The sequence below is a fragment of the Sphingobium sp. TomTYG74 genome, assembly GCF_055393875.1.
The window spans coordinates 2,429,216-2,483,861 of sequence record NZ_AP027341.1 but is presented as its reverse complement, the minus strand read 5'-3'; the positions used below and the strand labels follow the sequence as shown (position 1 = coordinate 2,483,861).

Genomic DNA, 54,646 nt, shown 5'->3' with positions numbered 1-54,646 from the left:
ACGATCACCTGCTCCAGCTGCCCCGGGTCCGCGCGCACCGCGCCCAGGTTGCGGCCATGGCTGACCTCCAGCTTCACGCTCTCACCCAGCAGACGCTTCAGCAGGTTGGAAACGTCGGCAACGATGTCCGGCAATTGCAGCACCTGCGGACGCAATGTCTGCTGCCGCGAAAAGGCGAGCAGCTGGCGCGTCAGCCCAGCCGCGCGATTGCTGTTCGACTTGATCTGCTGAATATCGTCATAGTCGCTGTCGCCCGGCGTATGGCGCATCAGCATCAGGTCGCAATGGCCGATGATCGCGGTCAGGATATTGTTGAAGTCATGCGCGACGCCACCAGCCAACTGGCCGATCGCTTGCATCTTCGTCGCCTGCGCCACCTGCCGCTTGAGCTTGCTTTCCTCGCTATTGTCCTTGAGGCTGAGCAGCACGGCTGCCTCGCCCAGGCCCCGGACGCCCGCCAGACTGAGCGCCGTCGGCTCCTCCGGCTCGTTGCGCAACCTGATGGCGATATCGCCCGACATTTGCGGCCCCACCGCAAAGCGGCGCACGGCGTCTGCGACTGCTGCCTGATCTTCCCGCACGACCAGATCGCCGGGATAACTCGGTCGTTCGCTACGCTTGAGCCCCGCCGCGCGGGAGAAGGCATTGTTGAGAAACAGGACGCGACCATCGCGATCCGCCATGGCAAGACCGAAAGGCAGCAGGGACAGCAGCGTTTCGATATAGGAAAGCGCCGATGTGCCGCCCGCGCTACCCGCTGGCTCATCGATCAGCAGCAGGAGCATCGGACCATCCTGGCCCACTTGACTACCAGCAGGCTGAGCCGTCCGACGCAAGGGCACCTGCAACAACCGTAGCGGCAGCCCGCCCGACTCCTCACGCGCCAGAAATAGCCGCCCCTTGTCATCGACGCGCATATGGGCGGCAAAGTCACGGCCGGTGATGTTGGCGTCGATCCGGCCAGCAGCACGCAGCAGGAAAGCCCCGTTCGCCGCGCGGATGCGCCCTTCACCCCCGATCATGACTGCCATGATCCCGGCCTCGCCCATCTGCCGCCCCGCGTCCCCGGTCAGCAGGCGGTGCACATCATCCAGCGCGTTTGGCTGGCGAACCGGAGTAAAGCGCCACAGCAGATAATCTTCCGACCGGCCCGTGCGGCACAGATCGACGTCCAGCCGGAGAGCGCCCTGCGCCACGCCTTCGACCCGCGCCTCACCATCGCGCCAGGCCGCGCGGGCGGCAGTGCTCAGGCTTTCCGTTAAGCTAGGCTCAGCCGTGAGATTGGGGGGCGTCGGAAATCCGGGAAACCATTCGCCGAACAGGTCGCTGGCGCAAACGAGCCGCCCTGCCCGGTCGGTCACCGCGATGGCCATGTTGGACGCATCCGCTGCGGCGCGCGCTACCGTCCAATCCGGCACCGCCTCGCCGTCTGCCGCCTCTTCCGGGAAAATACGCCGATACCAGCTGAGCAGCGCGGCAATGGCAAGGATCATTGCGCCGAACCCCGTGGCCATAGCCGGGTTGCCGGTCGCATAGATGACGAGAACCGCCGAAAGCAGCGCCGCCAGTATCAGCAGCGGCAGGGACAGCCGGGAAGGGCGCTCGCCCGTCCACGCTTCCTCATCCCTTTTGACGCGCGAGGCCATCGGCCGGCCTTCCCCCTGAAAACGCCTGGACTATTCGCCGACGTCAGACGCGGGCGACTTCTTCCAATGCGCTGCTTTCGGGTGCCTTGCCAATCCTCAATTTGCGCGCATGCCATTTCCGGCCCATCCGATGGCGCCAGATCCAGTCGGCAATGAAGTAGCCGACCACGGCGAACGCAACCGAAATCAGCGCCAGCCCGAACAGCATGGCGGGCGCCGCTTCGGAAAAGAGCCAGCCGCACCATTCGCGGATCGATGCGTGCTTATCCACCAGCGCCATGAAACCCGATGCATCCGCGCTGCGGCCCAGGAACCAGTTGCCCACATAGACGGACGCCATCAGGAACAGCGGTGTCGTCGCCGGATTGGAAAGAAACGTCATCGCCGCCGCCAGCGGAATATTGGCCCGGAACGGCAGCGCCAGCATCGCCGCCCCGGCAATCTGCACACCGGGGATCAACAGAAATATCCCGACCAGCAGCCCCAACGCGACTCCACGCGGCACGGAACGACGGGTAAAGCGCCACAGCGATGGCTCCAGCACGCGGTGCGCCACGGGGGCAATGAAGCGATTGTCCTCCAGCGATTCACGGGTCGGGGCATTGGCATGCCACCACCGCGACAGGCGGCCCATGCTCGCTCTCGGCCCCATCAGCGATGGTCCTTCATGATACGCTGCTGATCGCGCTTCCAGTCGCGTTCCTTGATCGTCTCGCGCTTGTCGTGCGTCTTCTTGCCCTTGGCCAGCGCCAGTTCAACTTTCGCTTTGCCACGGCTGTTGAAATAGACGCTCAAGGGGACGAGCGTCATGCCCTTGCGCTCGACCGCGCCGTGCATGCGCGCGATCTCCCGCTCGTGCAGCAACAGCTTGCGGGGCCGCTTGGGCTCATGATTATAGCGGTTTCCGTGGCTGAATTCGGGGATGTTGCTATTGACCAGCCACACCTGATCGCCCTTCACCTCGGCATAGCTCTCGGCAATGTTCCCCTCGCCGAAACGAAGCGATTTCACCTCCGTGCCTTGCAGCGCGATGCCCGCTTCGAACACATCCTCAAGGAAATATTCAAAACGCGCGCGCCGGTTCTCGGCGACGATCTTCTTCTTGTCGAACAGTTCGGGACGGGGGCGGGCCATGGGACTCTTAACTAACTCACTTCACCATATAAGGCCGCAGCCCATTTAGACGAGACCCGCAATTTCCAATGCCCGATCCACAGCGGCGCGGCTGGATTCCGACGGCCAGGTGATCGGCAGCCGCAATTCACCGGGCATGTCGGACCGCACACGGCTGAGCGCATACTTAACCGGTCCAGGTGAAGAATCGCTGAACAATGCGTCATGCAGCGGGTAGAGCCGGTCCTGTAACGCCAATGCACCAGCCCAGTCACCCGACGCACAAGCCGCCTGGAATTGCGCGCACAGTTGCGGCGCGACATTGGCCGTGACGGAGATGCAGCCCCTGCCCCCCATGGCGTTAAATCCCAGCGCGGTTTCATCATTGCCGGACAGCTGGCAGAAATCATCCCGGCAGGCGAGCCGCTGCGCGGTGACCCGCCCCAGATTCCCGGTGGCGTCCTTTATGCCCACGATCGTCTGATATTCTTCGGTCAGGCGATGGATGACCGGCACGCCAATATCGGTGATCGTGCGGCTCGGTACATTGTAAAGGACGATCGGCAGCTGACAGCGCTCCGCCAGATAGGCGAAATGCTGATAAACGCCTTCCTGATTGGGCTTGTTATAATAAGGCGCGACCACCAGCGCCGCGTCCGCGCCAGAAGCCTGCGCCGCGAACATATGCTCCAGAGCGATTCGCGTGTCGTTGGACCCGCAGCCCGCAATCACCGGCACCCGGCCCGCCGCCTGATCGACACAGATCGCGACGACGCGGTTATGCTCTTCCACCGTCATGGTGGCGCTTTCGCCGGTGGTGCCGCATGGCACCAAAGCGCTGCTTCCTTCCTCGATCTGCCAGTCCACTAGGGCGCGAAACGCGGCCTCATCCACGCTCCCGTCGCGAAATGGAGTGACCAGCGCCGGAATCGACCCGGAAAACATCAACAAACTCCTTCAATTCACCGGCATTCCGGGGCACACTGTCGAGTGTAGGCAACGGCGCGCTATAGCGTGTCATTCAGGGCCTGATAAGGATGGAATTGCGATGATGTCCAGTAGGCTGTCAGCTCGCCGCCCCGAAACAACATTGGTCCGCATGCCCTTGATCGCTCTTCTTCTTTTTACCGCCGGCGCCAGCGCCCAGACCGAAGCCCCTGTTGCGTCGCCCTATCCGGCTGGCGCGGTGGTCCAGCAACTGCCCGCCTCGACTCAGGCATCGCCTCAGCCATCGCCCTGGAATCAGGTCAGCGGCCGAATCGGCGTCGCGTCCGATCCATCCATCTCCGCGACGATCAGCCAATGGCGCGCGTTGCAGCAGAGCGATGGCCTGGGCTTTTCGACCTATGCCAGCTTCATCCTCGCCAATCCCGGTTGGCCGGGGGAGGACCGGATGCGGCGGCTGGCGGAAACCGGCATCAATCCCAACAGCTATGATCCGCGTCAGGTTACGGCCTTCTTCGCCCGCTTCCCCGCGCGCACCGCCACCGGCCATGCACGCAATGCGCTGGCGCTGATGCAGATGGGCCGCATGCCCGAAGCGCGCATTGCCGCACGCAGCGCCTGGGTCGGCGGCACGCTTTCGCCGGATGACGAGGCTCGGCTTCTTTCGCTGTTCGGATCCAGCTGGACCAGTGCGGACCATGATCAGCGCGCCGACGTGCTGCTATGGGGCGGCGACATCGCCGGCGCGCAACGGATGCTCGCTTATGTGACGCCCACGCGACGGCCGGTCTACGAAGCGCGTATCGCCTTCCGCCAGAAGGCGCCGGACGCCGCCTCCCGGATGCAGGTCGCCGAGCCGGTTGGCATATCCGACGCAGGCTTCGTCGCGGACAAGGCGACCTGGCTGATGAACACGGGCAATTGGGTCGCCGCGCGGCAATATCTTGCCAACCGTCCCCAGCTGACCTTCCGCCCGGGCAATGCCGAAAAATGGTATGAGACATTGCTTGGCCAGGCGCGCGCCGCCGCCAACGACAGCCAGTGGAGCTTCGCCTATGGCATCGCCAGCAAGCTCGACGACGCCTATGCGCCCGGCACCGACGTTTCCAGCCGCCCGATTGGCGAGCGTGACGACTATACCAGCCTCGCCTGGCTGGCGGGATCGACCGCCTTCTATAATCTGAACCGACCAGCGGACGCTGCGGCGATGTTCCGCCGCTATGCGACAGCCGCTAAGTCTCCCCAGACCCAGTCGAAGGGCTATTATTGGGCAGGTCGCGCAGCACTGGCAGCCGGTGATACGGCCACCGCGACCAGCTATTTCGCCCAGGCTTCGGTGTTCCCGGATCAATTCTATGGCCAACTTGCCCTGGAACGCGTCGGAAAGCCGGTGCCCGCACCTGCCCTCGTGGAACGGGCCGTGGAAATTTCCGCCGCCGATCGCTCCGCCTTCGCCAATCGTTCGGTCGTCCGCGCCGTGAAGGCGCTGGGACAGATGGGCTATTGGGAGGATCAGAGCAAATTCGCCCGAGCTATCGCCAATAATGCCGACAGCGACAGCGACCATTATCTCGCCGCCGAACTCGCCAAGAGCATCGGCAGGCCCGACATGGGCGTGATGGTCGGCCGCCGCGCCGTGTCGAGCGGCCTTACCGGCTATGGCGAAAGCGCCTTCCCCCGCGTGCCCGTGCCGCCTACGGCCCAATCCAACTGGACGATGGTGCATGCCATCGCGCGGCAGGAAAGCCAGTTCGACCGCCAGATCGTCAGCCACGCGGGTGCGCGCGGCCTGATGCAGCTGATGCCGGGCACCGCGCGGGAACAGGCGGGCAAACTTGGCCTCGGCTATGACCCCGGTTCGCTCAACGATCCAAGCTACAACATCATGCTCGGCTCATCCTATTTCCAGCGCATGCTCAACTATTATGGCGGCAGCTATCCGCTGGCGGTCGCGGCCTATAATGCCGGTCCCGGCAATGTGAACCGCTGGATCTCCGCCAATGGCGACCCGCGCCTGCCGGGCGCCGACATGCTGCGCTGGATCGAGCAAATCCCGATTTTCGAAACACGCAATTATGTACAGCGTGTGCTGGAAAATGCGGTCGTCTATGAAGCGATGAATCCCGAACGCGCCCGCTTCCGGGGTTCCAATACCCCACTCTCCAAATATCTGGGCAAGCAAACCCCAGGCTGACCTCAGCAGAGGCGCGGAAAAGGGCCGAAGGCCAAAATCACCTCCGCGCCTCCGCGTCTCCGCGTGAACCAAAAAAACGCACAACCCTTCCGCGTCCTCTGCGCCTCTGCGCCTCTGCGCGCATAATCATAACCAGCAGCGGGTAGATGGCGCGCAGTCATCAGACTGAAGCTGTGGCTGCTTGCCTTTTCTCTTGTTCGCGCAGAGGGGCAGAGGACGCAGAGTTTTGGGTCCCTCCGAGACGCGGAGGTTTTCTGGCCTCCGGCCGGATGTGTTATGGCGGGAGAAAAGGCGCTAAAGGAGGCGGATGAACGCCCCTCACCCCAATTACATCAGCCCCGAAGGCTTCGCGAAGCTGCGCGCTGAATATGACCAGTTGCTTGGGCAGGAGCGGCCACGCATCGTGGAGATCGTCAGTTGGGCAGCGGGCAATGGCGACCGCAGTGAGAATGGCGACTATCTCTACGGCCGCAAGCGCATGCGTGAGATCGACGGCCAACTCCGCCGCCTGTCAAAGAAGATGAAGGATGCGAAAGTCGTCGATCCCCGTCAGCAACCCGACAAGACCCGCGTCTTCTTCGGCGCGACCGTGACGATAGCCGACGAAGACGACAATCACCGCACCGTCACCATCGTCGGCAATGACGAGACCGACGCCAGCGCGGGCCGGATCGGCTGGAGCTCCCCCATCGCGCGCGCTCTGCGCAATGCCGCAGTAGGCGATCTGCGCCGCGTCATGCTGCCCGCCGGGGAGAAGGAATATGAGGTAATGGAGATCGGTTATCCGGAGTGAATTGACGCCAGTAGCGAGACCCCTCTGTCACGCTTGATGCCAATCAGGAGAGGGCTGAAGACGGCCCTTCGCTGCCCTTCTCCCTCTCCCCTTCAGGGGAGAGGGCTGGGGAGAGGGGAGCAACGTGGGTTGCTTACACCCCTCTCCCGCCTTCGCTCCGCTCGGCACCCTCTCCCCTAAAGGGGAGAGGGGAAGGTCAAGCTTCAACACCAACCCCTCAAATCACCGCGCCGCCTTCTTCTCTACCGGCTGCGCCTGCGCGATGACCGCACCCGGCTTCGCCGCCAGCCGCCCGATCGTTTTCAGCGCATAATCCAGCTGGAAATCCTCGATCCCCTTCTTCTTCAACTCCTCCGCCGTCATGGCGAAGCGCGGATCTTCCTTGGTATCTTCTTCCAGCGCGGCATTGTCCGTCTTGATCTCGTTGATCAGGTGGCGGCGCAGGTCGCTTTCGCGGAACTTCGGCCGGTTCTTGTAATCGGGATCCGACAACTGCGGCACCCGGACGTCGGGCTCGATACCGCCTTCCTGCACAGACCGGCCGGACGGCGTGTAATAGCGCGCCGTCGTCAGCTTGAGCGCGGTCGTATTGGTCAGCGGCAACATCGTCTGCACGCTGCCCTTGCCGAAGCTGCGCTCGCCCATCACCAATGCGCGATGCTGATCCTGAAGCGCGCCCGCGACGATCTCGGAGGCCGAGGCAGACCCGGCATCGACCAGCACGATGACCGGCAAGCCCTTCGCATCATCGCCGGGCTTGGCATAATAGCGCTCAACATCGCCCTTGTTGCGGCCGCGCTGCGAAACGATCTCGCCGCGTTCCAGAAATGCGTCGCTCACTGACACCGCTTCATCCAGCAACCCACCCGGATTGGATCGGAGGTCAAGGATGTAGCCGGTCGGCTTACGGCCCAGGCTCTTGTCGATGCTGCGGATCGCCTGCCGCAAATCGGCGCCCGTATTGGCGGAAAAGCTGACGATGTTGATCACGCCAACGCCGTTCTTCACTTCCCACTTCACCGGCTTCAGCTGAATGATCTCGCGCGTCAGCGTCACTTCGATCGGCTTGTCGCGGCCCGCCCGCACGATGGTCAGCTTGATCGACGTACCCGGCGCGCCGCGCATCTTGTCGACCGCTTCATCCAGCGTGCCGCCATAGATCAGCTGCCCATCAAGGTGCGTTATATAGTCGCCTGCCTTGATCCCCGCGCGCCAAGCCGGGGTATCCTGCGTCGGTGCGATCACCTTGACCGCGCCATCCTCCTGCGTGACCGACAGGCCAAGCCCGCCATAGCTGCCTTCGGTCTGGGTCCGCAGATTCTGGAAATCGCGCGCGTCGAGGAAGCTCGAATGCGGGTCGAGGCTGGCGAGCATGCCGTCGATCGCGCCCTTGATCAGCTTTTCGTCATCGACCTTTTCGACATAGTCGCTGCGGACTTTCTGGAAGACGTCCATGAACTCGTCGAGCGCCTTGTAGCTGCTCGCTTCCCCGTCCGCGAGCGCGGCCGTGGTGGCGGGGATGAGCGCGAGCGCGCCAAGGGCAACGGCGCCCCGGAAGAAATTGGATTTCATTGCTGTCCTGAGTCCTGGCATCAAGCCATCAGTATAGGATGCTTCTCAGGCATACGCAAAGCATCGGTTACGGCGTAGCGCCGGGCGCGACGCTATTCGTGCGGCCGCAACGCCTGATTGAGATCCTCCATCACCTGCGCGATCGGTTCGACCACGGTGACGCTGCGGCCTTCGCCAAAGCGGATGCGGGTGCCGTCAGTAACAGAAGATACGAAGGTGACCTGCGCGGCATTGATGGCGGTTTCGGTCCGGTCGGCGCCCACGAACATGACGAGCATGGCTTTCCTCTCCTTCTTGTTGGATGGAGAGGTTAGCCGCATTTGCGCATGGCGCCAGCCATTTTTCCCTGAAGCCGCCGTCAATCCAATCGAATAGCCTCGATAAAGAGACTGGCCCGCGCATCCAGCCGCTGCGCTTCGCCCGCCAGTTGGCTTGCCGCGTGACGGATGTTGCGCGCGCCATCGACCGCCGCGTCGGCATTGCCGCTGATCTGACTGGCGCTTAGCCGGACATGATCGCTGGACTCGCCCGCTTCGGACATGCTGGCGGCGATGCTCCGGCTAAAGGCGCCATGACGCGCCACCGCGTCGAACACGGAAGCCGACAGCCGATCCGCTGTTTCAATCGCGGCCCCCATTAGCTCATGGCCCTGCGCCACATGACCCACAGTCGCGCGGATATGGTCTATCCGGTCGGCAATTTCCGCTGCGGCTTCACGGGTCTGCCCCGCGAGCAGCTTCACCTCGCGCGCGACAACGGCAAAGCCTTGCCCCGCCTCCCCGGCTCGCGCGGCCTCTATGCCCGCGTTCAGGGCCAGCGTCGCCGTCGCCCGCGCCACCGCGTCGATCAGCGCCGTCACCTCGCCGATGCCATCTGCCTGAACGCGCAATTGTTGGGTCTGGGCCGACCCCAGCCGCGTCTGTTCGACCGCCGCCTTGATCGCGGCGCCCGCCTGACGCACCTCATCCTCGATCGACTGGAACAGTCGGCCAAGGTCGTTGGCCGATCCAGCGATGCCGGACAGATTGTCAGCGGTTTGCGCGGCGGCCACTGCCATGCCTGCTGCCGCCTGACCGTTATGGGCCGCCCTTTCCGCAGCGTCGCTCGCCAGCCGGGACAGCATGTCCGCCATCCCCACCAGATCGGCGATCAACGTCGCGATATCGTCGCGAAAGCCGCCGCTCTCCCGCGTCACGCGCTCCAGCCGCTCCGCCCGCGCAATCGCGACGCGCGCATCCCGCTCCGCTGCCAGCTTCAGCAGCAACTGACCGCCGACCATCCCGGCATAACGGCCGCCTTCTATGACGATCAGCCCTTCGCATTTCTGCCCCTGCGCTGCGTAGAGGTCGATCAGCATCTCGATCGTGGCGCTCCGCTCAACCGAGGCACAGGGCCGGATATGGTCATCAAGCCGCCCACCAAAGCTGGGGTTACGCAGCAGCGCATGACCGAACGGATTGAACAATATCCGCCGCATGTTCCGCTCGTAGATCGCGCCCTTGGGCCGATCCGCTTCGTCCAGCACGGGCAGCAGCCGCAGCGAAGGGTTTTGCTGAAAATGCTCCACCGCTTCGCTCAACGGCCGTCCGATCCGGATTGCCGGACTGGTGGAGACGAAGGGCAGGCCCTGCCAGCGAGGCAGCGACGGCGAAGGATCGAGCATCATGGGCGCGTACATGCGCCGCTGGTAGCGCCCGAATGGTAAATGAGCGGTTAGGTTTTGATGACATATTTATGACAACACACTGTTTTGTTTTGGTTTTTTACGGCAGTTGATAGTTGAATGCTTCCTTGGCGAGCTTGACCACCTCCGGGTCGGCCTCAGGAAAATCCATCGGCACCAGCTTTTCCAAGGACTTGGCGACATATTTCAGCGCGGCGATCCGCCCGGCCGCACGGTGATTATTGTCGATCACCTGCCATGGCGCATATTTGCTTTCCGTCTTCTTGAACATGTCGTGCATCGCGTCGAGATAATCGTCGCGCCGCGCCCGGTTGCGATAATCTTCCTTGCCGGTCTTCCACCGCTTCCACGGCGTGTCGAGCCGCTGCGCCAGCTGCTTGTCCTGCGTTTCCTGGGTAATATGGACGAACAGCTTGATGATGTTCGTCCCCGCGTCCGCCTGCTGCTTTTCGAAGGCGTTGATCTCGTCATAGGCGCGCTTCCATTCGCCCTTGGAGCAGAGCCCTTCCACTCGCTCGACCAGCACGCGCCCGTACCAGCTGCGGTCGAACACCGCGATGTTGCGGCCTGCGGGCAGCCGCGTCCAGAAGCGCCAGAGGAAATGATGATCGCACTCTTCCGCCGTCGGAGCGGCTATCGGCCAGACCCGATAATAGCGCGGGTCCCATTGCGCGGTCATCCGCTTGATGATGCCGCCCTTGCCCGCCGCGTCCCAGCCTTCGAACAGGATGACCGACCGCCGGTCATGGATCACATGGGCAACCTGAATCTTCGCCAGCCGCTCCTGCAGCTTTTCCAGCTCCGCCTCATAGTCGCCCTTGAGAGGCTTGCCCTTCTCATAGTCGGCAAGGTCAATCGCCATGCGCGTCATCCTTCCTGTTCAGATCAGGAAAGCAACGCCTGGAGCGACGAAAAGTCAAATCTGCCCCGCCCCTGCCCCGTCATCCCAGCGAAAGCTGGGATCTCAGGAGGCGCAGCGCGATCTCGACCAAGATCCCAGCTTTCGCTGGGATGACGGTAGGGTGATCAAGCCTTCGCCTGCGGCTCCACCACCCGGACATGCAGTTCACGCAGCTGCTTGAACTCAGCCGCGCTCGGCGCGCCCATCAGCAGGTCTTCGGCGCGCTGGTTCATCGGGAACAGCGTCACCTCACGCAAATTCTGAGCGCCACACAGCAGCATTACGATGCGATCAACGCCCGCCGCCATACCACCATGCGGCGGCGCGCCATATTGGAACGCGCGATAGAGGCCGCCGAAACGCTCCTCCACATCCTGTTGGCTGAGGCCCACCTTCTCAAACGCCTTCACCATCAGCTCGGGCGATTGGTTACGAATCGACCCCGAAGCAATCTCATAGCCGTTGCAGACCATGTCATACTGGAACGCCTTGATCGTCAGCGGGTCCTGATGCTCCAGCGCGTCCATCCCGCCCTGCGGCATGGAGAAGGGGTTGTGCGCGAAATCGACCGACTTCGATTCCTCATCATATTCGTAGAAGGGGAAATCCACGATCCAGCAGAGGTCGAACCGATCCTTGTCGATCAGGTCGAGCTGCTCACCAACGCGGATGCGCGCCAGACCTGCGAGCTTCGCAGCCTGCGATTCCTTGCCCGCCGCAAAGAACACGCCGTCATTGGGGCCAAGGCCCAGCGCCTCGATCAGCTTTGCCGTCCGCTCCTCGCCATGGTTCTTGGCAATGGGGCCACCCGGCACGCCATCCTTGATGTTGATATAGCCAAGGCCGGAATAGCCCTCGCCCCGCGCCCAATTGTTCATGTCGTCGAAGAATTTACGGCTGCCCGCACCAGCGCCGGGAGCCGGTATCGCACGAATGACGCTGCCACTCTCGACCAGCGACGCAAAGATGCCGAAGCCCGACCCATGGAAATGCTCGGTCACATCCTGAATCAGGATCGGGTTGCGCAGGTCCGGCTTGTCCGAACCATATTTCAGGATCGCCTCATCATAGGCGATGCGCGGAAAGCTGCCCGCAGGCGTCACCGGCTTGCCCTCGGCGAACTGCTCGAACACCTGCGCGATCACCGGCTCCATCGTGTTCCACACATCCTCCTGCGTGACGAAGCTCATCTCCAGATCAAGCTGGTAGAACTCACCCGGCAGGCGGTCGGCACGCGGGTCCTCGTCGCGGAAGCAAGGCGCAATCTGGAAATAACGGTCGAAACCGGCGACCATCAGCAACTGCTTATATTGCTGCGGTGCCTGCGGAAGGGCGTAGAATTTCCCCGGATGGATACGGCTCGGCACCAGAAAGTCGCGCGCGCCTTCCGGGCTGCTCGCGGTCAGGATCGGCGTCGAATATTCGGTGAAGCCTGCCCCTTCCATGCGGCGGCGCATGTCGGAGATGACCTTGGTCCGCTTGACGATGTTCGCATGCAGCGTCTCGCGCCGCAGGTCGAGGAAGCGGTAGCGCAGGCGGATATCCTCGGGATATTCCTGCTCGCCCGCCACGGGAAGCGGCAGATCGGCGGCAGCCGACAGCAGAACCGCGTCCAGCGCCCGGATTTCGATCTCGCCCGTCGGCAGGTTGGGGTTCACGGCCTCGGGCGCGCGCGCCACCACCTTGCCGGTCACCGTCACCACGCTTTCGGCGCGCAGCGATTCGATCACCTTGAAGACGGGACCGTCGACCTCGGTGACGATCTGCACCATGCCATAATGATCGCGCAGGTCGATGAAGACCAGGTCGCCATGATCGCGCTTGCGATGCACCCATCCGGACACGCGCACTTCATTGCCAACTTCGGCAGAAGTCAGGGCGCCGCAAGTATGAGTGCGATAGGCGTGCATGGCGATTGTATCTTTCAGCTTCGTTTTACGGAAATGACAAAGTGCCGCAGCCCCGCTATGGGCGGTCTTGTCAAGCATTGACGAGCCCGTGAGCGACGGGCCAGCCCATAATAAGATCGAAGACCATATGCAAATCCATCCGCTGATCACCGACAGCAAGACTCTCGCCCAATTCTGCGCCCGTATCGCCAAATCACCCTACATCGCGGTCGATACGGAGTTCATGCGCGAAAACAGCTATTGGCCTGACCTCTGCCTCGTCCAGGTGGCCGACAGCAAGGAAGCCGCCGCGATCGACCCCAAGGCGCCGGGCCTCGACCTTAGCCCCCTGCTCGACCTGATGGTCGACAATGAGGATGTGCTGAAGGTCTTTCATGCCGGCGGGCAGGATCTGGAGATCATCTACAACCTCACCGGCCGGACCCCGCATCCGATGTTCGACACGCAGATCGCCGCCATGGCATTGGGCCTTGGGGAACAGATCGGTTACGGCAACCTCGTCGATGCGTGGCTCGGCGTGCAACTCGACAAGGGCGCGCGTTTCACCGACTGGGGCCGCCGCCCGCTCGACAAGCGGCAGATCGACTATGCGATCGGCGACGTCACCTATCTGATCCAGATTTTCCCGATGATGCTGGAGGAGTTACGCAAGACCGGACGGGGCGACTGGCTCGATCAGGAAATGGAGCGCGTCTGCGACCCTTCCAACTATGTGAACGAACCGCAGGACGCCTGGAAGCGCGTCCGCATCGCCAGCCGCAAGGCCGACGTCCTCGGCCGCCTCAAGGCGCTCGCCGCGTGGCGCGAGATCGAGGCGCAGGACAAGAATCTTCCCCGTGGCCGCATCGTCAAGGATGAGACGCTGGCCGACATCGCCAGCCATCCACCCCGGTCTCAGGAAGACCTTGGCAAGGTGCGCGGCCTGTCCGCCACCTGGAAAACCAACGACATCGGCGCCCGCCTGATGGCGGCGCTCGGCAGCCACACCCCGCTCGACAAGGATGAGATGCCCGAACGCGATCCAAAGCGTCCGGGCCTCGGCAAGGACGGCGCGCTGGTCGCGGATTTGCTGAAGCTGCTCCTCAAGATCCGCTCACGCGACATCAACGTTGCCGCCCGCCTCTTGGCCCGCAGCGACGATCTGGACGCGCTGGCCGCAGGTGTCCGCGATGACCTGTCGATCCTGGAAGGCTGGCGCTATGAACAATTCGGCCGCGATGCCGTTGACCTTGTCGAAGGACGCCTGGCCTTTGCGGTCAAGGGCGGCCGCCTCAAGATGACACGCACGGAATAGGAGCGAATGATGCGGGCAGCGGCACTGATGATCCCCTTCCTGTTGGCGGCCTGCGCCACCACTGGCGACCAAGGTCCCGCCACGCCGACTACAGCCGAGGGGCCTTGCCGCAACGACGGCCTCGACCGCTTCGTCGGCCAAACCGCAAGCGCCGACTTGGGAACGCAACTGCTGGAAGCATCCGGCGCCCGCACCCTACGCTGGGGCGCCCCCGGCATGGCCATGACCATGGACTTCCGCCCCGATCGCCTCACGGTCAGCTACGACGAGAAGATGGTAATCACCTCCGCAAGGTGCGGTTAGCGCACTCCTGCTCCCCCTCCCGCAAGCGGGAGGGGGTCGGGGGGTGGGCCAGCGCAACGCCGGTCTTATAAAAGAAACTCGCTACGCTCGCGCCCGCCCCTAGCCCTCCCGCCTGCGGGAGGGGGATAACTATCTGCGACCGACCGTCACCCAAATGCCACACCCCCCTAAAAAACCATCCTATTCCCAACACCAGCCCAAAATTCACCCTGTCCTATTCCCCCACAACAACCCTATCCCCGCCCCTCTCTTTGAAACGTCCCACATCACCCCCTCGCGCACGCGCGCCCGGCCACGCGCGCGCATACACTGTGAACTTCGACGGAAATCCGCCGTTTTTTACGCATCACCTCAACATTCCAGTCCTACAAGCGCGCCGCTACCGATCCGGTTCACATGGCGCTTACCGTCGATCTCCAGCCAATCCGGCGTCACCTCCAATCGCCGCCCCCGGATCGTCGTGCGCAAATGTTCCACCGCGATCCGGTTACGCGCCACGATCCGCAAAATGGCTAACCCCTCGCCGCGCGCCGCCATGACGCTGTAGCGATCACCCCGCAGCAGAAACCGCCAGCTACCATTGGCGGCCAGCCATTCATTGCCCTGGATCACCTGCACCGGGTTGCCGTGCGGATCGCCGAGCCGCAGGCTGATCCGCGTCGCGCCCCGGCTGCGGCGCGGCGGCGCGAACATCAGGATCGGCTCCCCATCCAGCACCAGCGGAATCGGCGTATCGCGCAGCGGCCGCGAGCCCCCGACGATCAAAGTCGGCAACTCCGAAGAAAATGGCATGCGGTCCCGAGCGAAGTGCCGCTGGCGGACCACCGGATTGGTATGAAATCCCTGCACCTGCGCCGTGGTCAGCCGCCCCTCCTCCACCAGCGCGTGGCAAGTCGGGCAGAGCAATGTCGCTTGGGGCGAATCGGGCAGGCGAAGATAGCGATAGATGGTCACGCCACATCGGACGCAGGCGAAGCCGCAGGCCTCACGAACGGCCTCACGCTGCGGCTCAGTTAATTCAGGCAGCGAAAGCATCACCGGCAAGGCCATGAAGGACACCCTTTGCAACCGCGCCCCGCGCCATTGCGAAGCAGCGTTACCCAGCGGCATCCTTCCCCGGATACAGGCTTTTCACTGTCCCTTCAGTCAGGACATATGGTCGAAATAAATTGGCGTCAGGTCAAGGGGGCGCGAGCGCCCGTCAACGCTGTGGCAGCAAATCCAGATTACGCGACGCCGCGATGTTCCGGATGCGCCCCGGTCGCGGCATCGACTTGATCGCGATTTCCGCCATATCGCCCGCGCTGAACAGCTCGACATTGCCGACATCGAAGATGCGCTGGCCGAATGTCTGGGTGATGCGCACGCTGCGAATGCTCGATAGCGCGATCTCCGTCCGCTGCTTGGCCAGCAGCCCGCGCTCCATCAGCACCTCCCGGTCGGACAACGCCAACCGCTCCCCCTTCACCCGCAGCCACCAAACCCCGATCGCCAGCAGCCCGACAACCGAAATCAGCAGCAGGATGAACAGGAACGGATGCGCGCGAAACATCGCAGGATGCTCGTCATACAGCCAGGCGTCGCTCATCATTCGTCCCATCAAGAAGTGCGCACGGACATGATCATGGATGCCCCGCCCGCGTCAATCCTTGGCTAACGCGGCCCTCCTGCCCTTCTCCAACGAAAAGAGCAGGCTTCGACCAGCCCAACCCGAACGAAGGAGTGTTAGCTCTCATCCCCCATACGCAACGCCGCAATGAAGGCTTCCTGCGGGATCTGTACCGACCCATATTCCCGCATCCGCTTCTTGCCCTCTTTCTGCTTCTCCAGCAGCTTCTTCTTGCGGGTGATATCGCCGCCATAGCATTTCGCCGTCACGTCCTTGCGCATCGCCGCGATCGTCTCCCGCGCAATCACCTTGCCGCCGATCGCCGCCTGGATCGGGATCTTGAATAGGTGGCGGGGGATCAGGTCCTTCAACCGCTCGCACATATGCCGCCCACGCGCCTCGGCGGCGCTGCGGTGGACGATCATCGACAGCGCATCGACCGGCTCATTGTTGACGAGGATGCTCATCTTGACGAGATCGCCCTCGCGCGTGCCGATCTGATGATAGTCGAAGCTCGCATATCCCCGGCTGATCGACTTCAAGCGATCATAAAAGTCGAACACCACTTCGTTGAGCGGCAGTTCATAGGTCACCTGCGCGCGTCCGCCAACATAGGTCAGGTTCTTCTGAATGCCGCGCCGGTCCTGACAGAGCTTCAGGATCGAGCCGAGATATTCGTCAGGGCAGTAAATCACCGCCTCGATCCACGGCTCCTCGATCATCTCGATATGGTTCGGGTCAGGCATGTCGGCGGGGTTGTGCAGGTGCTTCACCTCCCCATCCTTCATGTGCATTTCATAGACCACCGACGGCGCGGTGGTGATGAGATCGAGATCATATTCGCGCGTCAGCCGCTCCTGGATGATCTCCAGATGCAGCAGCCCCAGGAACCCGCAGCGGAAGCCGAAACCGAGCGCCGCCGAGGTCTCCATTTCGAAGGAGAAGGACGCATCGTTGAGCCGCAGCTTGCTGATCGAATCGCGCAGCTTCTCAAAATCATTGGCATCCACCGGGAACAGGCCGCAGAACACAACCGGCTGCACTTCCTTGAAACCCGGCAGCGGCTTAGCGGCAGGGTTCTTGACCGTGGTGATGGTGTCGCCGACACGGGTCTGGCTGATGTCCTTGATCTGCGCGGTGATGAAGCCGATCTCGCCCGGCCCGAGTTCGGGCAGTTGCTCGATCTTGGGCCGCATGCAGCCCACGCGGTCGATCAGATGCTCGGTCTCGCCGATCATGAACTTGATCTGCTGCCCCTTCTTGATCACGCCGTTGACAACGCGGACCAGGATGACGACGCCGAGATAAGGGTCGTACCAACTGTCGACCAGCATGGCCTCGAGCGGCGCGTTGCGGTCGCCCTTGGGCGGCGGGATCTTGGCGACGATGGCTTCGAGAATATCGTCGATGCCGATACCCGACTTCGCGCTCGCCAGCACCGCTTCCGACGCATCAAGGCCAATGACTTCCTCGATCTCCGCCCGCACCTTCTCCGGCTCAGCGGCGGGCAGGTCGATCTTGTTCAGCACGGGCACGATCTCATGGTCATGCTCGATCGACTGATAGACGTTAGCCAGCGTCTGCGCTTCCACGCCCTGCGCCGCGTCCACCACCAGCAGCGCGCCCTCGCACGCGGCCAGGCTCCGGCTCACTTCATAGGCGAAGTCGACATGGCCCGGCGTGTCCATGAGGTTGAGCTCATACGTCTCGCCATTCTTCGCGACATAGTCGAGGCGCACAGTCTGCGCCTTGATCGTGATGCCGCGCTCCTTCTCGATATCCATGTTGTCGAGGACCTGCGCCGACATCTCCCGGTCGGTCAGCCCCCCGGTACGCTGGATCAGGCGGTCGGCCAGCGTCGACTTGCCATGGTCGATATGCGCGATGATCGAGAAATTACGGATGTGCGAAAGGTTGGTCATGGACCGCGCCGATAGCAGCCATTTGCGGGCCTGTCAGCAGAGCTTGCAAACAGCCTGACCATCAGTAGGAAAAGCCCGCGAGCTATGGTAATTGACGCGGGCCTTAAACGGGTCGTACCATAATAAAAATTCCATAATTAACCGCTCGAAAGGGATTTGGGGCAATGTTCAAGACGGTTTCCGCGCTCGTCGCGACAGCATCGATGCTTGCTACGCCGATGTCTGCGATGGCGCAGACGAATATGAGTTCTTCTGGCAAGACCTATAAGGATGGCACCACCAAAGGCGCCTCCTCGGGCCGCAGGGCGCAAGAGCGCGCTCAGCAGGAGATTCCCCGCTGCACCCGCCGACTTGGCACTGTCGCGATCGTCGAACCCGACAACCAGTGGTGGCGCGAGTTGAACCTGGGCAGCCCGGAAGCGATCCTCAAGGTGTTCATCCAGCAGTCCGGCTGCTTCGGCATCGTCAACCGCGGCCGCGCCATGCAGAGCCGGGCGATGGAACGCGCCATGGCGGACTCGGGCGAATTGCAGGCTGGATCGAACCTGGGCCGGGGCCAGGTCAAGGCAGCCGACTATTATCTGGAGCCTGATATTGTCTCGTCCAACCGCAACTCTGGCGGGGGTGGCTTCGGCGCTGCACTTGGCGGCCTGATGGGCGGCACGTTCGGCGCACTTGCCGGCGGCCTCAACATCAAGAAGAAGGAAGCGAACGTCACGCTTTCCATCGTCAACGCCCGCACAACCGAAGAAGAGGCGCTGACCGAAGGCTATGCGCGCAAGACCGACATCGGCTTCGGCGGCGGCGGCGGTGCCGGTTGGTGGGGTGGCTTTGCTGCCGCCGGTGGGAGTGGCTACCAAAATACCGAGATCGGCCAGGTAATCGTGCTGGCCTATCTGGACGCCTACACCAAGCTGGTCACGCAGATGGGTGGGTTGCCCGCCAACGCGGCAGCAGCCGCCCCCCGCGCGCAGTAAAATCTTATGCAGGGGCTTGGCACCAATGCCGAGCCCCTGTCCTTCTCCTTCCGCTCACCACCACTGTCAGTGCGACGGAATAGACATCTTCATTAAATAGGGCGGGACGAGGCTTCAGCGTGCGCCAGCCTATTTCCACGCCGCCGTCGCCACCACGATATTATCGCCTCGCCTGCGGGTCGCTCCACCAGCCTGTTGATGCCCGTGCCCAAAGTTAGTGCGACAAGAAACGCGGAGAAGAAGGCGAGCCACGGGCTATACCCCTGCTCCGCCATTTTCAGCATCACGACAAAACCCACATGCTGATGGATGAGGTAGAAGGAATAGCTGATCCCACCCATCCAGAGCAGTGGACGTGACGCGATCCACTGCAGATGCCCTCTGATCAGCGCTGCAAAGCCTGCAAGCAGAATACAGGCCATAAGCGTGACGTCCCAACTTTCCATCGAGGCGACCGACAGCAGTGCAAGGAGGGCGTAGGGAGATTGCTGGCGCCAGCTCCGCTGAGCAGACCAGACGCGGTACGACAACATCCCGATGATGAAGAAGGGGACATAGCGCAGTATGAAGAGCATGATGATGCGTTCTGGCATGTCGGGCCATAACCCATAAATCGCGCGAACCGCGAGCCACAATGCCAGCATCGGTTCGAGCCTTTTCAATCCAGCCCATTTCCAGATCGATATCATGCAGAAGTAAAAGGCGATTTCGACGGTCAATGTCCAATAAGCGCCGTCTACCTCAGGAAGAAACGCGAACCCTTGCAACATCGTGAAGTTAGCCAGGATCGCGCTCGGACCCACCAGCAATTGGGACGCCTTGGCCGCATATTCGATCGACAAGGTCATCAGCATCGCCACGATATAAGCCGGATAAAGCCGGGCGACCCGGTTTACCGCGAAGTCGGCGACGCTACCGATCCGATCCAGCGTGAAGAATATGGCGAAACCGGAGATGGTGAAAAACAGCAGGACGCGATAATTGCCCCCGGGAAAGCTAAATGGCACGTGCGCCGCTTGAGGAAAAAGCTCGTGGAAACGCGTGGAATAATGAAAAACCAGCACGCATAGCGCACCGATGCCTCTCAAGGCATCCAATTCCGCCAAGCGGTTCCGAGTAGGTAATGCAGTCACTCGAGTGCATTAGCAATGAAACAGCAATCAATCGGTTAAGATATTGGGGTCGGATACATATTGTTGCTGGCACGGTTACGTCCGGCTTGGAAGGTTTTGTATCCAGGCTAAGGTTGGCGGCATCGCTACTGCAGGTGTGTTCGCTGCTCCACCAGCGCGCCGGTGAAGCGATCAAAGAATATATCGTTCGCACGTCGCCTACGATTCCGACGCTGCTGACTACCTCTAAGCGGAAATTGTTCGCCGACTTAACTTCCGCTTGGGCGGCCGTTCCGCCAGCGAGCGCAGTGACCAGGATGGCCCGAATAGAGTTCCGCATGCCTTACTCCCGCCTCTGAAAGACGGGAGAAATTACTTCAGCCTTTGGCGTGATCCAATATGCCCGCGATTGCCGCAGTCACATCGTCCATGTCAGCCATGCCGTCCACACGAGACACGATCCCTTGCGCCTCATAGATTGGAAGGATGGGGGCGGTCTTAGCGCGATATTCCGCCATCCGGGTCCTTACCGTTTCTTCATTATCGTCGGGACGGCGCTTGAACTCATGCCCATGGCATTTGTCGCACTCATCAGCGACCTTGGGCTGCTTGAAGCTGTCGTGATAGCCCTCACCACAGGTCGCGCAGGTGAAGCGGCCCGTGATGCGCTCAACCAAAGCGTCCTCATCGACGTCGAGTTCGATGACATGGTCCAATGTGCGGCCGCGATCGGCAAGAATGGCGTCGAGCGAATGGGCCTGAGCTTCGGTGCGCGGATAGCCGTCGAAGATCACGCCAGTGCTGTCGGCCAACCCATCCAATGCTTCGCCGATGATGCCGGAAACGATTTCATCCGAAACCAGTTCACCCGCTTCCATCACCGCCTTGGCCTTGAGGCCAATCGGCGTCTGCGCCTTTACCGCCGCCCGCAGCATGTCACCCGTCGACAGCTGAACCATGCCACGGGTTTCAACCAGGCGGCTCGCCTGCGTGCCCTTCCCTGCTCCTGGAGGACCCAGCAGAATGATATTCATTTTGCGCATACTCCCCTGTTCTTGCGCCGCGCCTCGATGCGCTTTTAGCGAAGACGTCCCTTCAGCTTCGCCTTCTTGATCAGATCGCCATATTGGTGAGCCAGCAAATGGCTCTGGATCTGCGTCACGGTATCCACCGTGACATTGACCACGATCAGCAGACTGGTCCCGCCCAGATAGAAGGGAATACCCGCCCGGGCGATGGCAAATTCCGGAACCAGGCATATGATGGCCAGATAGGCAGCACCAATCACCGTGATCCGGGTCAGCACATAGTCCAGATAATTTTCCGTGTTCTTGCCCGGACGGATACCGGGAATAAACCCGCCGTTTCGCTTGAGATTATCGGCCGTCTCTTCCGGATTGAACACTACGGCTGTGTAGAAGAAGCAGAAGAACACGATGCCGAGGCCATAGAGCGCCATGTAAACCGGGCTGCCATGCGACAGATATTGATTGAGCGTCAGCACCAAGTCACCGAGTCGGCTTTCACCAGCAACGGTGTTCCCCGCAAACTGGGAAATGGTGAGCGGCATCAACAGCAACGAGCTGGCAAAGATCGGCGGAATCACGCCTGCGGTATTCACCTTGAGCGGCAGATGGCTGCGATCCGCCTGCATCAATCCCTGACGAGTCTGACGCTTGGGATACTGGATCAGCACGCGCCGCTGCGCACGCTCCATGAAGCAGATCAGCAGGATCAAGCCAACCGCCAGCGCAATGACCATCACGATCAGCAGACCGGAGATCGATCCTTCGCTGCCCGATTTGAACAAATTGCTCAACGTCACCGGAAGCTGCGCGACGATGCCCGCCATAATGATGAGCGAAACGCCGTTGCCGATGCCGCGCGACGTGATCTGTTCACCCAGCCACATCAGGAACATCGTCCCGCCGATCAGCGAAACAACTGCAGCGATGCGGAACAGGAAGCCAGGATCAACCACCGCCTGTACACCCGACTGCGCACCAAAGCTTTCAAGGCCCACAGCGATGAAATAGCCCTGCACGGCCGTCAGGCCGACCGTGCCGTAACGCGTATATTGGTTGAGCTTCTTGCGCCCGCTCTCGCCTTCCTTCTTGATCGCCGCGAGCTGCGGCGAGAGGCTGGCGGCGAGCTGCACCACGATCGAGGCCGTGATGTAAGGCATGACGCCGAGCGCAATCAGACTCATGCGAGAGAGCGACCCACCGGAGAAGGTGTTGAAGATGTCCAGGACACCACCGTTCGTCTGCGCGTAGAGTTGCGACAGTGCGGTCGGATCGACGCCCGGCAGCGGCACGAAGCTCAGAAAGCGGAACACGATCAACGCGCCCAGCGTAAACCACAGGCGCTTCTTGAGGTCGGTCGCCTGGCTGAACTTAGCCAGGCTGAGATTGGATGCGAGCTGGTCGGCTCTCGATGCCATCTTGGCTGCCCTTCAAAACATCTTCCCGGATTCAGGTACCCGGAGCGGAATCGCTAACCCCTTAGCGGGGTGATCGCACGCTGTCGAACTCGGAAATTCACACCGTTCATTCTGAACAAAATCAGAGCCGACAATGAGGGTCTTTCTGATCCCAAACACAAGGCCCCGCCTACCCATATCGGGCAGCGGGGCCATGCTTGCAAGCCTTGCGGCTTGGTTCAACCCTTCTTGGCGGCCTTGGCGCTGCCCTTCTTCGCAGCAGCCTTTTCGGCCGCCGGAACAACGGCGATCACTTCGACCTTACCGCCAGCCTTTTCGACCGCCTCGACAGCGCCCTTCGACGCGCCAGCGACGAGCAGGTTGACCTTGGTCGTCAGCTCGCCCTTGGCGAGCAGCCGGACGCCGTCCTTGCCACCGCGAGCCAGAGCAGCGCCCTTGAGCGCCGCATGGTCGATGGTGGCGTTGGCGTCGAGCTTACCAGCGTCGATCGCCTTCTGCAGAGCGCCCAGGTTCACGATCGCGTAATCCTTGGCAAAGATGTTGTTGAAGCCGCGCTTCGGGATGCGCATGTGCAGCGGCATCTGGCCGCCTTCGAAGCCGTTGATCGCAACACCCGAGCGCGCCTTGGCACCCTTCTGGCCGCGACCAGCGGTCTTGCCCTTGCCCGAGCCGATACCACGGCCGACGCGCATCCGGCCCTTGCGGGCACCGGCATTGTCATTGAGTTCGTTAAGCTTCGTCATTGTGCACTCGCTTTCGCTATGTTCGCGCGAAGGCCCGATCCACCGGGATCGGGCCGGAGCCCCAGCGAAAGCTGGGGCCTCATGAGGCTGGGCGCATCTCTATTGAAGAGCGCCCAGCGGCTTGAGATCCCAGCTTTCGCTGGGATGACGGTCTTTAGTCGACCACCGCAACCATGTGCGGCAGCTTGGCGATGGCACCACGGACTTCCGCAGTGTCTTCCAGCTCCACCACGCGGTGCATCTTGCCAAGACCGAGGCCGATCAGAATCTTCTTCTGGGCTTCGGGGCGGCGGATCGGCGAACCGATCTGCTTGATCTTGATCTTCGCCATGTCTGTTACTCCGCAATCGCTTCGGCGTCGGCCTGAGCGACTTCGGCCGAGGCACCACCGCGACGAAGCAGGTCAGCGACCTTCTTGCCCCGGCGCTGCGCTACCGACTTCGGGCTGGTCTGTTCACCGAGGGCCGAGAAGGTTGCGCGGATCATGTTGTAAGGGTTCGACGTGCCGTTCGACTTGGTCACGACGTCAGCGACGCCGAGGCTTTCGAACACGGCGCGCATCGGACCACCGGCGATGATGCCCGTACCGGCCGGAGCCGAGCGAACCGTCACCTTGCCCGCACCGAAATGACCGAGGCCGTCATGATGCAGGGTGCGGCCTTCCTTCAGCGGAACGCGAACCATCGCTTTCTTGGCAGAAGCGGTCGCCTTGCTGATGGCTTCCGGCACTTCGCGCGCCTTGCCATGGCCGAAGCCCGCACGCCCCTTGCCGTCGCCGACGACGACGAGAGCAGCAAAGCCGAAGCGCTTACCACCCTTGACGGTCTTCGAGACGCGGTTGATGTGAACCAGCTTCTCGATCAGCTCTTCGCCCTGCTCCTCGTCACGGTTACCACCGCGACGATCATCACGACGGCCACGGCCGCCACGCTCACCACGGTTGCGGTCACCGCCGCGACCACGGCCACGACCGGGACCACGGCTCTCGGTCGGTGCATTCTCGCCGCCTTCGACAGCAGCAGGTGCGCCCGCCTGGGCCTGGATTTCGTTTTCGTCAGCCATGATCAGAACTCCAGCCCGCCTTCGCGGGCGGCATCGGCCAGCGCCTTGACGCGGCCATGGAACAGGAAGCCACCACGATCGAACACGACCTTGGTGACGCCGGCAGCGGTCGCCGCAGCGGCAACGCGCTTGCCGACTTCGGCAGCGGCTTCGGAAGAGGCGCCGGTCTTACCCAGAGCCTTGGAACCGACTTCCTTGTCCAGAGTCGACGCGGCGGCCAGGGTCTTGCCCTGCGCATCGTCGATGATCTGGGCGTAGATGTGACGGCCCGAACGGTGGACGCTGAGGCGGGGCTTGTGGCCCGAAACCGCCTTGAGCGCGGTGCGAACGCGGCGACGACGCCGCGCGAAGAGGGAAAGCTTTGCCATCTTACTTCTTCTTCCCTTCCTTGCGGAAGATGAACTCGCCGGCGTACTTGATACCCTTGCCCTTATAGGGTTCGGGCTTGCGCCAGCGGCGGATCTCGGCCGCAACCTGACCCACCTTCTGCTTGTCGATGCCGCTAATCTCAACCGTGGTGTTATCCGGGGTCTTGATCTCGATCCCTTCTGGGATCGCGAAATCGACGTCGTGCGAATAGCCGAGCTGCAGCTTCAGGGTCTTGCCCTGCGAGTTGGCGCGGTAACCGACACCCGTGATCAGCAGCTTCTTGGTGTACCCTTCGGTCACGCCAGTGATCAGGTTGGCGATAAGCGTGCGCTGCATACCCCAGAAAGCGCGAGCGCGCTTGCTGTCATTGGCAGGCTGCACGGCGATCGAACCATCTTCGATGCTGTAGGTGACTTCGTCGGCCAGCGGCAGTGACAGGGTGCCCTTAGGCCCCTTCACCGACAGCTGACCGCCTTCGATGGCGGCAGTGACGCCCGCAGGGACGGCAACCGGCTTCTTACCAGTACGGCTCATCAGAACACCTCCGCCAGCACTTCGCCGCCGACATTCTGTTCACGCGCTTCGGCGTCGGACAGAACGCCGCGAGGCGTCGAGACAATGGTGATGCCCAGGCCATTGCGGACCACCGGCAGTTCCTTGGAACCCGAATAGACGCGGCGGCCCGGCTTCGAGACGCGGGCGACATGCTTGATCGCCGGCTGGCCTTCGAAATATTTCAGCTCGATGCGGAGGCCCGGATGCTTGCCGAGGGCTTCCTCGGAATAACCGCGGATATAGCCTTCGCGCTGGAGCACGTCGAGCACGCGGGCGCGCAGCTTCGAAGCGGGGGACACAACGCTGTCCTTCTTCGCCTGCTGCCCGTTGCGGATGCGGGTGAGCATATCACCCAGGGGATCGGTCAATGCCATCTCAAATGATCCTTACCAGCTCGACTTGGTGACGCCGGGGATCAGGCCCTTGTTGGCCAGATCACGCAGCTGCACGCGGCAGAGGCGGAATTTGCGGTAGTAAGCGCGGGGACGCCCCGTCAGTTCGCAGCGGTTCCGGATACGGGTCGGATTGCCGTTGCGGGGGATCTCCGCCATCTTCAGACGCGCGATCAGACGATCGCTGTCGTCGGCCGCGGTATCATTCGCGATCGCCTTGAGCTTCGCATAGCGGCCGGCATATTTCTTCACCAGCTTCTTGCGGCGCTCATTCTTGTTGATCGAACTCAGTTTCGCCATGACTTAAGTTCTCTTTCCTTGGGTGTCTGGAAAGAGAAGCGGGACCGTTCAGGCCGCCTGCTTCTCTTCGAGCGGGAAGGGGAAGCCGAAGAGACGCAGCAGTTCGCGCGCTTCCTCGTCCGTCTTCGCCGTGGTGGTCACGATGATGTCCATGCCGCGCACCTTGTCGATGCGGTCATAGTTGATCTCGGGGAAGATGATCTGCTCCTTGATGCCGAAGGCATAGTTGCCACGACCATCGAAGCTCTTCGGGTTGAGACCACGGAAGTCCCGCACGCGGGGCAGAGCAACGTTGATCAGGCGATCAAGAAACTCATACATGCGCTCGCGGCGCAGCGTGACCTTGGCGCCGATCGGCATGCCTTCGCGCAGCTTGAACTGCGCGATCGACTTGCGGGCCTTGGTGATGACCGGCTTCTGGCCAGCGATCAGTTCCATTTCCTCGGCGGCCGACGTGACCTTCTTCTTGTCCTGGGTCGCTTCGCCCACGCCCATGTTGAGCGTGATCTTCTCGATCTTCGGGACCTGCATGACGTTCTCGTAACCGAACTTCTCGGTCATCGCCTTGGCGATTTCGGCGTCATACTGCGCCTTCGAGCGCGGAGTGTACTTGTCGCTCATTACAGCACCTCACCGGACTTGACGGCGACGCGGACCTTCTTGCCGTCGCGATCCTCAAAACGGACGCGGGTCGGCTTGCCATCCTTGTCGGCGACAGCGACGTTCGAAATGTGGAGCGGCGCAGGCTTGCGCTCAATGCCACCCTGCGGGTTCGCCTGGTCGGGCTTGCGGTGACGCGCATGCACGTTGATGCCTTCCACCAGGACCTTGTCGTCCTTCGGAAGCACCTGCAGGACGGCGCCGGTGCGCCCCTTGTCCTTGCCAGCCAGCACGACGACCTTGTCGCCCTTCTTGATTCTAGCAGCGCTCATTACAGCACCTCGGGAGCAAGCGAGATGATCTTCATGTGCTTCTTGGCGCGCAGTTCGCGAACGACCGGGCCAAAGATTCGGGTGCCGATCGGCTCCTCGTTCTTGTTGATAAGCACGGCGGCATTGCCGTCGAAGCGAATCACGCTGCCATCAGCGCGACGCACGTCCTTGGCGGTGCGCACGATGACGGCGCGATGCACGTCACCCTTCTTCACCTTACCACGAGGCGCGGCTTCCTTGATCGAGACGACGATGATGTCGCCCACGCTCGCGAAGCGACGCTTCGAGCCGCCCAGCACCTTGATGCACTGGACGCGCTTGGCGCCGCTGTTGTCAGCGACGTCAAGATTGGATTGCATCTGGATCATAGATCCGGTTCCTTCTTATTTGGCCTACCGGGACAATTCCCGGCGGTTCCGAATTCAAGTGCCTAGAGCCTTTGACTCTACGCGAAGCGCGGGCCTGTACCCTTTCCGTCCGGAAAAGGCCAGCCCCGCGCGCCACTTTTAATTCAAAGGCTCGTACGAGCCTCCCTTAAGCGGCCGTTTCCGGCGACTTATGGGTGTCCACGCGCTCGATGACCTTCCAGGTCTTGAGCTTGGAAATCGGAGCGGTCTCCTCGATACGGACCGTTTCGCCTTCCTTGTAGACATTGCCCTCGTCATGGGCATGGTACTTCTTCGAGCGGCGGATGATCTTGCCGTAGAGCGCATGCTTAACCTTGCGCTCCACGCGAACCACCACCGTCTTGTCGGTCTTGTCGGAAACCACCGTTCCCGTCAGCACGCGCTTGGGCATCGTGTGTTTCCTTTACTTCGCGGCCGAGCGGGTACGCTCGGTCTGCAGGGTCTTGATCTGCGCGATCGACCGGCGGACTTCCTTGACCCGGCTGGGCTTTTCCAGCTGGTTGGTGGCCGCCTGGAAACGCAGGTTGAACTGCTCGCGCTTCAGGTTGTTGAGTTCGGTCGACAGTTCGTCGTCCGTCTTGGTCTTGAGGTCTGCGACGTTGGCCACGATCAACCCTCCAGGTGCGAGGTGTCGCCGAGGCGGGCAACGACCTTCGTCTTGATAGGCAGCTTCATCGCGGCGCGCGAGAAGGCCTCTGCTGCGAGCGGACCGGGAACGCCGTCCAGTTCGAACAGGATGCGGCCCGGCTTGACGCGAGCTGCCCAATATTCGACCGAACCCTTACCCTTACCCTGACGGACTTCGGCGGGCTTCTTCGACACAGGCACGTCGGGGAACACGCGGATCCACAGACGGCCCTGACGGCGAAGGTGACGCTGGATCGCGCGGCGAGCCGCTTCGATCTGACGTGCGGTGACGCGCTCAGGTTCCAGAGCCTTCAGACCATAGGCGCCAAAATTCAGGTCCGAACCGCCCTTGGCGTCGCCCTTGATCCGGCCCTTGAAGGTCTTGCGGAACTTCATTTTTTTCGGTTGCAGCATGACGCTATTACCTTCTTATCTTCAGCGCGCCGGGCGCACGCCGGAGGTCTGAGCCTCCAGCATCAGCCGGTCGGTAGCCATCGGATCGTGACCAAGGATTTCGCCCTTGAAGATCCAGACCTTGATGCCGCAAACGCCATAGGCGGTGTGCGCAGTGGCTTCGGCATAATCGACATTCGCGCGCAGCGTGTGCAGCGGAACGCGGCCTTCGCGATACCATTCGACGCGCGCGATCTCCGCGCCGCCCAGACGGCCACCGCAAGTGATCTTGATGCCTTCGGCGCCGAGACGCAGGGCGCTCTGCACCGCGCGCTTCATCGCACGGCGGAACGCCACCCGACGCTCGAGCTGATCGGCGATGCCCTGCGCGACGAGCTTGGAATCGACTTCCGGCTTGCGGATTTCGACGATGTTCAGGCTGACGTCCGAAGAGGTCAGGCTGCCCAGCTTCTTGCGCAGCTTTTCGATGTCCGCCCCCTTCTTGCCGATGATGACACCGGGACGGGCAGCATAGACCGACACGCGGCACAGCTTGGCGGGACGCTCGATCACGACCTTGGAGATCGCGGCCTGCGGCAGGTTCTTCATGATATACTGGCGGATCTTGAGATCTTCCAGCAGCAGACGGCCATAGTCGGCGCCTTCGGCATACCAACGGCTGTCCCAGGTGCGGTTGATCTGAAGACGCAGACCGATCGGATTGCTCTTGTGACCCATGTGCTTACGCCTCCGCTTCTTCGCCAGCTTCACGCACGACGATACGCACGCGGCTGAAGGGCTTGAGGATCCGGGTCGACTTGCCACGGCCACGAGCGTGGAAGCGCTTCAGGGTGAAGCTCTTGCCCACCGAAGCTTCCGCGACGACCAGCGAATCGACGTCCAGATTGTGATTGTTTTCCGCATTGGCGATGGCCGAAGCCAGCACCTTGCGCACGTCGACCGCCATCGCCTTCTTCGAGAAGGCGAGGATGTTGAGCGCGTCCTCGACCTTGCGGCCGCGGATGAGCGTGGCGACCAGGTTCAGCTTCTGAGCCGAACCACGGATCTGCGTGCCAACGGCCAGCGCCTCATTGTCGGCGACGCGACGGGGAGCCTTTTCCTTGCTCATTAGCGCTTGCCCTTCTTGTCGGCAGCGTGGCCGGGGAAGTAGCGGGTCGGGGCGAATTCGCCCAGCTTGTGACCCACCATGTCCTCGTTCACCGAGACCGGCACATGCTTGCGGCCGTTATAGACGTTGAACGTCAGGCCGACGAACTGCGGCAGGATGGTGGAACGGCGCGACCAGGTCTTGATCGGACCCGAACGGCCACCGGCGTCCTGCGCCACTTCCGCCTTCTTCAGAAGGCTGAGGTCCACGAACGGACCTTTCCAGACGGAACGAGCCATCTCGCTTACCTCTTCTTCTTCGCGTGGCGGCTACGGATGATGAACTTGTCCGTCGCCTTGTTGTGGCGGGTGCGCGCACCCTTGGTCGGCTTGCCCCAGGGCGTGACCGGATGACGGCCGCCCGAGGTCCGGCCTTCACCACCGCCATGCGGGTGATCGACCGGGTTCTTCGCCACGCCGCGCGTCAGAGGACGGATGCCGTTCCAACGGTTGCGGCCTGCCTTGGCGAGGTTGGTGTTGCCATTGTCCGGGTTGCTGACGGCGCCGATGGTGCCCATGCAGTCCGAACGGATGTAGCGCTGCTCGCCCGAGGACAGGCGGACCATCACCATGCCACGATCGCGGCCGACCAGCTGGGCGTAGGTGCCCGCCGAACGGCAGAGCTGACCGCCCTTGCCCGGCTTCATCTCGATGTTGTGGATGATCGTGCCAACCGGCATCTGGCCCAGTTCCATCGCGTTGCCCGGCTTCACGTCGGTCTTCTTGCCCGCGATGACCTTGTCACCGGGAGCCAGACGCTGCGGCGCCAGGATATAGGCCTGGGTGCCGTCGGGATAGTTGACCAGCGCGATGAAGGCGGTGCGGTTGGGGTCATATTCCAGACGCTCGACCGTGCCTTCGACATCCCACAAGCGGCGCTTGAAGTCGATGATGCGGTAGCGCTGCTTGTGACCGCCGCCGATGCCGCGCGAGGTCACATGACCCTTATTGTTGCGGCCGCCGGTCTTGCGCTTGCCTTCGGTCAGCGCCTTGACGGGCTTTCCCTTATGCAGGCCGCTGCGATCGACGAGGATCAGGCCACGCTGCGCGGGGCTTGTCGGGTTGTAGCTCTTAAGCGCCATGATCAGCGCACTCCTTCGGTGATGTCGATCGACTGGCCGTCAGCCAGACGAACGATCGCCTTCTTCACGTCCGAACGCGTGTAGGGCTTGCCCTTCCACTTCTTCGTCTTGCCCTTGGCGACCAGCGTGTTCACGCTCTTGACGGTCACACCCCACAGGGCTTCGACGGCCGCCTTGATCTCCGGCTTGGTCGCGTCATTGGCGACCTTGAAGACCACGGCGTTGTTTTCGGAAAGAAGCGTTGACTTCTCGGTGATGACCGGAGCGACAACGACGTCATAATGACGGTTGTCGACCTTCGTGGCTTCTTTCTTAGCCATTGAAACGCGCCTCCAGCTTTTCGACCGCGGCGCGCGTCAGCACCAGCGAATCTGCCCTCAGGATGTCATAGACATTGGCGCCGACGGCCGGCAGCAGGTCCACGCCGATGATGTTCGCCGAAGCCTTCGCGAAGCTGACGTTCACCGCGTCGCCGTCGATGAAAAGAGCCTTGTTGAGGTTCAGCTTGGCGAGGTGCGCGACCAGAGCCTTGGTCTTGCCTTCCGCCACGTCGAGATTGTCGAGAACGATCAGCGAACCGTTCTTGGCCTTCGTCGACAGGGCCATCTTCAGGCCGAGCGCACGAACCTTCTTGTTGAGGTCGTGGCCGAAGGTGCGGGCACGAGCACCGTGCGCCTTACCACCACCGATGAACACGGGCGCCTTGCGATCGCCGTGACGAGCCGTACCGCCGCCTTTCTGGCGACCGAACTTCTTGCCGGTGCGGGCAACGTCCGAACGCTCGCGGGTAGCGCGCGCCGGGGCGCGGCGCTTTTCGAGCTGCCAAAGGACGACGCGGTGCAGGATGTCGGTGCGGGGCTCGATGCCGAAGACGGCATCGTTCAGTTCCACGTCACCAGCGGCCTGCGCGTCGAGGGTCTGTACATTGACCTTCATGATTAGCCCTCCTGGCCTTCGGTCGCTTCGGGAGCGGCCGCTTCTTCAGCGGGCGTCTCTGCCGGAGCGTTGTTGCTGTTGGCAGCCTGCTTCAGGCTGGCCGGATACGGCGCATCCGCAGGGCGCTTCACCTTGACGGCGTCGCTGACGGTCAGCCAGGTGCCCTTGGCGCCCGGAACCGAACCCTTGACGAACAGCAGGCCGCGCTCGACGTCGGTGCGGACGATTTCGAGATTCTGCTGCGTCCGCTCGCGGTCACCCATGTGACCTGCCATCTTCTTGTTCTTGAAGACGCGGCCCGGATCCTGACGGTTGCCCGTCGAACCATGGGCACGGTGGCTGATGGACACGCCGTGGGTGGCGCGCATACCGCCGAAGCCCCAGCGCTTCATGGCGCCGGCGAAACCCTTACCCTGGGTGTGGCCAGCGACATCGACCAGCTGGCCCGCGATGAAATGATCGGCCGCGATTTCGGCGCCGACATCGAGGAGCGCGTCCTCGGCGACACGGAATTCGACCAGGCGCGCCTTGGGCTCAACTTCCGCCTTGGCGAAGTGGCCGCGCTGCGGCTTGGCGACATTCTTGACCTTCGCGACGCCCGCACCGAGCTGAACCGCGACATAACCGTCGCGATCAACTTCCTTGCGAGCCACGACCTGATTGCCCTCAAGGGCCAGAACCGTAACCGGAACGTGCCGTCCGTCCTCCTGGAACAGACGGGTCATCCCGACTTTCTTAGCGATCACGCCTGTGCGCATCACTGATTACTCCCATAGAGGCCCGCCTTAGCAGCGGGCGTATCCAACGAAAAAACCGCTCAGGATCTCTCCCTCGCGGCCAACCCAAATAACAATCACCCCGTCCGGGTTGGATGCCGACCCCTCCTCGGGACCAGCGACGGGGGACCAGGACCATGAGCCTTTCCGGTTCACCGGAGGGCCATGCGGTATCCCTTGTGTCGTTTGAGCTTCCGGCCTCCCGGAACGCCCGATACCCTGCGACCCTTGCGGGAAGCAGGGACTTGCCGACTTAAGCCAGCTTGATTTCCACGTTCACGCCGGCAGCCAAGTCCAGCTTCATCAGCGCGTCGACCGTCTGCGGCGTCGGCTGCACAATGTCAAGCATACGCTTGTAGGTGCGGACCTCGAACTGCTCGCGCGACTTCTTGTCGATGTGCGGACCACGGTTGACCGTGAACTTTTCGATGCGCGTCGGAAGGGGAATCGGACCGCGAATAAGGGCGCCGGTGCGGCGGGCGGTGTCGGCGATGTCGCCGGTCGCCTGATCGAGCACGCGATGATCGAACGCCTTGAGGCGAATGCGGATGTTGCTGTCCATAGTTCCTGTACCGATGCGAAAGAGCCAAAACTCAGAGCATTTTCAGAAATCAGCTGGAGCAGCCGATGACTTGTGAAAATGCACCAACAAAAAATATCCGCCCCGTTTCTTGCCCTTCTAGCTCAATCGAGCCGGAGAAAGGCGATCCGGGGCGGTAGAAATTCCGAGCGGCGCGAATCAGGCGATTCGCGCCGCTGCGATCCTATATTACTTCGAGATCGTGCCGACAACCCCGGCGCCGACGGTGCGGCCGCCTTCACGGATGGCGAAGCGCAGACCCGAGTCCATCGCAATCGGTGCGATGAGCTTAATGTTCAGCTTCACGTTGTCGCCGGGCATGACCATCTCGGTGCCCTCGGGGAGGATCACTTCGCCGGTCACGTCGGTGGTGCGGAAGTAGAACTGCGGGCGATAGTTCGCGAAGAACGGGGTGTGACGGCCGCCTTCTTCCTTCGACAGCACGTAGACTTCGGCGTCGAACTCGGTGTGCGGCGTAACCGAACCGGGCTTCGCCAGAACCTGACCACGCTCAACGTCTTCACGGCCAACGCCACGAACCAGCGCACCGATGTTGTCGCCAGCTTCACCCTGATCGAGCAGCTTGCGGAACATTTCGACGCCCGTAACGGTGGTCTTGCGGGTGTCGCGGATGCCGACGATTTCGACTTCTTCGCCAACCTTGACGATGCCGGTTTCGACGCGGCCGGTCACCACGGTGCCGCGACCCGAGATCGAGAACACGTCTTCGATCGGCATCAGGAACGGCTTGTCAACCGGACGCTCCGGCTGCGGGATGAACGAGTCAACAGCGGCCATCAGCTTCAGAACGGCTTCGCGGCCGATTTCGTCGTTCGAACCGTCCAGCGCCTTCACGGCCGAGCCGGGGATGACGGGGATGTTGTCGCCGTCGAAGTCATAGGACGACAGCAGCTCGCGGATTTCCAGCTCGACCAGCTCGAGGATTTCCGGATCGTCAACCAGATCGACCTTGTTCATGAACACGACCAGCTGGGGAACGCCGACCTGCTTGGCGAGCAGGATGTGCTCACGGGTCTGCGGCATCGGGCCGTCGGTGGCCGAAACGACGAGGATGGCGCCGTCCATCTGGGCCGCACCGGTGATCATGTTCTTGACGTAGTCAGCGTGACCCGGGCAATCGACGTGCGCGTAGTGGCGGGCTTCGGTCTCATACTCAACGTGAGCCGTCGAGATGGTGATGCCGCGCTCGCGCTCTTCGGGAGCCTTGTCGATGTTGGCATAGTCAACGAAGGTTGCGCCGCCGGTTTCGGCGAGAACCTTGGTGATCGCCGCGGTCAGCGAGGTCTTGCCATGGTCGACGTGACCGATGGTGCCGATGTTGCAGTGCGGCTTGTTCCGCTCAAACTTAGCCTTAGCCATTTTTTCCTACCTTCTAATCAAATCAGCTTTGGTCTGACCGCTCGGCCGCGCCTCGCGAAGGCGCGTCCATAGCAGCAAATTCACAGATTACCAGCCCCTAACCGAGCCGTTTGCACGGCCCGGCCAAGGAAAATCATCAGGCCATCTTCGCCTTGACTTCGTCCGCCACATTCTGCGGCACTTCGTCATAATGGGAGAAGATCATCGAGTAGTTCGCGCGGCCCTGGGTGAAGGAACGCAGCGAGTTCACATAGCCGAACATGTTGGCCAGCGGCACCATGGCTTCGACCACCTGGGCATTGCCGCGCGTGTCGGTGCCCTGGATCTGGCCGCGACGGCTGTTCATGTCGCCGATGACGTCGCCCAGATATTCTTCCGGAGTGACGACCTCGACCTTCATGACCGGCTCGAGCAGGGTGATGCCCGACTTCTGCGCCGCTTCGCGCATTGCGCCACGGGCACAGATTTCGAACGCCAGAGCCGACGAGTCGACGTCATGGTAGGCGCCGTCATAGAGCACGATGTCGAAGTCGATGATCGGGAAGCCGATCAGCGAACCGGTCGCAGCCGTCTCGCGGAAGCCCTTTTCGATCGCGGGGATATACTCCTTGGGAATATTGCCGCCCTTGATCTCGTCCTTGAACTGGATGCCCGCTCCGCGCTCGCCCGGCGTCAGCTTCACCTTGACGCGGCCGAACTGGCCGGTGCCGCCCGACTGCTTCTTATGGGTGTAGTCGATGTCGACGGGCTTCTTCAGATATTCGCGGTAGGCCACCTGCGGCGCACCGACATTCGCCTCGACCTTGAATTCGCGCTTCATGCGATCGACAAGGATTTCGAGGTGAAGTTCACCCATGCCCTTGATGATTGTCTGGCCCGATTCGTGATCGGTCGTGACGCGGAAGGACGGATCCTCGGCAGCCAGGCGGTTGAGCGCGACGCCCATCTTTTCCTGGTCGGCCTTGGTCTTGGGTTCGACCGACAGTTCGATAACCGGCTCGGGGAATTCCATCCGCTCCAGAATGATCGGCTGGCGCTCGGCGCACAGCGTATCACCGGTGGTGGTTTCCTTCATGCCCGCCAGCGCCACGATGTCGCCGGCATAAGCCGCATCAATGTCTTCACGGCTGTTGGCATGCATCAGCAGCATGCGGCCGATCTTTTCCTTCTTGTCCTTGACCGAGTTCAAGTAGGTGCCCTTGGTGAGCGTACCCGAATAAACGCGCAGGAAGGTCAGCGAACCGACGAAAGGATCGTTCATGATCTTGAACGCCAGGCCCGAGAAGGGCGCATCGTCTGACGTAGCGCGGCTGTCGGGCTCTTCGCTGTCGGGGTTGATGCCCTGAACGTCCTCGATGTCGAGCGGCGAAGGCAGATAATCCACGACCGCGTCGAGCAGCGGCTGAACGCCCTTGTTCTTGAACGCCGAACCGCACAGCACCGGCACGAAGGCCTGACCCAGCGTACCCTTGCGGATCAGCTTCTTGAGCGTCGCGGTGTCAGGCAGGTTGCCTTCCAGATAGGCTTCCATCGCCTCGTCGTCCTGTTCGACGGCGAGTTCGATCAGCTTTTCGCGATATTCGGCGGCCTTGTCGGCCATGTCGGCCGGAATCTCTTCATAGGTGAACTCGGCACCCAGATTCTCATCCTTCCAGATGATGGCGCGGTTCTCGACCAGATCGACCAGGCCCTTGAAGTCCGATTCTGCGCCGATGGGGAGATACAGGACAGCCGGGGTCGCGCCAAGGCGATCGATGATCGTCTGCACGCAATAATAGAAATTGGCGCCGGTGCGGTCGAGCTTGTTGATGAAGCACATGCGCGGCACGCGATACTTGTCGGCCTGGCGCCACACGGTTTCCGACTGCGGTTCAACGCCAGCAACGCCGTCGAATGCAGCGACCGCACCGTCGAGCACGCGCAGCGAACGTTCGACTTCAATGGTGAAGTCGACGTGACCGGGGGTGTCGATGATGTTCAGGCGATGCTCGGGACCCTTGCCCTCTTCCGCCTTCCACACGCAGGTCGTCGCAGCCGACGTGATGGTGATGCCACGCTCCTGCTCCTGCTCCATCCAGTCCATGGTGGCGGCGCCGTCATGGACTTCGCCGATCTTGTAGGACTTGCCGGTGTAATAAAGGATACGCTCGGTCGTCGTGGTCTTGCCGGCGTCGATATGCGCCATGATACCGAAATTGCGATAGCGTTCGAGCGGATGGCTGCGGGCCATGATGCTTCTCCGTTGCCGGTGCGCCGGCGGTAAGTGAAAGAGTCTTGCGGCTGGCCCCTAAACCAATCCGTCCGCCATGGGTAGCCCCACGGCGAACGGACCGATATTCAAAAACCAGAAATGATGAAGCGGGCACGAGAGCGCCCGCCTCATGCTTACCAGCGGTAGTGCGAGAAGGCGCGGTTCGCTTCCGCCATGCGGTGCGTGTCTTCGCGCTTCTTGACGGCATTGCCGCGGTTGTTGGCGGCGTCCAGCAGTTCACCCGACAGACGGGCGGCCATGGTGGTTTCGCTGCGGTTGCGCGAAGCCGTGATCAGCCAACGGATCGCCAGCGCCTGGGCGCGCTCGGGGCGCACTTCGACGGGAACCTGGTAGGTCGCACCGCCGACGCGGCGGCTGCGGACTTCGATGCCGGGCTTCACATTGTTCAGCGCATCATGGAACATGCCGATCGGGTCCTTCTTGGACTTCGCTTCGACAGTCTCGAGTGCACCGTAAACGATAGACTCGGCGACGGCCTTCTTGCCGTCCTGCATGATGCTGTTCATGAACTTCGACAGCACGATATCACCGAACTTGGGATCGGGCAGGATAACGCGCTTTTCGGGGCGACGACGACGTGACATATTCTAGTCTCCCTTACTTCGGACGCTTCGCGCCGTACTTCGAACGGCTCTGCTTACGGTCCTTGACGCCCTGGGTATCCAGAACGCCGCGCAGCACGTGATAGCGCACACCGGGAAGGTCGCGTACGCGGCCGCCACGGATCAGCACAACGCTGTGCTCCTGAAGGTTGTGGCCTTCACCCGGAATGTAGGTGATGACTTCGCGCTGGTTGACCAGACGCACCTTCGCCACCTTACGGAGAGCCGAGTTCGGCTTCTTCGGGGTCGTCGTGTAAACACGGGTGCAAACGCCGCGCTTTTGCGGGTTCGCTTCCATTGCAGGGACCTTCGACTTGGTCTTCTGCAGTTCGCGGCCCTTGCGGACCAGCTGGTTGATTGTTGGCATGAAGCCCTTCACCTTTTCAGTTACTTTACCGCAAGCATTCCCGCGTTCTTCACGGCCTGAAAAGAATGACCTTTCAAACAGCAAAGGCCCCGACGGGAGTACCCGTCTGGAGCCGCAAGAGCACCGGCAATGTTCAGCTCTATGTCGCCTGGCATGTCACCGACCAGAAAGACCGAATCTTTCCAGGTGGATCGCCGCTGGGCAGGCGCGCCTATAGCGAGGCACGGTAATCCGGTCAAGAACGGCGGCACGCCACCTTGTTTCGGCTTCGTTCCAAGATGGTGAACCCTTCATTAGGAGATTGATAACCGACCGTATTCTATTGATTTCCAGTGGCGCCACCGGGAGCGCCGACGTGGATTGGCCGTGACCCATCTTTCTCTCTTTTCAGGTGAGTTTCTCAGCCGGACACAGGAAGCCGCTTTTCAAGCAGAGCGCCTCACCGAGTCGCGTCGGCACGCCCGTATAGTCTTCATCTGCTCGGCCATACTGAACGCGCTTTTCCTGCTGAGTGATTGGCGCTTTTTCGGCACGCCTCATTTCTGGATCGCAGTACCCGCGCGCGTCATTGTGGTGCTATGGTCACTTGGATGCCTGTATTTCAGCCGGAAGCTGAACTCCTTCCAGAAGGTCGAGCGGCTCTGCTTCGCCTGGCAGATCGTAACCACAATCGGCGTGGCGTTCCTGGTCAGTTCCCGCAGTGATATCGCGATTTTCGTGCTCGTCATGCTGCCGCTGATCTTTTACCTGGGCGTGCCTACCAGCTTCCGGGGCAATTTCGGCGGCGGGCTCGGATGTGGAGTCGCGCTGCTCATCGGCTATCTGGCGCCTGCGCCCTTATCCCCCACCGCCCCCGGCATGATCATGGCCGTGCTGATCCTTCATTGCGGCATGTGGATCACGATCATGCGAACCAACCGCCTCCAGCGTCTGGAGTGGATGGCGAGCCAGGCGGCCGGTGCGGCGCGAGCCGCGTTGGCGCGCAACAGCGAAACACTGGAGCGCATGTTCATGAGCGTACCCATCCCGCTGCTGGTCACGCGTCAGGACGGCGCAGTAATCCGCTTCAACACTGCTGCTGCTCAGGCCTTCGGATCAGACGGCGACATTTCGCGCGTTCACCTGCTTGGCGAGGGCTCCGCCGCGCAAGCGAGCCTGCAGGACCAGATCGCAAGCGGAGATGCGCTCAACAATCAGGAATGCCGGATCGTCGGAAAAGATGAGGTGGTCCACGATGTGTTGCTCGCGACGCGCCCGATTCAGATAGACGACGAAGACTGCATCCTTTCCAGTATCGTCGACATCACAGACCGCAAGGATGCGGAGCGGCATCTCGCCCACCTGGCGATGACGGATGCGCTGACAGGCTCGGCAAATCGCTCGCATTTCATGGCGACGCTGGCGCAGGCGGCAAGTGCGACAAGCCATGCGGGCGGACAGATGGCCGTTGTGCTGATCGACGTCGATGAGTTCAAACGCATCAACGACAGTGCCGGGCATGCGGTCGGCGATGCGCTCCTTTGCGCTGTAGCCGAACGCCTGCGGCGCGCAGTGCGGCCGGGAGATTTGGTTGCGCGCATGGGAGGCGATGAATTTGCCGTGCTGTTGACGCGTCTACGCAATGGACCCGATCTGGAAGCAATCCTGGCGCGCATGATGGCTCAACTTCATCAGCCACTCGCCTACGGCCATCGTGACGTCGATTGCCGCGTGAGCATGGGCGTCGCACTTTTCCCGGAACATGCCGGGGACATTGCGGACCTTATAAAATTCGCGGACATCGCCCTGTATGAAGCGAAAAATGGCGGACGAGGTCGCGCGTGCCTGTTCGAACCCTCGCTGCTCGAACGCTGGCAGCAGGAAGCCCGAATGCTGGATCGCGCACGGCACGCCTTGGTGCATGCCCCACCCGTCCCATGGTATCAGCCCAAGATCGATCTATCGACAGGCGCCATCATCGGCTTCGAGGCGTTGCTGAGATGCGTTCGTACTGACGGCTCGGTGATCATGCCGTCCGAAGTTGCCGCAGCGTTCGAACATTCCGAGCTAGGCCGGACAATCAATGAACGGATGCTGGATCAGATTCTGGCCGACTGTCGACGCTGGCAGGATCAGGGACTGGATTTCGGTCATGTCGCCATCAATGTGCCAGGGGTTGAGCTTCACGATGGCAGCTTCCCTGATCGATTGCTCTCCCGCCTCGCCACGACGGGTGTATCCACTTCAAGGATCGAATTGGAGGTGACGGAGTCGGTTTTTCTTGGCCGGAATGCGGAGGTCGTGGAACGCAGTCTTCATCAATTGAGTACAGCGGGCCTGTCCATCGCGCTGGATGATTTCGGCACCGGCTATGCGTCGCTCTCGCATCTGAAGCAGTTTCCAATAGATATCATAAAGATAGATCAGCGCTTCGTCCGGGACCTGGAAACCGATCCGGATGACGCCGCCATTGTGCGAACGCTGCTGAACCTTGCCTACAGCCTTGGCATTCGAACGGTCGCCGAGGGCGTCGAGAACGTCCATCAGGTTGATTATCTGCGTGCGGGTGGGTGCCATTATGCACAGGGCTTTCATTTCGGCGCAGCCGTCCCGGCTAGCGAAGTTCCCGCTTTGCTGGGGTGGCATGTCGAAGCCCGTCCCACCGAGGCATAATTTTTACTTTTCGTCAGGAACCAGAACGGTCGAAGCACGTTTCGCCCCGATCTGATTTCGACTCGTCACGAGTCCGCGTTGGCGGATTCGCGTGCCGCCCTTCCCTTTGCTAACGGCCCGATTCTCTAAGAATTGAGCACGGGGTCGTCATTGTTGCAGCGGTTTAGGTTAGGCATTTTCAGCCTATGGGCGAGGATTGCCGCTTTGTGCCCGGAGCGGCAATTCATCTTCCAGTCTGGCGGAAAGCGGCAGCGTGTCCGCATCTCAAGCCGCGCCCAGGTATCGACCGCTCTCTTATCCGCAGCGCTGCTGATCGGTGCGGCTACGCTGGCTTTTTCGCTTTCGTGGAATCGGTCTGAAATGGAGAGGGAAAGCGCCGCAATTGATGCGAAGGCCAGGGCGTTAGCTGATGCCGCTGGCAAAGCGGAAAGCTACAGGAAATCCGTTGAACAACGTGCGCGCGACCTGGAAGCGCGGCAAGATTTCATGGATGATCTCTACCGCGCTCATTTTGGCGAGGATGCTTCCCAAACCAGTGGGGAACTGACAGGCCCGTCCGCACAAGCTTCGGCGCAAGGCGAGGCCGATGCATCAAAGGCGCGCATCAGCGCCGCGCAAGACATTCGCCCTCTGGGGGCGATTGACGCGAGACAGCGCCGGTTCGCGGAGCTCCTTACTCATGCGGTCAAGCGCCGGGCAGACGAAACGGCGCATGCAATTCGCCGCCTGGGTCTTAATCCCGACCTATTGGCGCGTGCCGCTCCCCGTGCGCAAGGCGGTCCCTTCGTGCCTTGGCGTGATGCGCAGAGGCCGATGCCCCAGGAATTTGAGCGTCTTGCTGATGCTCTTTCCCGGATGGAATCCTTGGAGACCAGCCTGAAGACCATTCCATCAGGCCTCCCAACGATGGCACCGATGCAATCCAGTTCCTATGGCTATCGCCGCGATCCGTTCAACGGTCATGCCGCATTCCATGCGGGTATCGACTTTCCCGGCCGCCACGGCGAACCCATATTGGCCGCCGCGACAGGCAGGGTCAGCTTCGTTGGCCAGCGAAGCGGCTATGGCAATGTGGTGGAGATCACCCATGGGAACGGCTTGATGACGCGATATGCCCATCTGTCGGGTTTCAATGCCCGTATTGGCCAACAGGTGATCCGCGGACATCAGATCGCGCGCATGGGCTCAACCGGCCGTTCAACGGGTGACCATCTTCATTTCGAAGTGCGCCTGAAGGGGGAGCCCGTCAATCCACGACCTTTCCTGGAAGCCGCTCGAAACGTCCAGCAAGTCGCCGCTGCTCGGAACGCTGGCATCCGAAACCGCAGCTGAATCTCCGCCACTTCGACGGCCGATACTCGGGGGGGCTCAAGGGTGAGGCTAACCGAAACCTTCCGGATCAGTTGACTGGAGCCCGCCGCCTGTAGCTGAGCGCTTCAGCCACATGTACGCGGCCGACCTGTTCCGCGCCCGAGAGGTCGGCGATCGTCCGGGCTACGCGCAATACCCGGGTATAGCCCCGGGCAGAGAGCTTCATCGCCGCCGCCGCCTGCGCCAGCAGTTCCCGCCCAGCAGCATCAGGACCGGCAACTTCCTCAAGCCGCTCTCCATCGACTTCCGCATTGGTTCGCACGCGGGTTCCGGCATAGCGCTGCGTCTGGCGGTCGCGCGCGGCCGCCACCCTGCCCGCCACCTCCACCGAACCTTCAGTGGGGGGAGGCAGAACGAGATCTGCCGCCGTTACCGCCTGAACCTCGACATGCAGATCGATACGGTCAAGCAGTGGCCCCGAAACCTTCGCCTGATAATCTGCCGCACAGCGCGGCGCGCGTGAGCAGGCAAGGGCCGGATCAGCAAGATGGCCGCAGCGGCAGGGATTCATGGCGGCAACCAGCTGCACCCGCGCCGGAAAGGTCACATGAACGTTAGCTCGAGCGACCGTAACTTCGCCCGTTTCCAGCGGCTGGCGCAGAGAATCCAGTACTGTGCGCTGAAACTCGGGCAGCTCGTCGAGGAAGAGCACACCCAGATGCGCCATGCTGACCTCACCCGGCCGCACCTTGTGCCCTCCGCCGACCAGCGCCGCCATCGATGCGCTGTGATGGGGATTGCGAAACGGCCGCGCCCGGCTGATGCGGCCGCCTTCCAGGGAACCTGCAACGCTCGCTACCATCGACGTTTCCAGCGCTTCGGCCGGAGTGAGTTGCGGCAGGATACCCGGCAGGCAACTTGCCATCAGCGACTTGCCTGCGCCCGGTGGTCCCACCATCAACAGGTTGTGGCCTCCGGCTGCGGCGATCTCCAGCGCACGCTTAGCAGTTTCCTGCCCCTTCACCTGGCGCAGATCTGCCGTGCGATGCGGAACCTCCACGACGCCCGGCTGTGGCGGGGAAAGCGCGGCATTGCCTTTGAAGTGGTTGAGCAAACTCAGAAGGTCCGGGGCGGCGATGACCTCCACCTGGCCCGCCCAGGCTGCTTCCGGTCCCTGAGCGACCGGGCAGATGAGGCCCAACTCTTTTTCGCCAGCATGTAATGCGGCGAGCAGCACGCCGGGGGTGGAAGCGATGCGGCCATCAAGCCCCAATTCTCCCACGACGACATAGCCAGACAGCGTCTCCGCATCGATCACCCCCATGGCGCCGAGCAGCGCAAGGGCAATGGGGAGATCGAAATGCGATCCTTCCTTGGGGAGGTCCGCAGGTGAAAGATTTATCGTGATACGCTTGGGCGGAAGGGACAGGCCGATCGCGGCGATGGCATTGCGCACCCGCTCGCGGCTTTCCGCCACCGCCTTGTCCGGCAAGCCGACGAGGATGAAGTTCGGAAGGCCCGGAACGAGTTGGCACTGCACCTCCACGCTGCGCGCGTCCAGCCCGAGATAGGCGACCGTCGATACCGTCGAAACCAATGTGCCCCCATTTTTCTGAAAAACGCTGCGCGTGGCTGCGTCAGCCCTGTTCGTCGGGCCGTCCCTTGAAACCCTGCGCCACGACATACCATTCCACGCTGCCTTTGCGGCTGGCGGGCGGCTTCGCGTGCTTGATCGTCGTAAAATGCTTCTTCAACACCGCAAGCAGATCAGCATCAGTCCCGCCCGCGAACACCTTGGCCACGAACGTTCCGCCTTTGCGGAGATTTTCTACTGCAAACCAGGCCGCTGCCTCGACCAACGCCATGGTGCGCAGGTGATCGGTCTGCGGATGGCCAACAGTGTTCGCGGCCATGTCGGAAATCACAAGATCAGGCGCATCGCCCAGAGCTTCGGCGAGAGCAGCGGGCGCCTTGTCATCCATGAAATCCATCTGGAACAGCGTGACGCCCGGGATTGGGTCGGTCGGCAGCAAATCTATGCCCACGACCTTCGCCTTGGGCGAGAGCTTGCGCACCACCTGCGCCCAGCCACCGGGCGCGACGCCCAGATCGACGACGGCGCGTGAACCCTTCACGAAATGGAACTTCTCATCCAGTTCGATCAGCTTGAAGGCGGCTCGACTTCTCCACCCCTCCGCCTTTGCCTTGCGAACATAGGGGTCGTTCAGCTGACGCTCCAACCAGCGGGTCGATTGCGCCGTCCGCCCTTTTGCCGATTTGACCCGAACCTTGCCGGCGCCCGCACCTCTCACATCATTGCTCCATCGCGATCCATAAGGCCGCGCAATATACCCTCGCGAATGCCGCGATCAGCCACGCCCAACCGCTCGGCGGGCCAGATGTCCAGGATAGATTCCAGGATGGCGCATCCGGCCACTACCAGATCGGCTCGCTCAGAACCAATACATGGTAATTTCTGCCGTTCGGCCAACGACATGGTGGATAGCCTGCCTGAAATCGACCGCATCGATGTCGAGGGCACAATCAGCCCATCGATCGCTTGCCGATCGTAGCGCGGCAGATTGAGATGCACGCTGGCGAGTGTCGTCACCGTGCCCGATGTACCCAGCAAACGTATCGAGGAAGTTTGTCGCGGCAAGCGGCGGGCGAGTGGCGCAAAAGCATCCGCCACCCGCGACCGCATTCGGCCGTAGGCAGCCAGACGCTCATTCTGATCGGCATGATCGAACAACTCGCTTTCGGTAAGCGACACCACACCCCATGGCGCGCTGACCCAATCGACGATGTGCGGCGCACCCGCCCGATTTGCATCGACCAGCACCAGTTCGGTCGATCCGCCGCCGATGTCGAAGATCAATGCAGGGCCATCGCCTGGCTCCAGCAGCGCGTGACAGCCCATGACGGCAAGCCGCGCCTCTTCCTGCGCACTGATGATGTCGAGAGCGATCCCCGTCTCCCGATAGACGCGCTGGATGAATTCCGCGCCATTAACAGCACGGCGGCATGCTTCGGTCGCGACAGACCGTGCCAATGTCACGTGCCTTCGCCGCAGCTTGTCAGCGCATACGGAAAGCGCGGCAATCGCTCGGTCGATCGCGGCGTCACTGATCCGTCCGGTCGCAGCCAGGCCTTCACCCAATCGCACGATACGAGAAAAGGCATCGACGACGATGAAGCCGTCAGCCGATGGTTTGGCGATCAGCAGTCGGCAATTGTTGGTGCCCAGATCTATCGCAGCATAAGACCGCCTGCCACGCGGCGGATGAGGCAATGAGCCCCGCTGCTTCGACGGGGGAGGTATGGCCGCAGCCGTGCTCCCATTACCCTGACCGGAGCGGGCAGCTTTGCCCGAAACACCCCCGGCGGGACCGGAACTCTGCGGCGATGGGCGGCTTTGCTGCACCATGGCCGGATCACTTCTCTTCTTCGCCGACACCGACAGGTGGCGGAACTTGATGCCAAACTATGCGGATGCCGCGCAAAGCGCAAGACGGCGCCAGAAAAGCCAATGACATAGTGCGCTGGCGAGCGCCGCACCTGTCAAAGCGGGAGCAAGGCCGCCACGATCCAGCGCTCTTCTGCCCGCAACACGCCCCAGGCGCGGGCTGCGGCACGGCTGTCCATCACTTCCACGCCGATGCCCATATTTTCGAGTTCGCGAACGAAAACCCGGGGCGGCTGACGCAAACCTCGCCCGGTGCCAAGCAAGAGAAATTCGGGCTGGGGGTCGATCGTCAGAAGATCACCCAAAGAGGCAAGCGTTAGCTGCTCAGGAGAAGGCGCATCACTCCACCTCGATGCGCGGACCGGGGTGAGCAACAGCCCTTCAGGGAAGACGTCATCCCTGACGCGAAAGCCTCTTCCCGAAAAGCCGGTTACGATCGGCCCCTGCCCCGTCTCATCACGGCGCAATTCGATACCAGTGCGCCTGTCGGTCAGGGCCGCGCCCCGTCATCACGCGGGCCCATACGCTCTGCCTGGGCGGCGATGTTCGACTTGCTCGCTTTCCGGTCTGCGACCTGCGGCGAGAGCCCCAACGTGATCAACAGTGACGACGAAACATATACCGACGAATAGGTGCCGACGATGATGCCCAACATCATGGCCGCGGTGAAGCCACGCAGCACATGGCCGCCGAACAGCAACAGAGCGCCCAGTGCGAGCATGATCGTGACCGAGGTCATCACGGTTCGAGGCAGCGTTTCGTTGACCGAAAGGTCGATGAGCGCCTTCATATCCATCTTGCGATATTTCCGCATATTTTCGCGGATACGGTCGTCGATCACCATCTTGTCATTGATCGAGTAGCCGACAATCGTGAGAACGGCAGCGACGATGTTCAGGTCGAATTCCAGCTGGGTAATCGCAAAGAAACCAAGCGTCATCAACACGTCGTGCATGATCGCGACAAAGGTGGAAACGCCGAACTGCCATTCATAGCGGAACCAGGAGAAGATCGCGATACCGATCACCGCCAGCATCACCGCCAGCACGCCATTCTGGATCAATTCGCCCGACACCTTGCCCGACACAGTGTCATAGCGGGAGAAGGTAACACCGGGAAATTCAGCGGTGAGCGCCTTGCGCGCCTTTTCCACGATGGCATTGGCCGCGCCTGCTCCGCCCTCTTCGGGTAGCGGCAGACGGATTTGCACGGTTTTGGGATCGCCGAACTGTTGCAGCGATCCGTCGCCTACTCCGAGCCCGTCAATCGTCGTGCGAACCCGATCGAGCTGCGCCGGTTGCTGGAACCGGGCCTCTATCATCAGGCCGCCGACGAAATCGACGCCAAGGTTGAGCCCACGATGGATCGTCGCGCCCACGGCGAGCACGGTCAGCAGCGCGGTAAGGGCGAACGCCCAATGGCGCAGCTTCACGAAGCCGATGTTGGTATTGTCGGGGACGAGCTTAAGAAGTTTCATGGGTTTTCTCCCGGCCCCTTAAATGTGGATTTCGGTCGGGCGCTTGGCACGAAGCCAGCGAGACGCGAGCAGGCGGGTGAAGGTCACGGCGGTGAACACGCTGGTCGCGATGCCGATCAATAGCACGATAGCGAAGCCCTTGACCGGGCCGGAGCCAAGCGCGAGCATGATGCCGCCAGCAATGGCGTGAGTCACGTTCGCTTCGAAAATCGTCCGGCTCGCTTCCTTGTAACCGAACTCGATCGCCTGGACCACGCCGCGCCCGCGTCGCCGTTCTTCGCGGATACGCTCATAAATAAGGACGTTGGCATCGACGGCCGTGCCAATGGTCAGGACGAAGCCCGCGATCCCCGGAAGCGTCAGCGTCGCCCCCAACATCCCCATGACGCCAAGGATGACGAGCACGTTGATGGCGACCGCCAGGTTCGCATACATGCCAAAGCGGCCGTAGCTGGCGAACATGAAGATGGCGACCGCCGCTACCGCGATCACTGAAGCCAGCAATCCGGCGCGGATTGAATCGGCGCCGAGCTGTGGGCCAACGGTGCGCTCTTCCACTACGGTCAGGGCGACTGGCAGCTTGCCCGATCGCAGGGCGATGGCGAGCTGGTTGGCGCTTTCAACGGTGAAATTGCCGCTGATCTGGGCGGAGCCACCGAGGATCGGTTCATTGATGTTGGGTGCCGACAGGACTTGGCCGTCCAGGATGATGGCAAAGGGCCGGTTGACATTCTGGGACGTCACCTGGCCGAACTTGCGCCCGCCTGACCCATTGAAGCGGATGTTGACGATCGCCTGGTTGCTCTGGTCGTAGCCCTGCGTCGCGTCGGTCAGGTCTTCGCCGGACACCATGACCTGGCGCTTGACCGCGATCGCCGGAACGCCGGATGGGTTGCCCGGATAAGGAAGCACTTCGCTGCCGACCGGCGCGCGGCCCTGAGCAACTTCCGACGGATTGGCACTGGTATCGACCAGCTTGAATTCCAGCTTGGCGGTCTGGCCGAGCAGGTCCTTCAATGCCTTCGGATTCTGGAGGCCGGGCACCTGCACGACGATGCGATTGCCGCCCTGCTGCTGGATGGTCGGCTCGCGCGTGCCCATTTCGTCAATGCGCTTGCGGATGACTTCGGTTGCCACCTCCATCGCGCTCTTGACCGCATTGTCGATCCCCGCCTCGGTCGGCGTGATCACGATCGTCGAACTGTTGACTACCTCGACATTGAAGTCGCGCTGCCCCGTGAGGCCCGCGCCCTGTGTAAGCGGACGGATGCGTTCCACCGCAGCATCGACCTGCGAGGGATCGCGGACCATGAAGCTCAGCTTCCCGTCGCGGCTGGAAATGTCCCCGACCGAGATGCGCGGGCTGCCGCGCCGAAGCTCGGTGCGGACCTGCTCCTCCATGTTGGCTAGACGCTGCTTCGCCACGTCCTGCGTCGATGCTTCGAGCAGAAGATGGCTACCACCGGAAAGGTCAAGGCCAAGATTCACTCGGGTCTGCAAGAATCCGGGCAGCCGCTGCACTGCGGAGTCCGGCAGGAAGCTGGGGATGGCGCAGGTGATGCCGATCAACAAAGGCAGCAGGATCGCTGCGATAGTCCAGCGCGAGAAGTTCAGCATCGGCCGATCAGTCGTTCGCAGGCTTGGCGGTCGCCGGATCGATGACATCGGTGAGCGTCGATTTGACCGCCTTCACCTTCATGCCCGGTGCGAGTTCGACATCGACGTAGAACTCGTCGACGCGGGCTACCTTGCCAACGAGTCCCCCGCCAGTCACGACCTGATCGCCCTTCTTGACGGCGCCGATCTTCGCCTTGTGTTCCTTCATCCGCTTCTGCTGGGGACGGATCAGGAGGAAGTAGAAAACCACGAAGATGAGGACGAGCGGTGCCATCTGCACCAGCATGGAGGCACCGGACGACTGTTCGCCCGCGGTCTGGGCAAAGGCTGGGGTAATGAACATGGTGGGACTTTCGCCTTATCTCTTGTCCAGCCGCAGACAGGCAAATGCCTGCGGATCAAAGGCGCGCGGCTAACACAGATCGGGACAGGGAGGCAACATGATTAGGGAAGGAAGAAAGCGGCAAAAAGCGCGCGCCGAAACGCTTGCATGTTCTGAAACATGCTTCTATGTGCCGCCGCTCCGGTCGGGACGTAGCGCAGCCTGGTAGCGCATCACACTGGGGGTGTGGGGGTCGGAGGTTCGAATCCTCTCGTCCCGACCAAATTCATGAAGGAAATGGCGAAAAGAACGCGTTTTTGCGGGCTCGCCTTTCCTTCCCCGGCAAATCCTATTTTTCCTATTTTTGCGCCAGACGCGAAATTTTGCTGTCCTACAGCTAACCAAATGGGATAAATGCCCTGCCTCATTCGACGAAGGAGGCGGCTTCATGGATATTTCGGCAATTATTGACGAGGTGATCGCGCGCGAAGGTGGCTATGGCCATCATCCGGCGGATCGCGGCGGACCCACGAATTTCGGGATCACGCAGGCCGTCGCGCGGGCCAATGGCTATGCTGGCGACATGCGGAAATTGCCTCGGACGCTGGCCGAGACGATCTACCGAAGGCTTTATTGGGAACGGCCGGGCTATGCCTTTGTCGCGGAGGTCGCGCCGGACGTCGCCGCCGAATTGTTCGACAGCGCGGTGAATATGGGGCCGGGCACCGCCACCGGGTTCCTGCAACGTGCGCTCAACGCGCTTAATCGCAATCAGAAGGACTATCCCGACCTGAAGGTCGACCGCACGATCGGCGCGAAGACGTTGGCGGCGCTGCGCGCGTTCATGGCGCTGCGCGGGAAGGCAGGGGAGAAGGTGCTGCTAAAGGCGATCGAGGCCCTGCAAGGGGAGCGTTATCTGGCGCTGGCGGAGAGCAGACCCGCCAACGAGGCCTTCCTCTACGGCTGGTTGGCGAACCGTGTTGGTTAGAGATAGGACGGCAACGGGCAACCGGAGGCGGCGCGCCGATCGCTGGACGCTGTGGGCGCGGCCAGCCTTTCTTTACGTCATGTACGCCCTGCTGCTGTGGTCGGTGCCGGTGGGGCTGATCGGGGGTATGTGGCCGGAGGGCGCGGCGGCGATCGTCCGGGCGATGCGGGGCTATTTCGAGGCGCTGCCCGAGCCGCTCTATGCGCTGTTTGGCACGGGGTATCTTGGATATACGGCGGCGCGGACATGGGGGAAGGTTAAGGGCGTCGAGCGGTAGGAGGGGATTGCGCTTCGAGGATTTCGATCACCTTGTTGGTTTTTTCCTCCACAAGGTTGGACAGAACCATGCCCGCGAGAAGCATGGTGAGCAGGAATATCAGGACTTGCGCGGCCCGGCCCGTCAACAGTCGCGATTGCGCCTCGGCGCCCGCGCTGGCCGTAACAAGCTGTTTCTCGATGCGTACATGGGGTAGCTGTTCGCCAGCAACAGCCGCGCTTGCGAGCAGGCTGATGTCGCCTTCCAGCATGGCGAGATCGTCGGCTTTGCCGGTGAGCACAGGATGGGTGATCGTGCCCGACACGATGGCGATGAAGCGGGCGTCGGGCCGCATGAGCAAGGCGCGCGGCGCTCCCTTGGGCGCGCGTTGCAGGCGAGGGAGGTTGTCCGCCCCCAATCGGGCGGCAAGAATGTCATGGGCACGTTCCATGCGCACCACATCCTCCTTCGCCATGGCGATGCCGACGGTGGGGCGCAGGCTTTCAGTCGTGATCTTTTCACCCAGACCGCCAAACGCCATGACGATCACGACCGGGAACAAGGGTCCGAGCAGGAACAGGATGAAGGTCTTTGAAAAGATCACAGCAGAAAAATCGCGCCGGGCGATAACCAGAGCCGCGCGCAGAACTTCGCTCATCACGCGGGCTCCTCTTCCGCATCCTGCATCTGCTGGGCAGCGGCGGCACCCGCGATGGAGACGAATGCGTCATGCAGGCCGGGCCGTTCGATCGAGAGGCTTTCGATACCCGCCTGCCCGTCGAGCAAAGCCCGGAGCAGCGGCTCGATCCCCTCATCCGGCAGATCAAAATGCCATGCGCCATCGGCCGCCAGCGTTTCAGCAGGCAAGGCACGGCGCCAGCTGCCATCACTTGCGCGGGTCCGCAGGCGAACCTGCGGGCGCAGCTTGTCGCGCGCCTCACCCACTGATCCTTCGAACCTGATGCGGCCGCCCGCGACGATGGCGATGCGTTCACAGAGGCGTTCGGCATGCGCGATGACGTGGGTGGAAAAGAGGATGGTGACGCCCCGCCGTGCCTGATCGCGGATCAGTAGCTCCAGCTTGCCCTGGTTGATGGCGTCAAGTCCGGAGAAAGGTTCGTCGAGAACGATCAGCCGGGGTTCGTGGATGATCGTGCCGAATAGCTGGACGGTCTGCGCCATGCCCTTGGACAGTTGACGGATCGGCTTGTCGATCGAGCTGCCCATGCCATGTTCGGCCAGCATCTCTCGTGCGCGCTGACGCCCTGTTTTCAGCGGCAGCCCGCGTAGCGCGCCCATGAACGCGATCGCTTCCGCCGCCTTCATCGAGGGATAGAGGCCGCGCTCCTCGGGCAGATAGCCGATGGCCCGCGCCTGACGAAGCGGGACGTCATCCCCCAGCAATCGGCGAGAGCCTTCGTCGGGATCGATGATGCCGAGCAGCGTGCGGAGCAAGGTCGTCTTGCCCGCTCCGTTAGGCCCGAGAATCCCGTAAATGGAGCCAGTGGGAACGGCGAGGTCGATGCCATCGACTGCCCGGAATTTGCCGAATGTCTTGACAAGAGCATGGCCTTCGACGGCATAGGCCGAAGGGGGAGCCGGATTGTTACGGATCATCCACTCCTGATAGTCGCACAGCATGCCAACGCAAACCGAAACCTTGGAACAGCGCCTGAAGGCGCAGGCGCAGCGGCTGGGCTTTGCCGCATGCGCGATCGCGCGCGCGGACGCCGCGCCCGAAGCCGGGCGACGGCTGCGCCAATGGCTGGACGATGGCTGCCATGGCGAGATGCTATGGATGGAGGAGCGCGCGGAGCAGCGCGGCTCGCCAAACGCGCTGTGGCCCGAAGTACGCAGCGTCATCATGCTGGGGATGAGCTATGCTCCGGGCCGCGACCCGCTGGCGCTGGCGGGGGAAGGGACACGTGGACGCATTTCCGTCTACGCACAGGGGCGCGACTATCATGACGTCGTGAAAAAAGGACTGAAGAGCCTCGCTCGCTGGCTGGTCGAGGAGCAGGCGAGCGCGCTTAAGGTCTTCGTGGACACCGCGCCGGTGATGGAAAAGCCGCTGGCGATGGCGGCCGGTCTGGGCTGGCAGGGGAAGCACAGCAATCTCGTCAGCCGGGCGCATGGCAGCTGGCTGTTCCTGGGCGCGATCTATAGCGAGCTGGACCTGGAACCCGACCTGCCCGAAGTGGATCATTGCGGCAGTTGTATTGCCTGCCAGTCGGCCTGTCCCACTGACGCTTTTCCTGCCCCCTATGTCGTGGATGCGCGGCGGTGCATCTCTTACCTTACCATCGAACATAAGGGGCCGATCCCGCCAGAGTTTCGCGAGAAGATCGGCAATCGCATCTACGGCTGTGACGATTGTCTGGCGGTGTGTCCGTGGAACAAGTTCGCTGATGCGGCAGCGGCAAATCGGGCATTTGTGGGGCGGGCGGAACTGGCTGCGCCTGAAATTGGCGACCTGCTGGCTTTGGATGATGCGGGGTTTCGGGAGGTTTTCTCAGGGTCGCCGATCAAGCGGATCGGGCGCAACCGGATGGTCCGCAACGCGGCGATAGCGGCAGGGAATAGCGGGAACCCCGGCCTGCTGGCGCGATTGCACCCATTGCTGAGCGATGACGATCCTGTCGTGGCGGAAGCGGCGGCGTGGGCCGTGGACCGGCTATCTGCGTCGTGACCTACCGCCCCAGCGCTGAAGCGCAGGCACCCGGATCCGTATCGACCCCTGCGGGGGTGCGGGCGTCAACATGGGTGACGACAGGCTCCTTGCCGCGAGCCGGTGCATAAAGATAGGCGTCCAGGACGCAGCGCCCGTTAGCGAACTGGAGCTTACGCATGGTGCTTTCCCGGATATCAAGCCGAGGCGTACCTAATTGCTGGACAAGGTGGCGCGCGTCCATTCCCATGAGCGGACCCGATTTCATGAAGGCGCTGGCGGGCGGACCAACTGGAGACGAGCGCATCGGCGCAGGCGGCACAATCGACCCGCCGCAAGCTGCCAGTGGCAGCGCAAGCAAGACCGAAAGGATATGTTGGGGGGCTTTCATCGTGACTTGTTCCGGACGCCATGCAGCATGTGCACCGCCATAGCCGCGCTCCAAACGGGCGCAAGCAAGTTGATGAAGGGGACGAGGAACATAAGCGCCGAGACGAGGCCCATGAGCCACCGGCCGAGGCGGGGGATCGGCAAAAGCCCCGGATGCCGCTGTTCCACCATATCGCTGAGGTCGCGACCGAGGAGATAGGCGTTAAGCGCCAGGAAGAGCAGGACCGCGCCGACGCCGGTGACCAGAAGAAGGAGGTAGACTGGCAGCGCCAGTATGTTCCAGCCCGCCGTGCGGGCGGCCGAAGCGAGGGCAAGCCGCAAGCTGGGCGCGAAGCCCAGAGGCCGCGCGGCGGCTGCGGCGGCGGGATAGCTGTCCCGTTCGACCGCAGCCACGATGTCGTCGGCGAACAGGTTCATGACTGCCATGGCGATGGTCCGGAAGAGTAGCCATGCAAGCGCGGCGAGGCTCATAGCCGTCATGGCAGCTTCCGCCAGGCCGCCACCGCCCCAGCCGAAATATGCGCGTATTGCGTGGACTGCTGTCCAAAGACCCAATCCGGCCAGCGCGAAAATCAGCAGCGTCAACATGAGCGTCTTGGCCAACAGGCGCAGAGCAGCCCGATGGAAAATGACGGGAAAGGCACGAAGGGCGGCGGCGATCACCATGAGGCACGCTATTCCGCGCTCTGCACGCATGGTCAATCTGCAACGTTGCACGCAGCAGCACGGCTCGATAGACACGGCGCGATTTTGAGCCTCTGAGTAAGGATATCGCGTGACCGCTGCTGCTGCTCCCTCGCTAGATGTTGTCGCGATCGGCAATGCCATTGTCGACGTGCTTGCCCCTAGCGATGACGCATTCCTTGCCGAACATGCGCTGACCAAGGGCGGCATGCAGCTAATCGACGCGGAGACGGCCGAGGCGCTCTATGCCGATATGGGCGCGGGCAAGGAGGTCAGCGGCGGATCAGCGGCGAACACGCTGGCTGGCCTCGCGGCACTGGGCAAGCGCTGCGCCTTCATCGGGCAGGTGCGCGACGACCAGTTGGGCGATGTGTTCACCCATGATGTGCGCGCCCTCGGTATCCGCTATGACACGCCAGCGGTGGGGGGCGAGGTGCCCACCGCGCGCTGCCTGATCCTGGTGACGCCGGACGCTCAACGCACGATGAACACCTTTCTGGGCGCATCGCAGTTTCTGCCGGAATCAGCGCTTGATCTCGACCTGATCCGTTCGGCGTCGATCCTCTATCTGGAAGGCTATTTGTGGGATCCTGAACAGCCGCGTGCTGCCATGCGCGCCGCGATCGATGCCGCGAAAGGGGCGGGCCGCAAGGTTGCCTTCACGCTGTCAGATGGCTTCGTCATTGATCGGCATCGGGATGATTTCGTGCAACTCATCGACCAAGGGTTGATCGACATACTCTTTTCCAACGAGCATGAAATTCAGTCGCTGGCGCAGATCGATGACTTTGACAAAGCCGTCGCGTCATTCGCCGGACGCGTGCCAGTGCTGATATCGACGCGCAGCGAAAAGGGCGCGATCGCTGTGGTGGACGGCGTTCGCTATGAGGTGCCCGCAGCGCCTGTTGCACAGGTGATCGACACCACGGGTGCGGGCGACCTGTTCGCCGCGGGATTCCTTGCCGGTCATATCGAGGAACTGGACGTGCATCATTGCCTCGAACTGGGCGCAGCAGCCGCAGCCGAAGTGATTTCCCATTGGGGCGCGCGGCCCGAGCAGGACCTGAAGCTGATCCGGGCGAGGCTGGGGCGGTAAGACGGCGGAACGCTCCCCCACGTCGACCGGGGAAATCCAAGCCGCCTAAGCTTTATTTGGGTCAGGCGGCTTTCTGGCGCCGGAACAAGGCCCGGTCATCGGGGCCGAAGCCCCAGCGCCAAATGACAAAGCCGTAGACCGCCAGGATCGTCCCCACACCGAAAACAAGTTCGATCCATTCCAGTGCGGGCGGCAGAGCAACGAAGGCAGCCCCCACAATGCAGGCAGCGCCACATGCGCTGAGCAATGGCCAGCGCCAGGCATTTACCTTGGCCTTCAGCAGATGAGACAAAAGGCGCGCCTTCACCAGCGCGCCGACCCCCAGCGCGATGGTGAGCGCCAGAGCCGGTGCCGCTGCT

The 54,646-nt window shown here is 62.1% G+C and carries 63 protein-coding genes and 1 tRNA gene (2 of these 64 cut by a window edge); 12 read left to right on the top strand and 52 right to left on the bottom strand.

The window, feature by feature from the left end:
- The 4 genes in view from ACZ5TB_RS12585 to dapA are tightly spaced (at most 45 nt apart) and all read right to left on the bottom strand, a layout consistent with a single transcriptional unit that may run on beyond the window.
- A protein-coding gene (locus ACZ5TB_RS12585) for a hybrid sensor histidine kinase/response regulator (RefSeq protein WP_464791457.1) crosses the window boundary here: on the bottom strand, positions 1–1,646 show its 5' portion. 778 nt of this gene lie to the left of the window's left edge; only the first 1,646 of its 2,424 coding nucleotides appear in the window; it begins with the start codon at positions 1,644–1,646; its stop codon lies beyond the left edge, outside the window.
- A 43-nt stretch (positions 1,647–1,689) separates the two neighbouring features.
- Positions 1,690–2,280, bottom strand: a complete 591-nt coding sequence (locus ACZ5TB_RS12580; RefSeq protein ID WP_464791456.1) for a DUF2062 domain-containing protein — start codon at positions 2,278–2,280, stop codon at positions 1,690–1,692.
- A gap of 17 nt (positions 2,281–2,297) precedes the next feature.
- Positions 2,298–2,780: an SsrA-binding protein SmpB gene (smpB, locus tag ACZ5TB_RS12575; protein ID WP_196225111.1), complete on the bottom strand. Its 483-nt coding sequence runs from the start codon at positions 2,778–2,780 to the stop codon at positions 2,298–2,300.
- Between the two features lie 45 nt (positions 2,781–2,825).
- On the bottom strand, positions 2,826–3,704 hold the full coding sequence (dapA, locus tag ACZ5TB_RS12570; RefSeq protein ID WP_464791455.1) for a 4-hydroxy-tetrahydrodipicolinate synthase: 879 nt from the start codon (positions 3,702–3,704) through the stop codon (positions 2,826–2,828).
- Between the two features lie 154 nt (positions 3,705–3,858).
- On the opposite strand from dapA, the gene ACZ5TB_RS12565 reads away from it, so the two are divergent.
- Positions 3,859–5,898: a lytic transglycosylase domain-containing protein gene (locus ACZ5TB_RS12565; protein ID WP_464791454.1), complete on the top strand. Its 2,040-nt coding sequence runs from the start codon at positions 3,859–3,861 to the stop codon at positions 5,896–5,898.
- A 307-nt stretch (positions 5,899–6,205) separates the two neighbouring features.
- Positions 6,206–6,691: a transcription elongation factor GreB gene (gene greB / locus ACZ5TB_RS12560; RefSeq protein WP_464791453.1), complete on the top strand. Its 486-nt coding sequence runs from the start codon at positions 6,206–6,208 to the stop codon at positions 6,689–6,691.
- A 222-nt stretch (positions 6,692–6,913) separates the two neighbouring features.
- On the opposite strand, the gene ACZ5TB_RS12555 is transcribed toward greB, so the two are convergent.
- The 5 genes from ACZ5TB_RS12555 to aspS all read right to left on the bottom strand — a co-directional run bounded on the left by ACZ5TB_RS12555 (position 6,914) and on the right by aspS (position 12,758).
- The gene (locus tag ACZ5TB_RS12555) at positions 6,914–8,263 is read right to left on the bottom strand and encodes a S41 family peptidase (protein WP_464791452.1); all 1,350 of its coding nucleotides are present in this window, start codon (positions 8,261–8,263) and stop codon (positions 6,914–6,916) included.
- A 92-nt stretch (positions 8,264–8,355) separates the two neighbouring features.
- Complete coding sequence (locus ACZ5TB_RS12550; RefSeq protein WP_196225106.1) at positions 8,356–8,541, bottom strand: hypothetical protein; 186 nt, start codon at positions 8,539–8,541, stop codon at positions 8,356–8,358.
- 80 nt (positions 8,542–8,621) lie between these two features.
- Entirely contained in the window at positions 8,622–9,941 is a 1,320-nt protein-coding gene (locus tag ACZ5TB_RS12545; RefSeq protein ID WP_464791451.1) for a methyl-accepting chemotaxis protein, read from the bottom strand.
- 85 nt (positions 9,942–10,026) lie between these two features.
- Positions 10,027–10,809 (bottom strand): polyphosphate kinase 2 family protein, encoded by a 783-nt coding sequence (locus ACZ5TB_RS12540; RefSeq protein WP_464791450.1) that lies wholly within the window; start codon positions 10,807–10,809, stop codon positions 10,027–10,029.
- A 164-nt stretch (positions 10,810–10,973) separates the two neighbouring features.
- A complete protein-coding gene (gene aspS / locus ACZ5TB_RS12535) occupies positions 10,974–12,758 on the bottom strand; it encodes an aspartate--tRNA ligase (RefSeq protein WP_464792558.1) in 1,785 nt (594 codons plus the stop codon).
- Between the two features lie 127 nt (positions 12,759–12,885).
- On the opposite strand from aspS, the gene rnd reads away from it, so the two are divergent.
- A complete protein-coding gene (gene rnd, locus ACZ5TB_RS12530; protein WP_464780048.1) occupies positions 12,886–14,052 on the top strand; it encodes a ribonuclease D in 1,167 nt (388 codons plus the stop codon).
- A 9-nt stretch (positions 14,053–14,061) separates the two neighbouring features.
- Positions 14,062–14,355, top strand: coding sequence for an I78 family peptidase inhibitor (locus tag ACZ5TB_RS12525; RefSeq protein ID WP_464792557.1), 294 nt, complete (start codon positions 14,062–14,064; stop codon positions 14,353–14,355).
- 351 nt (positions 14,356–14,706) lie between these two features.
- Here ACZ5TB_RS12525 and ACZ5TB_RS12520 read toward each other — a convergent pair whose 3' ends face one another.
- From ACZ5TB_RS12520 to lepA, 3 genes are all read right to left on the bottom strand, one after another.
- The gene (locus tag ACZ5TB_RS12520; protein ID WP_464778698.1) at positions 14,707–15,405 is read right to left on the bottom strand and encodes a hypothetical protein; all 699 of its coding nucleotides are present in this window, start codon (positions 15,403–15,405) and stop codon (positions 14,707–14,709) included.
- 151 nt (positions 15,406–15,556) lie between these two features.
- Positions 15,557–15,946, bottom strand: a complete 390-nt coding sequence (locus ACZ5TB_RS12515; protein WP_464791449.1) for a PH domain-containing protein — start codon at positions 15,944–15,946, stop codon at positions 15,557–15,559.
- A gap of 134 nt (positions 15,947–16,080) precedes the next feature.
- Complete coding sequence (gene lepA, locus ACZ5TB_RS12510) at positions 16,081–17,886, bottom strand: translation elongation factor 4 (protein WP_464778696.1); 1,806 nt, start codon at positions 17,884–17,886, stop codon at positions 16,081–16,083.
- Positions 17,887–18,050: 164 nt separating this feature from the next.
- Here lepA and ACZ5TB_RS12505 point away from each other — a divergent pair, with 164 nt between their 5' ends.
- On the top strand, positions 18,051–18,863 hold the full coding sequence (locus ACZ5TB_RS12505) for a CsgG/HfaB family protein (protein WP_464791448.1): 813 nt from the start codon (positions 18,051–18,053) through the stop codon (positions 18,861–18,863).
- 92 nt (positions 18,864–18,955) lie between these two features.
- Here ACZ5TB_RS12505 and ACZ5TB_RS12500 read toward each other — a convergent pair whose 3' ends face one another.
- From ACZ5TB_RS12500 to rpsL, 28 genes are all read right to left on the bottom strand, one after another.
- A complete protein-coding gene (locus tag ACZ5TB_RS12500; RefSeq protein WP_464792556.1) occupies positions 18,956–19,960 on the bottom strand; it encodes an acyltransferase family protein in 1,005 nt (334 codons plus the stop codon).
- 392 nt (positions 19,961–20,352) lie between these two features.
- Positions 20,353–21,009, bottom strand: a complete 657-nt coding sequence (locus tag ACZ5TB_RS12495; RefSeq protein WP_464791447.1) for an adenylate kinase — start codon at positions 21,007–21,009, stop codon at positions 20,353–20,355.
- Positions 21,010–21,053: 44 nt separating this feature from the next.
- Positions 21,054–22,418, bottom strand: coding sequence for a preprotein translocase subunit SecY (secY, locus tag ACZ5TB_RS12490; RefSeq protein WP_464778692.1), 1,365 nt, complete (start codon positions 22,416–22,418; stop codon positions 21,054–21,056).
- 218 nt (positions 22,419–22,636) lie between these two features.
- Complete coding sequence (gene rplO, locus ACZ5TB_RS12485) at positions 22,637–23,161, bottom strand: 50S ribosomal protein L15 (RefSeq protein WP_464778691.1); 525 nt, start codon at positions 23,159–23,161, stop codon at positions 22,637–22,639.
- Between the two features lie 154 nt (positions 23,162–23,315).
- Positions 23,316–23,492: a 50S ribosomal protein L30 gene (gene rpmD, locus ACZ5TB_RS12480; RefSeq protein WP_013847753.1), complete on the bottom strand. Its 177-nt coding sequence runs from the start codon at positions 23,490–23,492 to the stop codon at positions 23,316–23,318.
- Positions 23,493–23,497: 5 nt separating this feature from the next.
- On the bottom strand, positions 23,498–24,223 hold the full coding sequence (rpsE, locus tag ACZ5TB_RS12475; RefSeq protein WP_464778690.1) for a 30S ribosomal protein S5: 726 nt from the start codon (positions 24,221–24,223) through the stop codon (positions 23,498–23,500).
- A gap of 2 nt (positions 24,224–24,225) precedes the next feature.
- Positions 24,226–24,591: a 50S ribosomal protein L18 gene (gene rplR, locus ACZ5TB_RS12470; RefSeq protein WP_464778689.1), complete on the bottom strand. Its 366-nt coding sequence runs from the start codon at positions 24,589–24,591 to the stop codon at positions 24,226–24,228.
- A 1-nt stretch (position 24,592) separates the two neighbouring features.
- The gene (gene rplF, locus ACZ5TB_RS12465; RefSeq protein ID WP_464778688.1) at positions 24,593–25,126 is read right to left on the bottom strand and encodes a 50S ribosomal protein L6; all 534 of its coding nucleotides are present in this window, start codon (positions 25,124–25,126) and stop codon (positions 24,593–24,595) included.
- Positions 25,126–25,521 carry a 30S ribosomal protein S8 gene (gene rpsH / locus ACZ5TB_RS12460; RefSeq protein ID WP_021239751.1) on the bottom strand — a complete coding sequence of 132 codons (396 nt, stop codon included), beginning with the start codon at positions 25,519–25,521 and terminating at the stop codon, positions 25,126–25,128. The genes rplF and rpsH overlap by 1 nt, the downstream gene beginning before the upstream one ends.
- 12 nt (positions 25,522–25,533) lie before the next feature.
- Complete coding sequence (gene rpsN, locus ACZ5TB_RS12455) at positions 25,534–25,839, bottom strand: 30S ribosomal protein S14 (protein ID WP_009820643.1); 306 nt, start codon at positions 25,837–25,839, stop codon at positions 25,534–25,536.
- Positions 25,840–25,887: 48 nt separating this feature from the next.
- The gene (rplE, locus tag ACZ5TB_RS12450; protein ID WP_464791446.1) at positions 25,888–26,460 is read right to left on the bottom strand and encodes a 50S ribosomal protein L5; all 573 of its coding nucleotides are present in this window, start codon (positions 26,458–26,460) and stop codon (positions 25,888–25,890) included.
- Positions 26,460–26,771 carry a 50S ribosomal protein L24 gene (gene rplX / locus ACZ5TB_RS12445; protein ID WP_022682108.1) on the bottom strand — a complete coding sequence of 104 codons (312 nt, stop codon included), beginning with the start codon at positions 26,769–26,771 and terminating at the stop codon, positions 26,460–26,462. The genes rplE and rplX overlap by 1 nt, the downstream gene beginning before the upstream one ends.
- On the bottom strand, positions 26,771–27,139 hold the full coding sequence (gene rplN / locus ACZ5TB_RS12440) for a 50S ribosomal protein L14 (protein WP_007686569.1): 369 nt from the start codon (positions 27,137–27,139) through the stop codon (positions 26,771–26,773). The genes rplX and rplN overlap by 1 nt, the downstream gene beginning before the upstream one ends.
- A gap of 166 nt (positions 27,140–27,305) precedes the next feature.
- Positions 27,306–27,569 carry a 30S ribosomal protein S17 gene (rpsQ, locus tag ACZ5TB_RS12435; protein WP_006960320.1) on the bottom strand — a complete coding sequence of 88 codons (264 nt, stop codon included), beginning with the start codon at positions 27,567–27,569 and terminating at the stop codon, positions 27,306–27,308.
- Between the two features lie 12 nt (positions 27,570–27,581).
- Positions 27,582–27,785 carry a 50S ribosomal protein L29 gene (gene rpmC / locus ACZ5TB_RS12430; RefSeq protein WP_184269416.1) on the bottom strand — a complete coding sequence of 68 codons (204 nt, stop codon included), beginning with the start codon at positions 27,783–27,785 and terminating at the stop codon, positions 27,582–27,584.
- A gap of 2 nt (positions 27,786–27,787) precedes the next feature.
- Positions 27,788–28,219, bottom strand: coding sequence for a 50S ribosomal protein L16 (gene rplP / locus ACZ5TB_RS12425; protein WP_464778686.1), 432 nt, complete (start codon positions 28,217–28,219; stop codon positions 27,788–27,790).
- Positions 28,220–28,240: 21 nt separating this feature from the next.
- Positions 28,241–28,936, bottom strand: coding sequence for a 30S ribosomal protein S3 (gene rpsC, locus ACZ5TB_RS12420; protein ID WP_196225090.1), 696 nt, complete (start codon positions 28,934–28,936; stop codon positions 28,241–28,243).
- Between the two features lie 4 nt (positions 28,937–28,940).
- Entirely contained in the window at positions 28,941–29,327 is a 387-nt protein-coding gene (gene rplV, locus ACZ5TB_RS12415; RefSeq protein ID WP_224550565.1) for a 50S ribosomal protein L22, read from the bottom strand.
- On the bottom strand, positions 29,327–29,605 hold the full coding sequence (gene rpsS / locus ACZ5TB_RS12410; RefSeq protein WP_007686576.1) for a 30S ribosomal protein S19: 279 nt from the start codon (positions 29,603–29,605) through the stop codon (positions 29,327–29,329). Before rpsS ends, rplV begins: the two co-directional genes overlap by 1 nt.
- Before the next feature lie 5 nt (positions 29,606–29,610).
- On the bottom strand, positions 29,611–30,447 hold the full coding sequence (gene rplB, locus ACZ5TB_RS12405) for a 50S ribosomal protein L2 (RefSeq protein WP_464791445.1): 837 nt from the start codon (positions 30,445–30,447) through the stop codon (positions 29,611–29,613).
- Positions 30,448–30,449: 2 nt separating this feature from the next.
- On the bottom strand, positions 30,450–30,767 hold the full coding sequence (locus ACZ5TB_RS12400; protein ID WP_030538851.1) for a 50S ribosomal protein L23: 318 nt from the start codon (positions 30,765–30,767) through the stop codon (positions 30,450–30,452).
- The gene (gene rplD, locus ACZ5TB_RS12395) at positions 30,760–31,383 is read right to left on the bottom strand and encodes a 50S ribosomal protein L4 (RefSeq protein WP_464791444.1); all 624 of its coding nucleotides are present in this window, start codon (positions 31,381–31,383) and stop codon (positions 30,760–30,762) included. The genes ACZ5TB_RS12400 and rplD overlap by 8 nt, the downstream gene beginning before the upstream one ends.
- Positions 31,384–31,385: 2 nt before the next feature.
- Entirely contained in the window at positions 31,386–32,141 is a 756-nt protein-coding gene (gene rplC, locus ACZ5TB_RS12390; RefSeq protein WP_196226665.1) for a 50S ribosomal protein L3, read from the bottom strand.
- A gap of 271 nt (positions 32,142–32,412) precedes the next feature.
- Positions 32,413–32,721 (bottom strand): 30S ribosomal protein S10, encoded by a 309-nt coding sequence (rpsJ, locus tag ACZ5TB_RS12385; protein ID WP_007686587.1) that lies wholly within the window; start codon positions 32,719–32,721, stop codon positions 32,413–32,415.
- Positions 32,722–32,928: 207 nt separating this feature from the next.
- Positions 32,929–34,119, bottom strand: coding sequence for an elongation factor Tu (gene tuf / locus ACZ5TB_RS12380; protein ID WP_464778684.1), 1,191 nt, complete (start codon positions 34,117–34,119; stop codon positions 32,929–32,931).
- Between the two features lie 136 nt (positions 34,120–34,255).
- Positions 34,256–36,349 (bottom strand): elongation factor G, encoded by a 2,094-nt coding sequence (fusA, locus tag ACZ5TB_RS12375; RefSeq protein WP_464778683.1) that lies wholly within the window; start codon positions 36,347–36,349, stop codon positions 34,256–34,258.
- Between the two features lie 155 nt (positions 36,350–36,504).
- Positions 36,505–36,975, bottom strand: a complete 471-nt coding sequence (gene rpsG / locus ACZ5TB_RS12370; protein WP_013847768.1) for a 30S ribosomal protein S7 — start codon at positions 36,973–36,975, stop codon at positions 36,505–36,507.
- Positions 36,976–36,988: 13 nt separating this feature from the next.
- On the bottom strand, positions 36,989–37,360 hold the full coding sequence (rpsL, locus tag ACZ5TB_RS12365) for a 30S ribosomal protein S12 (RefSeq protein WP_007686591.1): 372 nt from the start codon (positions 37,358–37,360) through the stop codon (positions 36,989–36,991).
- Positions 37,361–37,726: 366 nt separating this feature from the next.
- On the opposite strand from rpsL, the gene ACZ5TB_RS12360 reads away from it, so the two are divergent.
- Entirely contained in the window at positions 37,727–40,012 is a 2,286-nt protein-coding gene (locus ACZ5TB_RS12360) for a putative bifunctional diguanylate cyclase/phosphodiesterase (RefSeq protein WP_464791443.1), read from the top strand.
- A gap of 915 nt (positions 40,013–40,927) precedes the next feature.
- Positions 40,928–41,344, top strand: coding sequence for a M23 family metallopeptidase (locus ACZ5TB_RS12355; protein ID WP_464791442.1), 417 nt, complete (start codon positions 40,928–40,930; stop codon positions 41,342–41,344).
- 67 nt (positions 41,345–41,411) lie between these two features.
- On the opposite strand, the gene ACZ5TB_RS12350 is transcribed toward ACZ5TB_RS12355, so the two are convergent.
- From ACZ5TB_RS12350 to yajC, 7 genes are all read right to left on the bottom strand, one after another.
- Entirely contained in the window at positions 41,412–42,920 is a 1,509-nt protein-coding gene (locus ACZ5TB_RS12350; RefSeq protein WP_464791441.1) for a YifB family Mg chelatase-like AAA ATPase, read from the bottom strand.
- 40 nt (positions 42,921–42,960) lie between these two features.
- The gene (locus ACZ5TB_RS12345; protein WP_460987190.1) at positions 42,961–43,635 is read right to left on the bottom strand and encodes an RlmE family RNA methyltransferase; all 675 of its coding nucleotides are present in this window, start codon (positions 43,633–43,635) and stop codon (positions 42,961–42,963) included.
- Positions 43,632–44,750, bottom strand: coding sequence for a Ppx/GppA phosphatase family protein (locus ACZ5TB_RS12340; RefSeq protein WP_196225081.1), 1,119 nt, complete (start codon positions 44,748–44,750; stop codon positions 43,632–43,634). Before ACZ5TB_RS12340 ends, ACZ5TB_RS12345 begins: the two co-directional genes overlap by 4 nt.
- A gap of 134 nt (positions 44,751–44,884) precedes the next feature.
- The gene (locus ACZ5TB_RS12335) at positions 44,885–45,226 is read right to left on the bottom strand and encodes an MTH938/NDUFAF3 family protein (protein ID WP_464792555.1); all 342 of its coding nucleotides are present in this window, start codon (positions 45,224–45,226) and stop codon (positions 44,885–44,887) included.
- Positions 45,227–45,279: 53 nt separating this feature from the next.
- The gene (gene secF / locus ACZ5TB_RS12330; RefSeq protein WP_464778677.1) at positions 45,280–46,266 is read right to left on the bottom strand and encodes a protein translocase subunit SecF; all 987 of its coding nucleotides are present in this window, start codon (positions 46,264–46,266) and stop codon (positions 45,280–45,282) included.
- A gap of 18 nt (positions 46,267–46,284) precedes the next feature.
- The gene (gene secD / locus ACZ5TB_RS12325; RefSeq protein ID WP_464792554.1) at positions 46,285–47,883 is read right to left on the bottom strand and encodes a protein translocase subunit SecD; all 1,599 of its coding nucleotides are present in this window, start codon (positions 47,881–47,883) and stop codon (positions 46,285–46,287) included.
- 7 nt (positions 47,884–47,890) lie between these two features.
- Positions 47,891–48,226, bottom strand: coding sequence for a preprotein translocase subunit YajC (yajC, locus tag ACZ5TB_RS12320; protein ID WP_464778675.1), 336 nt, complete (start codon positions 48,224–48,226; stop codon positions 47,891–47,893).
- A 185-nt stretch (positions 48,227–48,411) separates the two neighbouring features.
- Here yajC and ACZ5TB_RS12315 point away from each other — a divergent pair.
- The 3 genes from ACZ5TB_RS12315 (at position 48,412) to ACZ5TB_RS12305 (ending at position 49,470) form a co-directional block, all read left to right on the top strand.
- Positions 48,412–48,488, top strand: a tRNA-Pro gene (locus tag ACZ5TB_RS12315).
- Between the two features lie 165 nt (positions 48,489–48,653).
- Entirely contained in the window at positions 48,654–49,193 is a 540-nt protein-coding gene (locus ACZ5TB_RS12310; protein ID WP_464791440.1) for a glycoside hydrolase family 108 protein, read from the top strand.
- Positions 49,186–49,470 (top strand): 3TM-type holin, encoded by a 285-nt coding sequence (locus tag ACZ5TB_RS12305; RefSeq protein ID WP_464791439.1) that lies wholly within the window; start codon positions 49,186–49,188, stop codon positions 49,468–49,470. The genes ACZ5TB_RS12310 and ACZ5TB_RS12305 overlap by 8 nt, the downstream gene beginning before the upstream one ends.
- Here the strand turns inward: ACZ5TB_RS12305 and ACZ5TB_RS12300 are convergent.
- Positions 49,451–50,107, bottom strand: a complete 657-nt coding sequence (locus tag ACZ5TB_RS12300) for an ABC transporter permease family protein (protein ID WP_464791438.1) — start codon at positions 50,105–50,107, stop codon at positions 49,451–49,453. The genes ACZ5TB_RS12305 and ACZ5TB_RS12300 overlap by 20 nt on opposite strands.
- The gene (locus ACZ5TB_RS12295; protein WP_464792553.1) at positions 50,107–51,066 is read right to left on the bottom strand and encodes an ABC transporter ATP-binding protein; all 960 of its coding nucleotides are present in this window, start codon (positions 51,064–51,066) and stop codon (positions 50,107–50,109) included. Before ACZ5TB_RS12295 ends, ACZ5TB_RS12300 begins: the two co-directional genes overlap by 1 nt.
- Positions 51,067–51,088: 22 nt before the next feature.
- Between ACZ5TB_RS12295 and queG the strand changes: the two genes are divergently transcribed.
- Complete coding sequence (gene queG / locus ACZ5TB_RS12290) at positions 51,089–52,138, top strand: tRNA epoxyqueuosine(34) reductase QueG (RefSeq protein WP_464791437.1); 1,050 nt, start codon at positions 51,089–51,091, stop codon at positions 52,136–52,138.
- A 1-nt stretch (position 52,139) separates the two neighbouring features.
- On the opposite strand, the gene ACZ5TB_RS12285 is transcribed toward queG, so the two are convergent.
- Complete coding sequence (locus ACZ5TB_RS12285) at positions 52,140–52,298, bottom strand: hypothetical protein (protein ID WP_464791436.1); 159 nt, start codon at positions 52,296–52,298, stop codon at positions 52,140–52,142.
- 206 nt (positions 52,299–52,504) lie between these two features.
- Complete coding sequence (locus tag ACZ5TB_RS12280; protein WP_464791435.1) at positions 52,505–53,173, bottom strand: EI24 domain-containing protein; 669 nt, start codon at positions 53,171–53,173, stop codon at positions 52,505–52,507.
- A gap of 109 nt (positions 53,174–53,282) precedes the next feature.
- Here ACZ5TB_RS12280 and ACZ5TB_RS12275 point away from each other — a divergent pair, with 109 nt between their 5' ends.
- Entirely contained in the window at positions 53,283–54,287 is a 1,005-nt protein-coding gene (locus ACZ5TB_RS12275; RefSeq protein ID WP_464791434.1) for an adenosine kinase, read from the top strand.
- A 61-nt stretch (positions 54,288–54,348) separates the two neighbouring features.
- On the opposite strand, the gene ACZ5TB_RS12270 is transcribed toward ACZ5TB_RS12275, so the two are convergent.
- Positions 54,349–54,646 carry the final stretch of a lipopolysaccharide biosynthesis protein gene (locus ACZ5TB_RS12270; RefSeq protein WP_464778394.1) on the bottom strand. Its footprint extends 1,226 nt past the window's final position, so only the last 298 of its 1,524 coding nucleotides appear in the window; the start codon falls outside the window, past its right edge; its stop codon occupies positions 54,349–54,351.

What these genes read in the sequence shown, in the direction of transcription:
- ACZ5TB_RS12580 (WP_464791456.1), bottom strand. Translation starts at nt 2,280, where the DNA reads ATGGGCCGCCTGTCGCGGTGGTGGCATGCCAATGCCCCGACCCGTGAA.
- smpB (WP_196225111.1), bottom strand. Translation starts at nt 2,780, where the DNA reads ATGGCCCGCCCCCGTCCCGAACTGTTCGACAAGAAGAAGATCGTCGCC.
- dapA (WP_464791455.1), bottom strand. Translation starts at nt 3,704, where the DNA reads ATGTTTTCCGGGTCGATTCCGGCGCTGGTCACTCCATTTCGCGACGGG.
- ACZ5TB_RS12565 (WP_464791454.1), top strand. Translation starts at nt 3,859, where the DNA reads ATGCCCTTGATCGCTCTTCTTCTTTTTACCGCCGGCGCCAGCGCCCAG.
- greB (WP_464791453.1), top strand. Translation starts at nt 6,206, where the DNA reads ATGAACGCCCCTCACCCCAATTACATCAGCCCCGAAGGCTTCGCGAAG.
- ACZ5TB_RS12555 (WP_464791452.1), bottom strand. Translation starts at nt 8,263, where the DNA reads ATGAAATCCAATTTCTTCCGGGGCGCCGTTGCCCTTGGCGCGCTCGCG.
- ACZ5TB_RS12550 (WP_196225106.1), bottom strand. Translation starts at nt 8,541, where the DNA reads ATGCTCGTCATGTTCGTGGGCGCCGACCGGACCGAAACCGCCATCAAT.
- ACZ5TB_RS12545 (WP_464791451.1), bottom strand. Translation starts at nt 9,941, where the DNA reads ATGTACGCGCCCATGATGCTCGATCCTTCGCCGTCGCTGCCTCGCTGG.
- ACZ5TB_RS12540 (WP_464791450.1), bottom strand. Translation starts at nt 10,809, where the DNA reads ATGGCGATTGACCTTGCCGACTATGAGAAGGGCAAGCCTCTCAAGGGC.
- aspS (WP_464792558.1), bottom strand. Translation starts at nt 12,758, where the DNA reads ATGCACGCCTATCGCACTCATACTTGCGGCGCCCTGACTTCTGCCGAA.
- rnd (WP_464780048.1), top strand. Translation starts at nt 12,886, where the DNA reads ATGCAAATCCATCCGCTGATCACCGACAGCAAGACTCTCGCCCAATTC.
- ACZ5TB_RS12525 (WP_464792557.1), top strand. Translation starts at nt 14,062, where the DNA reads ATGCGGGCAGCGGCACTGATGATCCCCTTCCTGTTGGCGGCCTGCGCC.
- ACZ5TB_RS12520 (WP_464778698.1), bottom strand. Translation starts at nt 15,405, where the DNA reads ATGGCCTTGCCGGTGATGCTTTCGCTGCCTGAATTAACTGAGCCGCAG.
- ACZ5TB_RS12515 (WP_464791449.1), bottom strand. Translation starts at nt 15,946, where the DNA reads ATGATGAGCGACGCCTGGCTGTATGACGAGCATCCTGCGATGTTTCGC.
- lepA (WP_464778696.1), bottom strand. Translation starts at nt 17,886, where the DNA reads ATGACCAACCTTTCGCACATCCGTAATTTCTCGATCATCGCGCATATC.
- ACZ5TB_RS12505 (WP_464791448.1), top strand. Translation starts at nt 18,051, where the DNA reads ATGTTCAAGACGGTTTCCGCGCTCGTCGCGACAGCATCGATGCTTGCT.
- ACZ5TB_RS12495 (WP_464791447.1), bottom strand. Translation starts at nt 21,009, where the DNA reads ATGAATATCATTCTGCTGGGTCCTCCAGGAGCAGGGAAGGGCACGCAG.
- secY (WP_464778692.1), bottom strand. Translation starts at nt 22,418, where the DNA reads ATGGCATCGAGAGCCGACCAGCTCGCATCCAATCTCAGCCTGGCTAAG.
- rplO (WP_464778691.1), bottom strand. Translation starts at nt 23,161, where the DNA reads ATGACGAAGCTTAACGAACTCAATGACAATGCCGGTGCCCGCAAGGGC.
- rpmD (WP_013847753.1), bottom strand. Translation starts at nt 23,492, where the DNA reads ATGGCGAAGATCAAGATCAAGCAGATCGGTTCGCCGATCCGCCGCCCC.
- rpsE (WP_464778690.1), bottom strand. Translation starts at nt 24,223, where the DNA reads ATGGCTGACGAAAACGAAATCCAGGCCCAGGCGGGCGCACCTGCTGCT.
- rplR (WP_464778689.1), bottom strand. Translation starts at nt 24,591, where the DNA reads ATGGCAAAGCTTTCCCTCTTCGCGCGGCGTCGTCGCCGCGTTCGCACC.
- rplF (WP_464778688.1), bottom strand. Translation starts at nt 25,126, where the DNA reads ATGAGCCGTACTGGTAAGAAGCCGGTTGCCGTCCCTGCGGGCGTCACT.
- rpsH (WP_021239751.1), bottom strand. Translation starts at nt 25,521, where the DNA reads ATGGCATTGACCGATCCCCTGGGTGATATGCTCACCCGCATCCGCAAC.
- rpsN (WP_009820643.1), bottom strand. Translation starts at nt 25,839, where the DNA reads ATGGCGAAACTGAGTTCGATCAACAAGAATGAGCGCCGCAAGAAGCTG.
- rplE (WP_464791446.1), bottom strand. Translation starts at nt 26,460, where the DNA reads ATGAGCGACAAGTACACTCCGCGCTCGAAGGCGCAGTATGACGCCGAA.
- rplX (WP_022682108.1), bottom strand. Translation starts at nt 26,771, where the DNA reads ATGAGCGCTGCTAGAATCAAGAAGGGCGACAAGGTCGTCGTGCTGGCT.
- rplN (WP_007686569.1), bottom strand. Translation starts at nt 27,139, where the DNA reads ATGATCCAGATGCAATCCAATCTTGACGTCGCTGACAACAGCGGCGCC.
- rpsQ (WP_006960320.1), bottom strand. Translation starts at nt 27,569, where the DNA reads ATGCCCAAGCGCGTGCTGACGGGAACGGTGGTTTCCGACAAGACCGAC.
- rplP (WP_464778686.1), bottom strand. Translation starts at nt 28,219, where the DNA reads ATGCTGCAACCGAAAAAAATGAAGTTCCGCAAGACCTTCAAGGGCCGG.
- rpsC (WP_196225090.1), bottom strand. Translation starts at nt 28,936, where the DNA reads ATGGGTCACAAGAGCAATCCGATCGGTCTGCGTCTTCAGATCAACCGC.
- rplV (WP_224550565.1), bottom strand. Translation starts at nt 29,327, where the DNA reads ATGAGCAAGGAAAAGGCTCCCCGTCGCGTCGCCGACAATGAGGCGCTG.
- rpsS (WP_007686576.1), bottom strand. Translation starts at nt 29,605, where the DNA reads ATGGCTCGTTCCGTCTGGAAAGGTCCGTTCGTGGACCTCAGCCTTCTG.
- rplB (WP_464791445.1), bottom strand. Translation starts at nt 30,447, where the DNA reads ATGGCGCTTAAGAGCTACAACCCGACAAGCCCCGCGCAGCGTGGCCTG.
- ACZ5TB_RS12400 (WP_030538851.1), bottom strand. Translation starts at nt 30,767, where the DNA reads ATGGCTAAGAAAGAAGCCACGAAGGTCGACAACCGTCATTATGACGTC.
- rplD (WP_464791444.1), bottom strand. Translation starts at nt 31,383, where the DNA reads ATGAAGGTCAATGTACAGACCCTCGACGCGCAGGCCGCTGGTGACGTG.
- rplC (WP_196226665.1), bottom strand. Translation starts at nt 32,141, where the DNA reads ATGCGCACAGGCGTGATCGCTAAGAAAGTCGGGATGACCCGTCTGTTC.
- rpsJ (WP_007686587.1), bottom strand. Translation starts at nt 32,721, where the DNA reads ATGGACAGCAACATCCGCATTCGCCTCAAGGCGTTCGATCATCGCGTG.
- tuf (WP_464778684.1), bottom strand. Translation starts at nt 34,119, where the DNA reads ATGGCTAAGGCTAAGTTTGAGCGGAACAAGCCGCACTGCAACATCGGC.
- fusA (WP_464778683.1), bottom strand. Translation starts at nt 36,349, where the DNA reads ATGGCCCGCAGCCATCCGCTCGAACGCTATCGCAATTTCGGTATCATG.
- rpsG (WP_013847768.1), bottom strand. Translation starts at nt 36,975, where the DNA reads ATGTCACGTCGTCGTCGCCCCGAAAAGCGCGTTATCCTGCCCGATCCC.
- rpsL (WP_007686591.1), bottom strand. Translation starts at nt 37,360, where the DNA reads ATGCCAACAATCAACCAGCTGGTCCGCAAGGGCCGCGAACTGCAGAAG.
- ACZ5TB_RS12355 (WP_464791442.1), top strand. Translation starts at nt 40,928, where the DNA reads ATGCAATCCAGTTCCTATGGCTATCGCCGCGATCCGTTCAACGGTCAT.
- ACZ5TB_RS12340 (WP_196225081.1), bottom strand. Translation starts at nt 44,750, where the DNA reads ATGGTGCAGCAAAGCCGCCCATCGCCGCAGAGTTCCGGTCCCGCCGGG.
- secF (WP_464778677.1), bottom strand. Translation starts at nt 46,266, where the DNA reads ATGAAACTTCTTAAGCTCGTCCCCGACAATACCAACATCGGCTTCGTG.
- secD (WP_464792554.1), bottom strand. Translation starts at nt 47,883, where the DNA reads ATGCTGAACTTCTCGCGCTGGACTATCGCAGCGATCCTGCTGCCTTTG.
- yajC (WP_464778675.1), bottom strand. Translation starts at nt 48,226, where the DNA reads ATGTTCATTACCCCAGCCTTTGCCCAGACCGCGGGCGAACAGTCGTCC.
- ACZ5TB_RS12310 (WP_464791440.1), top strand. Translation starts at nt 48,654, where the DNA reads ATGGATATTTCGGCAATTATTGACGAGGTGATCGCGCGCGAAGGTGGC.
- ACZ5TB_RS12300 (WP_464791438.1), bottom strand. Translation starts at nt 50,107, where the DNA reads ATGAGCGAAGTTCTGCGCGCGGCTCTGGTTATCGCCCGGCGCGATTTT.
- ACZ5TB_RS12295 (WP_464792553.1), bottom strand. Translation starts at nt 51,066, where the DNA reads ATGATCCGTAACAATCCGGCTCCCCCTTCGGCCTATGCCGTCGAAGGC.
- queG (WP_464791437.1), top strand. Translation starts at nt 51,089, where the DNA reads ATGCCAACGCAAACCGAAACCTTGGAACAGCGCCTGAAGGCGCAGGCG.
- ACZ5TB_RS12285 (WP_464791436.1), bottom strand. Translation starts at nt 52,298, where the DNA reads ATGCGTAAGCTCCAGTTCGCTAACGGGCGCTGCGTCCTGGACGCCTAT.
- ACZ5TB_RS12280 (WP_464791435.1), bottom strand. Translation starts at nt 53,173, where the DNA reads ATGGTGATCGCCGCCGCCCTTCGTGCCTTTCCCGTCATTTTCCATCGG.